General features: G+C 68.5%; 54 protein-coding genes and 1 pseudogene (2 of these 55 cut by a window edge). 33 read left to right on the forward strand and 22 right to left on the reverse strand.

The genetic code is table 11. The features are described from left to right. Positions 1-62: the beginning of an Rv3235 family protein gene (locus OG921_RS26625; RefSeq protein ID WP_323182805.1), read on the reverse strand. The gene continues 259 nt to the left of window position 1, outside the view; 62 of the gene's 321 nt are visible here — the first part of the coding sequence; it begins with the start codon at positions 60-62; its stop codon lies off the left edge, out of view. Between the two features lie 396 nt (positions 63-458). Between OG921_RS26625 and OG921_RS15385 the strand changes: the two genes are divergently transcribed. The 6 genes from OG921_RS15385 (at position 459) to OG921_RS15410 (ending at position 7190) form a co-directional block, all read left to right on the forward strand. Next, positions 459-1850 carry a wax ester/triacylglycerol synthase family O-acyltransferase gene (locus OG921_RS15385; protein ID WP_266113346.1) on the forward strand — a complete coding sequence of 464 codons (1392 nt, stop codon included), beginning with the start codon at positions 459-461 and terminating at the stop codon, positions 1848-1850. 6 nt (positions 1851-1856) lie between these two features. Then, the gene (locus tag OG921_RS15390; protein WP_266113603.1) at positions 1857-2450 is read left to right on the forward strand and encodes a hypothetical protein; all 594 of its coding nucleotides are present in this window, start codon (positions 1857-1859) and stop codon (positions 2448-2450) included. A 96-nt stretch (positions 2451-2546) separates the two neighbouring features. Beyond that, positions 2547-3662 (forward strand): ferredoxin reductase, encoded by a 1116-nt coding sequence (locus OG921_RS15395; protein ID WP_266113347.1) that lies wholly within the window; start codon positions 2547-2549, stop codon positions 3660-3662. Between the two features lie 88 nt (positions 3663-3750). After that, positions 3751-5001, forward strand: a complete 1251-nt coding sequence (locus OG921_RS15400) for a fatty acid desaturase (RefSeq protein ID WP_266113348.1) — start codon at positions 3751-3753, stop codon at positions 4999-5001. 199 nt (positions 5002-5200) lie between these two features. Further along, positions 5201-5686 (forward strand): 2-isopropylmalate synthase, encoded by a 486-nt coding sequence (locus OG921_RS15405; protein WP_266113349.1) that lies wholly within the window; start codon positions 5201-5203, stop codon positions 5684-5686. A 184-nt stretch (positions 5687-5870) separates the two neighbouring features. Further along, positions 5871-7190 carry a fatty acid desaturase gene (locus OG921_RS15410; protein ID WP_266113350.1) on the forward strand — a complete coding sequence of 440 codons (1320 nt, stop codon included), beginning with the start codon at positions 5871-5873 and terminating at the stop codon, positions 7188-7190. A 137-nt stretch (positions 7191-7327) separates the two neighbouring features. Here the strand turns inward: OG921_RS15410 and rsgA are convergent, their stop codons facing one another. The 3 genes from rsgA to OG921_RS15425 form a co-directional block, all read right to left on the reverse strand. Beyond that, on the reverse strand, positions 7328-8215 hold the full coding sequence (gene rsgA / locus OG921_RS15415) for a ribosome small subunit-dependent GTPase A (protein WP_266113351.1): 888 nt from the start codon (positions 8213-8215) through the stop codon (positions 7328-7330). 113 nt (positions 8216-8328) lie between these two features. After that, a complete protein-coding gene (aroA, locus tag OG921_RS15420; RefSeq protein ID WP_266113352.1) occupies positions 8329-9609 on the reverse strand; it encodes a 3-phosphoshikimate 1-carboxyvinyltransferase in 1281 nt (426 codons plus the stop codon). Positions 9610-9680: 71 nt separating this feature from the next. Beyond that, positions 9681-10106 (reverse strand): hypothetical protein, encoded by a 426-nt coding sequence (locus OG921_RS15425; RefSeq protein WP_266113604.1) that lies wholly within the window; start codon positions 10104-10106, stop codon positions 9681-9683. Between the two features lie 57 nt (positions 10107-10163). On the opposite strand from OG921_RS15425, the gene OG921_RS15430 reads away from it, so the two are divergent. Then, positions 10164-10955 (forward strand): SOS response-associated peptidase, encoded by a 792-nt coding sequence (locus tag OG921_RS15430; protein ID WP_266113353.1) that lies wholly within the window; start codon positions 10164-10166, stop codon positions 10953-10955. On the opposite strand, the gene ybaK is transcribed toward OG921_RS15430, so the two are convergent. After that, the gene (ybaK, locus tag OG921_RS15435; protein ID WP_266113354.1) at positions 10942-11436 is read right to left on the reverse strand and encodes a Cys-tRNA(Pro) deacylase; all 495 of its coding nucleotides are present in this window, start codon (positions 11434-11436) and stop codon (positions 10942-10944) included. The genes OG921_RS15430 and ybaK overlap by 14 nt on opposite strands. Before the next feature lie 197 nt (positions 11437-11633). On the opposite strand from ybaK, the gene OG921_RS15440 reads away from it, so the two are divergent. The 4 genes from OG921_RS15440 to OG921_RS15455 all read left to right on the forward strand — a co-directional run bounded on the left by OG921_RS15440 (position 11634) and on the right by OG921_RS15455 (position 14662). Beyond that, positions 11634-12296 (forward strand): sigma-70 family RNA polymerase sigma factor, encoded by a 663-nt coding sequence (locus tag OG921_RS15440; protein ID WP_266113355.1) that lies wholly within the window; start codon positions 11634-11636, stop codon positions 12294-12296. Further along, the gene (gene rsrA / locus OG921_RS15445) at positions 12293-12571 is read left to right on the forward strand and encodes a mycothiol system anti-sigma-R factor (RefSeq protein WP_266113356.1); all 279 of its coding nucleotides are present in this window, start codon (positions 12293-12295) and stop codon (positions 12569-12571) included. Before OG921_RS15440 ends, rsrA begins: the two co-directional genes overlap by 4 nt. A gap of 314 nt (positions 12572-12885) precedes the next feature. After that, entirely contained in the window at positions 12886-13125 is a 240-nt protein-coding gene (locus OG921_RS15450) for a biotin/lipoyl-binding carrier protein (RefSeq protein ID WP_266113357.1), read from the forward strand. A 34-nt stretch (positions 13126-13159) separates the two neighbouring features. Next, positions 13160-14662 carry a sensor histidine kinase gene (locus OG921_RS15455; RefSeq protein ID WP_266113358.1) on the forward strand — a complete coding sequence of 501 codons (1503 nt, stop codon included), beginning with the start codon at positions 13160-13162 and terminating at the stop codon, positions 14660-14662. A gap of 105 nt (positions 14663-14767) precedes the next feature. On the opposite strand, the gene OG921_RS15460 is transcribed toward OG921_RS15455, so the two are convergent. Both OG921_RS15460 and OG921_RS15465 read right to left on the reverse strand, forming a co-directional pair. Beyond that, positions 14768-15022 carry a WhiB family transcriptional regulator gene (locus OG921_RS15460; RefSeq protein WP_266113359.1) on the reverse strand — a complete coding sequence of 85 codons (255 nt, stop codon included), beginning with the start codon at positions 15020-15022 and terminating at the stop codon, positions 14768-14770. A 258-nt stretch (positions 15023-15280) separates the two neighbouring features. Beyond that, entirely contained in the window at positions 15281-16324 is a 1044-nt protein-coding gene (locus OG921_RS15465) for a diacylglycerol kinase family protein (protein WP_266113360.1), read from the reverse strand. A gap of 84 nt (positions 16325-16408) precedes the next feature. Here OG921_RS15465 and OG921_RS15470 point away from each other — a divergent pair, with 84 nt between their 5' ends. Beyond that, on the forward strand, positions 16409-16840 hold the full coding sequence (locus OG921_RS15470) for a hypothetical protein (protein WP_266113361.1): 432 nt from the start codon (positions 16409-16411) through the stop codon (positions 16838-16840). On the opposite strand, the gene OG921_RS15475 is transcribed toward OG921_RS15470, so the two are convergent. Further along, the gene (locus OG921_RS15475; RefSeq protein ID WP_266113362.1) at positions 16837-17343 is read right to left on the reverse strand and encodes a GNAT family N-acetyltransferase; all 507 of its coding nucleotides are present in this window, start codon (positions 17341-17343) and stop codon (positions 16837-16839) included. The genes OG921_RS15470 and OG921_RS15475 overlap by 4 nt on opposite strands. Beyond that, positions 17340-17936, reverse strand: a complete 597-nt coding sequence (locus tag OG921_RS15480) for an acid phosphatase (RefSeq protein ID WP_266113363.1) — start codon at positions 17934-17936, stop codon at positions 17340-17342. Before OG921_RS15480 ends, OG921_RS15475 begins: the two co-directional genes overlap by 4 nt. Positions 17937-18047: 111 nt before the next feature. Here OG921_RS15480 and OG921_RS15485 point away from each other — a divergent pair, with 111 nt between their 5' ends. Then, positions 18048-18842, forward strand: coding sequence for a ParA family protein (locus OG921_RS15485; protein ID WP_266113364.1), 795 nt, complete (start codon positions 18048-18050; stop codon positions 18840-18842). 8 nt (positions 18843-18850) lie between these two features. Here OG921_RS15485 and OG921_RS15490 read toward each other — a convergent pair whose 3' ends face one another. The 3 genes from OG921_RS15490 to OG921_RS15500 all read right to left on the reverse strand — a co-directional run bounded on the left by OG921_RS15490 (position 18851) and on the right by OG921_RS15500 (position 22666). Continuing rightward, complete coding sequence (locus OG921_RS15490) at positions 18851-19672, reverse strand: SDR family oxidoreductase (RefSeq protein WP_266113365.1); 822 nt, start codon at positions 19670-19672, stop codon at positions 18851-18853. A 66-nt stretch (positions 19673-19738) separates the two neighbouring features. Further along, complete coding sequence (locus tag OG921_RS15495) at positions 19739-20959, reverse strand: PQQ-binding-like beta-propeller repeat protein (protein WP_266113366.1); 1221 nt, start codon at positions 20957-20959, stop codon at positions 19739-19741. 51 nt (positions 20960-21010) lie between these two features. Then, positions 21011-22666, reverse strand: a complete 1656-nt coding sequence (locus OG921_RS15500) for a DEAD/DEAH box helicase (RefSeq protein WP_266113367.1) — start codon at positions 22664-22666, stop codon at positions 21011-21013. Here OG921_RS15500 and OG921_RS15505 point away from each other — a divergent pair. The 3 genes from OG921_RS15505 to OG921_RS15515 all read left to right on the forward strand — a co-directional run bounded on the left by OG921_RS15505 (position 22556) and on the right by OG921_RS15515 (position 24163). Next, complete coding sequence (locus OG921_RS15505) at positions 22556-22969, forward strand: hypothetical protein (protein ID WP_266113619.1); 414 nt, start codon at positions 22556-22558, stop codon at positions 22967-22969. The genes OG921_RS15500 and OG921_RS15505 overlap by 111 nt on opposite strands. Before the next feature lie 83 nt (positions 22970-23052). Further along, the gene (locus OG921_RS15510; RefSeq protein WP_266113368.1) at positions 23053-23733 is read left to right on the forward strand and encodes a ferritin-like fold-containing protein; all 681 of its coding nucleotides are present in this window, start codon (positions 23053-23055) and stop codon (positions 23731-23733) included. Positions 23734-23935: 202 nt separating this feature from the next. Then, positions 23936-24163 carry a DUF3107 domain-containing protein gene (locus OG921_RS15515; RefSeq protein WP_266113369.1) on the forward strand — a complete coding sequence of 76 codons (228 nt, stop codon included), beginning with the start codon at positions 23936-23938 and terminating at the stop codon, positions 24161-24163. A 58-nt stretch (positions 24164-24221) separates the two neighbouring features. Here OG921_RS15515 and OG921_RS15520 read toward each other — a convergent pair whose 3' ends face one another. Then, entirely contained in the window at positions 24222-24878 is a 657-nt protein-coding gene (locus tag OG921_RS15520; RefSeq protein ID WP_266113370.1) for a TetR/AcrR family transcriptional regulator, read from the reverse strand. A gap of 337 nt (positions 24879-25215) precedes the next feature. Between OG921_RS15520 and OG921_RS15525 the strand changes: the two genes are divergently transcribed. The 3 genes from OG921_RS15525 (at position 25216) to OG921_RS15535 (ending at position 28375) form a co-directional block, all read left to right on the forward strand. Continuing rightward, the gene (locus OG921_RS15525; RefSeq protein ID WP_266113605.1) at positions 25216-26157 is read left to right on the forward strand and encodes a DUF3152 domain-containing protein; all 942 of its coding nucleotides are present in this window, start codon (positions 25216-25218) and stop codon (positions 26155-26157) included. Between the two features lie 74 nt (positions 26158-26231). Beyond that, entirely contained in the window at positions 26232-27431 is a 1200-nt protein-coding gene (gene moeZ / locus OG921_RS15530) for an adenylyltransferase/sulfurtransferase MoeZ (RefSeq protein ID WP_266113371.1), read from the forward strand. 89 nt (positions 27432-27520) lie between these two features. Further along, on the forward strand, positions 27521-28375 hold the full coding sequence (locus tag OG921_RS15535; protein WP_266113372.1) for a TIGR02569 family protein: 855 nt from the start codon (positions 27521-27523) through the stop codon (positions 28373-28375). A 13-nt stretch (positions 28376-28388) separates the two neighbouring features. On the opposite strand, the gene OG921_RS15540 is transcribed toward OG921_RS15535, so the two are convergent. Continuing rightward, the gene (locus tag OG921_RS15540; protein ID WP_266113373.1) at positions 28389-29048 is read right to left on the reverse strand and encodes a FadR/GntR family transcriptional regulator; all 660 of its coding nucleotides are present in this window, start codon (positions 29046-29048) and stop codon (positions 28389-28391) included. Between the two features lie 90 nt (positions 29049-29138). On the opposite strand from OG921_RS15540, the gene OG921_RS15545 reads away from it, so the two are divergent. The 6 genes and pseudogenes from OG921_RS15545 to OG921_RS15570 all read left to right on the forward strand — a co-directional run bounded on the left by OG921_RS15545 (position 29139) and on the right by OG921_RS15570 (position 36973). Further along, positions 29139-30383 carry an MFS transporter gene (locus OG921_RS15545; protein WP_266113374.1) on the forward strand — a complete coding sequence of 415 codons (1245 nt, stop codon included), beginning with the start codon at positions 29139-29141 and terminating at the stop codon, positions 30381-30383. A gap of 147 nt (positions 30384-30530) precedes the next feature. Next, the gene (locus OG921_RS15550; protein WP_266113375.1) at positions 30531-31961 is read left to right on the forward strand and encodes a NarK/NasA family nitrate transporter; all 1431 of its coding nucleotides are present in this window, start codon (positions 30531-30533) and stop codon (positions 31959-31961) included. A 29-nt stretch (positions 31962-31990) separates the two neighbouring features. Continuing rightward, entirely contained in the window at positions 31991-34498 is a 2508-nt protein-coding gene (gene nirB / locus OG921_RS15555) for a nitrite reductase large subunit NirB (protein WP_266113376.1), read from the forward strand. Between the two features lie 92 nt (positions 34499-34590). Beyond that, positions 34591-34980, forward strand: a pseudogene (gene nirD / locus OG921_RS15560) (nitrite reductase small subunit NirD); the annotation flags it as partial. 122 nt (positions 34981-35102) lie between these two features. Continuing rightward, positions 35103-36275 (forward strand): uroporphyrinogen-III synthase, encoded by a 1173-nt coding sequence (locus OG921_RS15565; RefSeq protein WP_266113377.1) that lies wholly within the window; start codon positions 35103-35105, stop codon positions 36273-36275. Further along, positions 36272-36973, forward strand: coding sequence for a sirohydrochlorin chelatase (locus OG921_RS15570; protein WP_266113378.1), 702 nt, complete (start codon positions 36272-36274; stop codon positions 36971-36973). Before OG921_RS15565 ends, OG921_RS15570 begins: the two co-directional genes overlap by 4 nt. Before the next feature lie 8 nt (positions 36974-36981). On the opposite strand, the gene OG921_RS15575 is transcribed toward OG921_RS15570, so the two are convergent. The 3 genes from OG921_RS15575 to OG921_RS15585 are packed head-to-tail and all read right to left on the reverse strand — an operon-like array spanning position 36982 to position 39823. Next, the gene (locus OG921_RS15575; RefSeq protein WP_266113379.1) at positions 36982-38724 is read right to left on the reverse strand and encodes an NTP transferase domain-containing protein; all 1743 of its coding nucleotides are present in this window, start codon (positions 38722-38724) and stop codon (positions 36982-36984) included. Between the two features lie 26 nt (positions 38725-38750). Then, positions 38751-39044, reverse strand: a complete 294-nt coding sequence (locus OG921_RS15580; RefSeq protein WP_266113380.1) for an MGMT family protein — start codon at positions 39042-39044, stop codon at positions 38751-38753. A gap of 2 nt (positions 39045-39046) precedes the next feature. After that, a complete protein-coding gene (locus OG921_RS15585; protein ID WP_266113381.1) occupies positions 39047-39823 on the reverse strand; it encodes an alpha/beta fold hydrolase in 777 nt (258 codons plus the stop codon). Positions 39824-39867: 44 nt separating this feature from the next. On the opposite strand from OG921_RS15585, the gene OG921_RS15590 reads away from it, so the two are divergent. Next, positions 39868-43155: an ATP-dependent DNA helicase gene (locus OG921_RS15590; RefSeq protein WP_266113382.1), complete on the forward strand. Its 3288-nt coding sequence runs from the start codon at positions 39868-39870 to the stop codon at positions 43153-43155. Further along, positions 43152-46532 (forward strand): ATP-dependent DNA helicase, encoded by a 3381-nt coding sequence (locus OG921_RS15595; protein WP_266113383.1) that lies wholly within the window; start codon positions 43152-43154, stop codon positions 46530-46532. The genes OG921_RS15590 and OG921_RS15595 overlap by 4 nt, the downstream gene beginning before the upstream one ends. Positions 46533-46543: 11 nt before the next feature. Here the strand turns inward: OG921_RS15595 and OG921_RS15600 are convergent, their stop codons facing one another. Continuing rightward, positions 46544-46954 (reverse strand): hypothetical protein, encoded by a 411-nt coding sequence (locus OG921_RS15600; RefSeq protein ID WP_266113384.1) that lies wholly within the window; start codon positions 46952-46954, stop codon positions 46544-46546. A gap of 169 nt (positions 46955-47123) precedes the next feature. Here OG921_RS15600 and OG921_RS15605 point away from each other — a divergent pair, with 169 nt between their 5' ends. Both OG921_RS15605 and nudC read left to right on the forward strand, forming a co-directional pair. Next, the gene (locus OG921_RS15605; protein WP_266113385.1) at positions 47124-48188 is read left to right on the forward strand and encodes a TrkA family potassium uptake protein; all 1065 of its coding nucleotides are present in this window, start codon (positions 47124-47126) and stop codon (positions 48186-48188) included. A 37-nt stretch (positions 48189-48225) separates the two neighbouring features. Further along, on the forward strand, positions 48226-49140 hold the full coding sequence (gene nudC, locus OG921_RS15610; RefSeq protein WP_266113386.1) for an NAD(+) diphosphatase: 915 nt from the start codon (positions 48226-48228) through the stop codon (positions 49138-49140). A 53-nt stretch (positions 49141-49193) separates the two neighbouring features. Here nudC and OG921_RS15615 read toward each other — a convergent pair whose 3' ends face one another. Beyond that, complete coding sequence (locus tag OG921_RS15615; protein WP_323182797.1) at positions 49194-49448, reverse strand: mycoredoxin; 255 nt, start codon at positions 49446-49448, stop codon at positions 49194-49196. A 223-nt stretch (positions 49449-49671) separates the two neighbouring features. On the opposite strand from OG921_RS15615, the gene OG921_RS15620 reads away from it, so the two are divergent. Beyond that, the gene (locus tag OG921_RS15620; RefSeq protein ID WP_266113387.1) at positions 49672-51819 is read left to right on the forward strand and encodes an ATP-dependent DNA helicase UvrD2; all 2148 of its coding nucleotides are present in this window, start codon (positions 49672-49674) and stop codon (positions 51817-51819) included. 463 nt (positions 51820-52282) lie between these two features. After that, complete coding sequence (locus tag OG921_RS15625) at positions 52283-52600, forward strand: WhiB family transcriptional regulator (protein ID WP_266113388.1); 318 nt, start codon at positions 52283-52285, stop codon at positions 52598-52600. Between the two features lie 44 nt (positions 52601-52644). Here the strand turns inward: OG921_RS15625 and OG921_RS15630 are convergent, their stop codons facing one another. Together OG921_RS15630 and OG921_RS15635 are read right to left on the reverse strand one after the other, a co-directional pair. After that, the gene (locus OG921_RS15630) at positions 52645-54024 is read right to left on the reverse strand and encodes an AarF/ABC1/UbiB kinase family protein (protein ID WP_266113389.1); all 1380 of its coding nucleotides are present in this window, start codon (positions 54022-54024) and stop codon (positions 52645-52647) included. After that, on the reverse strand, positions 54021-54998 hold the full coding sequence (locus tag OG921_RS15635) for a hypothetical protein (protein WP_266113390.1): 978 nt from the start codon (positions 54996-54998) through the stop codon (positions 54021-54023). The genes OG921_RS15630 and OG921_RS15635 overlap by 4 nt, the downstream gene beginning before the upstream one ends. Before the next feature lie 148 nt (positions 54999-55146). Between OG921_RS15635 and OG921_RS15640 the strand changes: the two genes are divergently transcribed. Further along, positions 55147-55773 (forward strand): methyltransferase domain-containing protein, encoded by a 627-nt coding sequence (locus OG921_RS15640; RefSeq protein WP_266113391.1) that lies wholly within the window; start codon positions 55147-55149, stop codon positions 55771-55773. Positions 55774-55787: 14 nt separating this feature from the next. Here the strand turns inward: OG921_RS15640 and OG921_RS15645 are convergent, their stop codons facing one another. Beyond that, positions 55788-57197 (reverse strand): zinc-dependent metalloprotease, encoded by a 1410-nt coding sequence (locus tag OG921_RS15645; protein WP_266113392.1) that lies wholly within the window; start codon positions 57195-57197, stop codon positions 55788-55790. Between the two features lie 141 nt (positions 57198-57338). Between OG921_RS15645 and OG921_RS15650 the strand changes: the two genes are divergently transcribed. Then, positions 57339-57671, forward strand: the 5' end (the start) of a protein-coding gene (locus tag OG921_RS15650) for a PDZ domain-containing protein (RefSeq protein WP_266113393.1). It continues 693 nt past the right edge of the window; 333 of the gene's 1026 nt are visible here — the first part of the coding sequence; its start codon is at positions 57339-57341; its stop codon lies beyond the right edge, outside the window.

The raw sequence follows: 57671 nt of genomic DNA on the forward strand, positions 1-57671 counted from the left end.
TCGAGCACTTCGAGCGTCATCCGCAGTGCCGTCTCAGCGAATTTTGTTGCTGCATAGCGTATTTCGCGATTCTGCGAGCCCGCCCCGGCAACCCCGTCGGGCTCGTCGAACGCTCGCTGCGGCCCGCTGTCGGAACGTCCGTCGTGCGGCGTCCGGCGTGGGGCGCGGGATGGCAGCACGGGTGAATGGGGGCCGGGACCGATCGCCGGTTCACTGGCAGGCGCGGGCGTGAGCATCGAGCGCGGCTCGTCCAAGTTCCCTCCTCGGCACTGACGATGTCCAGGGAGAGGGTGGATGCCGACACAGCTTCGCATGACGGGCGCCGTCCTGCGCGCTTTCCCTCGAACTGCGGTATGTGCATTGCGCCGAGTCGCCGCCCGGTCGAAATCCGCCATATGGTGACTGCGGGTGCATTCGCTGGTCGGGGGCGCCGACACCGAAGAGGGGAGTCGCGAATCGTGGTTACCAGGCTTACGCCGCGGGATGCGACGTTCTATGCGCTCGAATCGGGCAAGAATCCGATTCATGTCGGTTCCTTGATGATCGTGGACAACGCCACCGGCAAGCTCGACTACGACACGCTGCTCGACGTCGTCGAGCGCCGGTTGCCCACCGTGCCGCGCTATCGGCAGAAGATTCGCGAGGTGCCGTTCGGGCTCGGTCGCCCGGTGTGGGTCGACGACCGCGAGTTCGACATCACCTATCACATCCGCCGCTCGGCGCTGCCGAAACCGGGCAGCGACGCCCAGCTGAACGATCTGATCGCGCGCCTCGCGTCCCGTCCTCTCGACGGCTCCCGTCCGCTCTGGGAGATGTATCTGGTCGAGGGTCTCGCCGGCGACCGGGTGGCACTGTTCTGCAAGTCCCATGCCGCGCTGACCGACGGTATCGAGGCGCTCGAGATCGGCCACGTGATTCTCGAAACGAGCGACGCGCCGCACAAGCCGGCCGAGCAGATCTGGGTGCCCGCGCGGGAGCCATCGGGGCTGTCGCTGATCGGGGATGCGCTCGTGCATATGGCCGCGCGTCCGGCGGACACGGCCGGGGCGCTGCGCCGGTCGATCGAGGAAGCCACGGTCACGATGGGCGATGTCGCCAAGACCTTCGCCGGGTTCGCGAGCGTGCTCGGCACCGCGACCGGCACGGCGCCGACCAGCCCGCTCAACGCCACCGTCTCGCGCAACCGGCGCTTCGAAGTGGTCCGCACCGACCTCGAGGACTACCGCAAGATCCGATCGCGTCGCGGCGGCTCGATCAACGACGTCATTCTCGCGGTGATCTCGGGTGCGCTGCGCAACTGGCTGATGTCGCGGGGCGAGCCGATCACCGAGTCCGCCACGCTGCGTGCCGTCGTCCCCATGTCGGTATATCTCGATTCCACCGAGGACATCGCGCTCAGCGAGGTCACTTCGTTTCTCGTGGATCTGCCCGTTGGCGAACCGAATCCGGCGATCCGGCTCTCTCATATCGCGCACGCCACCGAAGCGCGGGGCCGGGTGCAGCACGGCGTGACGGCTGCGACGCTCGTCGGCCTCGAAGGGTTCGCCCCCGCGAGCCTGCACGCGATGAGCGTGCGCGCGGCCAGTAGTTTCGCGCAGCGGACGTTCAATCTCGTGATCACCAACGCGCCGGGGCCGCAGACACCGATGTACATCGCGGGGGCACGCCTGCTGGAGATGTTCCCGGTGTCGCCGTTGCTCAAGAATCAGGCCCTGACCATCGGTTTGACCTCGTATAACGGCAAGGTGAACTACGGTTTGAACGCCGACCGCGACGCGATGTCGGACGTGGACGTGGTCACCGCGCTGATGTACGAATCGATGGAGGAACTGCTCGATGTCTGCTCGTGAGCGTCGCTGGTGAGGGTCTACGTCCCGGCGACCATAAGCATGCTGCAAACGCTCGTCGCCGATCGTGCGGTAGCAGCGGTGAACCGCACCGCGTTCGCGCTGACACCGGGCCTGCGCGAGGCGTATTCCACCGGAGACGACGACGAACTCGCCGAGGTGGCGATGGCGGAGGCTGCGCGCGCCGCGCTGCGCCTGATCGCGGCGGAGGCGGATGCCGACAATTCGACGGCGGAGGCGGATGCCGACAATTCGACGGCGGAGGCGGATGCCGACAATTCGACGGAGGAGGACGATTCGGGGGAGAAGCCTGCGCCGGTTTTCCGGCGCGCGGTGATCGCGGCCGATGTCGACGGCGCCGAGCTCCGGCCGGATCTCGATGACGCCGTGGTCCGGCTCGCCGGCCCGATCGAGTATCGACAGATCGCGTCGGTGCACGTCGATCTGGCCGAGGCCGAGGATGCGGTCGCCAAGGCGGTGCGCGTCGTCGACGCGGCCGATCTGGGCGATACGGACGCCGAGTTCGTACTCGGTGACGCCGAGGATCATGAGCTCGCCTGGTACGCAGCCCAGGAGCTGCCGTTCCTCATCGAGCTACTCTGAGCTGGGACTATACTTCTTACCAGCGCGTAACCTACGATACCGTAACCAAGTGGCCTACGATGGTGGTGCTGCTCGAACAAACGGACGGACGGGTCGATGAGCTTGAAGAACTGGCTGGAGGCTCCCGCCTCCGGTATCTCGGCGCCGGGACGTCCCCGGCTGAACATGGTGCGCGGCGTTGTCGCCCGCGTCACCACACCTCTGCTACCGGATGACTATCTGCACCTGATCAACCCGCTGTGGTCGGCGCGGGAGCTGCGCGGTCAGATCATCGAGGTGCGCAAGGAAACCGCGGATACGGCGACGTTGGTCGTCAAACCCGGTTGGGGCTTCGACTTCGGGTACCGCCCGGGCCAGTACATCGGCATCGGCGTGCTCATCGACGGGCGATGGCACTGGCGTTCGTACTCGCTCACCTCGTCGCCGAGCTGGAACGCGAAGCTGATCGAGATCACCGTGAAGGCGATGCCGGAGGGCTTCCTGTCCAGCCACATCGTCAACGGCGTGCCGTCCGGCACGATCGTCCGGCTCGCGGCACCGCAGGGCGACTTCGCGTTGTCCGAGCCGCCGCCGAGCAAGGTGCTCTTCCTTACCGCGGGTAGCGGCATCACGCCGGTCATGGCGATGCTGCGCACCCTCGATCACCGCGAGGAAGTGCCGGACGTGGTGCACGTGCACTCGGCGCCGACCACCGACGACGTGATCTTCGGTGCGGAACTCGCCGCGCTGCACGACAAACATCCGCAGTTCACCAGTCACCTGCAGCTCACCCGCAGCTCGGGCAAGTTCGATCTCGACAAGCTCGACGAGCTGTACCCGGACTGGCGCGAGCGGGAGACGTGGGCGTGCGGACCCGTGGCCATGCTCGACGAGATCGAGCACCGCTGGCGGGCCGAGGGCATCGTGGACCGGTTGCACACCGAACGGTTCGAGATCGGCCAGGCCGCACCGGTGGGCGAAGGCGGCACGGTGAAGTTCGCCGTGGCCGGCCGGACAGTGGTGGCGGACGGTGCGACCACGCTGCTGCAGGCCGGTGAGGGCGTGGGCGTCCAGATGCCGTTCGGCTGCCGGATGGGCATCTGCCAGACCTGTGTTGTGCCGCTCGTGGAGGGGCATACGCGGGACCTGCGTTCGGGCGATGTGCACGGTCCGGGTGAACGGATTCAGACCTGCATCTCGGCGGCCGCAGGCGACTGCGTGGTCGACGCCTGAGCGGCTATGGGCGTCCCGGTTTGTCCCGTTTCGCTGCTCGTAACGTTGAAGCGCTACGGTGGAGACGAATCATCTCGAAAGGATCCCGGTGGCGATCACCGACATCAGCGCGTACGCGCATCTGACCGAATCCGATGTGGAAGCACTCGGATACGAACTCGACCAAATTCGCCGCGACGTCGAATCGTCGCGCGGCGAGCGTGACGCGCGCTACATCCGCCGCGCCATCCGTGCGCAGCGGGGTCTCGAATTCGCCGGGCGCGCAATGCTATTCGGTGGCAAATCGCGCACCGCGTGGGTAGCGGGGACGGCGATTCTGAGCGTCGCCAAGATCATCGAGAACATGGAGCTCGGGCACAACATCAGCCACGGGCAGTGGGACTGGATGAACGACCCGGAGATCCACTCCACGACGTGGGAGTGGGACATGACGGGTCCCTCCGCGCACTGGAAGCGGGCGCACAACTACTCCCATCACACCTACACCAACATCGTCGGAATGGACGACGATGTCGGATTCGGCATCCTGCGCATGACCCGGGACGAGCCGTGGCGTCCGCGCAACCTGTTCCAGCCGGTCGCGAACATCGTGCTCGCCGCGACGTTCGAATGGGGTATCGCGCTGCACGATCTTGGGCTGCAAAAGGTCACCGAGGAAGTGCCGCAGGAGGAACTGCTGTCCAAGCCGAACCGGGAGTTCCTCCGCAAGGCGACCCGGCAGGTGGCCAAGGACGCCGTGATCTTTCCGGCGCTGAGTGGGCCGCTGTGGAAGCGCACCTTGAAGGCCAACCTCACCGCGAATCTGGTACGGAATCTGTGGGCCTACGCGGTGATCTTCTGTGGCCATTTCCCCGACGGTGCGGAGAAGTTCACCACCGAGCACTTCGAGAGCGAGACGAAGGCCCAGTGGTATCTGCGCCAGATGCTCGGCAGTGCGAACGTCGACGCCGGCCCGGTGATGGCGTTCATGACCGGCAACCTGAGCTATCAGATCGAGCACCATCTGTTCCCGGACCTGCCGAGCAATCGGTATGCCGAGATCGCGGAGCGGGTTCGATTGCTCTGCGACAAGTACGACCTGCCCTACACCACCGGGCCGCTCGTCACGCAGTACCTGCTGGCGTTCCGCACCATCCACAAGCTGGCACTCCCGGACCGGTTTTTGCGGCGGACCTCCGACGACGCCCCCGAGACGAGTTCGGAGCGCAAGTTTGCCGCGCTCTCGGACACCGTCGAGAAGCTGCGCATCGACCCGGACACCGGTCAGCGCCGCGGGCTGCGGTCGGCGTTGCGCGACGCGAAGGTCGCGCTGCGGGAAAAGAAGGCCCGGGTCGGGTAACCGGACCGCCGGGGTCGGGCGAATCGTCACCGCGCCGAACCCGTTTGCGCATGCCGAAGAGATCGACTATCTTCGGCTGCCATGACTTGCCTTCTCGTAGTAGCTCACCCGTAACGGGGTCGAATTTCGACCGGCCCCCCGTTGCGGGCCATTCGAGCTACTCGTCGGTCAACTCCTTCTCGTCAGGAAGACCGATCCAATGCAGACGGCACAATCTTTCCAAATCACCGCCATCGCACGCCCGGCGCTCGCGCCGGATCTGTTCGCGCAGCGCTACGGTGTCGCGTTGCCCAAGGCGATGCGCGACGAGGCTGCAGGGCTGAGTTGGGACGAGTTCCTCGACCGCTACTGCCCGACCACCGGAATGATCGCGCTCGGTCAGTGGACCGCCCGGCCGTGTGGTGCCGGGCTGTGGCGCTACGAGGCAACCCTCGACTTCGACGGTCGCTCGACATCGTTCGTCGAGACGGCGACCGGACCGATGTCCGCGCTGACCGCGATGCTGCACGACTCCGGTGCGGGGGTGGAGATTCTCGACTTCCATCAGTTCCGGGCGGGTGCCGGGATGGCCACCGTCGTGCATTGTGAGCGGGATGGCCGGCGGCACTGGGCTGCGGCGATCACGGCCGACGCGGCGGAGTCGGCACTGCGGGCAATCGTCGCCGCCGCCAATATCCTGTCCTGAACTGGGCTTTTTCGGGGCAGGGCGCGGCCGCGCCGCGATTGATCGGCCACAACCCGGCGGCGCGGATGTGGTGTCAATCACACCAATTCTCTTACCCGCGCGTAACCTACGGCGCCGTAACCTACGATAAAGTAGGTCAGGAAAGTTGCTATGCAGCTCTGACGACCACGTAGGAAGGACGCCGGTGGCCATTTCGGACATCCAGGAATACGCCCATCTCACCGAGTCGGATATCGAGGAGCTCGGCCGCGAGTTCGACGCGATCCGCCGTGATATCGAGATGGATCGTGGCGCGCGCGACGCCAGATATATCCGCAACACGATCCGGTTGCAGCGCAGCCTCGAGGTCGGTGGTCGCGCCGTGCTGTTCGCCAGCCGCAAGCGCCCGGCCTGGCTGGTCGGGTCGGCGATGCTCGGCGTCGCGAAGATCATCGAGAACATGGAGCTCGGGCACAACGTGATGCACGGCCAGTGGGATTGGATGAACGATCCCGAGGTGCACTCCACGACATGGGAGTGGGACAACGCCGGGCCGTCCGAGCACTGGAAGCAGACCCACAACTACATCCATCACAAGTACACCAACGTGCTCGGCATGGACGACGACGTGGGCTACGGCCTGCTGCGCGTGACCCGGGACCAGCGCTGGATGCCGTTCTACATCGGCAACCCGGTGTACAACCTGGTGCTCCAGATGTTCTTCGAATACGGCGTCGCCGCGCAGCACCTCGAGCTGGGCAAGGTGGCCAAGGGCCGCGTGGACAAGGCCGAGTTCGTCGAGAAGCGCAACCAGGTGCTGCGCAAGATCGGCAAGCAGATCGCCAAGGACTATGTCGTCTACCCGGCGCTGACCGGACCGGCCTGGAAGTCCACGCTGTCGGCCAACTTCACCGCGAACGTCATCCGCAATGTGTGGACCAACATGATCATCTTCTGCGGGCATTTCCCCGACGGTGCGGAGAAATTCACCAAGCAGGACCTCGAGGGTGAGTCGAAGGGCCAGTGGTACCTGCGCCAGATGCTCGGCAGTGCCAACATCGACGGCGGCCCGGTGCTCGATTTCATGAGCGGCAACCTGAGCTACCAGATCGAGCACCACCTGTTCCCCGACCTGCCCAGTAACCGGCTCGCCGAGATTGCGGTGCGGGTTCGTGCGATCGCCGAGAAGTACGACCTGCCCTACACCAGCGGGTCGTTGCCGGTGCAGTACGCCCAGTCGTGGCGCACGATCTTGAAGCTTTCGCTGCCGAACAAGTACCTGATCGCGGACGCGGACGACGCTCCGGAGACCGCGTCGGAGCGCAAGTTCGCCGGCAACGTCGTCCCCACGATCGATCCGGCGACCGGCCGGCGACTGGGATTGGTGACGGCGAATGCGAAGGCCAAGCGTGGCCCGCTGGCGATGTGGAGGGAGCAACGTCAGCGGCGTCGCGCAGCGTCACGAGTCGCAACGCTCGTGCCTCGGCGGCGCTCCGGTGCCGCCGACTCCGCACGCAGCGCCTGATCGACGCCTTCGGTAGCGGTCACAACTGAACACTCGCGGCTCGATTCGACGGGATCCCGTCGAATCGAGCCGCAGCCGTTTACCGCTGTTCTCTCCGTAATAGAACTAGCGGGCTGCGGGCCGGAGAGGGCTTCCGCCTACCAGGAATCGTTGGTGCGTACCGCTTCCAGCAGCTGACGCACGGCCTGCACCCGGCGCGCCGACCTGCCGGTGAGCGTGTCCAGGGCGCACTCCGGGTCGGCGGGCGGCCCGAGGTGGGTGCAGCCGCGGGGGCAGTCCTCGATCTTTTCGGCGAGGTCGCCGAACGCGGCGACGACATCGTCGGGGGTGGTGTGCGCGAGGCCGAACGACCGGATGCCCGGCGTGTCCACCACCCAGCCGGTTCGCTCGCCGTCCGGGTGTGGCAGCGCCAGCGCGACCGACTGGGTCGAGGTGTGCCTGCCCTTACCGACGCCGGACACTTCGCCTACGGCCCGATATGCCTCGGGCACAAGCCGATTCACCAGCGTCGACTTGCCGACGCCGGAGTGCCCGATCAGTGCGGTCACCTTTCCGGCCAGCGTCCTGCGCACCTCGTCGATCTGTTCGGTCGCACCGCCGAGCAGGATCGGCAGGTCGAGATCGCCGAATGAACGGGCGAACTCGTCGTGCTGCACCAGGTCGCTCTTGGTGAGGCACAGTATCGGCTGCAGGCCTCCGACGTAGGCCGCGACCATGGCACGTTCGACGAAACCGGTCCGCGGCGGCGGGTCGGCCAGCGCAACCACGATGAGCAGCTGCTCGGCGTTCGCGACCACGATCCGCTCGTACGGATCGGTGTCATCGGCGGTGCGCCGCAACACCGTTCGCCGATCGGCGACCCGCACGATGCGGGACAGGGTATCCACCTTTCCGGACAGGTCACCGACGATGTCGACGTCGTCACCGACGACGATCGGGGTGCGGCCGAGTTCGCGCGCCCGCATGGCCACGACCCGCTGCTCCGGATCGCCGCCGAGGACGCAGCCCCACCGGCCGCGGTCCACGGCCACCACCATCGCCGACTCGGCGTCGTCGTGGCGCGGTCGGGTCTTCGTGCGCGGCCGGGAACTGCGTCCGGGCCGGATCCGGACGTCTGATTCGTCGTATTGCCGCGGACTCAGGCGACGTCTCCGGCCGTGCGTCCGGACAGCATGGCCTGCCACAGGTCGACGAAACCCGGCAGCGTCTTCGCCGTGGTCTCGACATCCTCGACGGCGATACCGTCCACCCGCAGCCCCAGAATCGCTCCCGCCGTGGCCATCCGGTGATCGGCATAGGAGTGCCAGGTGCCGCCGTGCAGCGGGGTGGGTGTGATCGTGAGCCCGTCCTCGGTTTCGGTGACATCCCCGCCGAGCGCGTTGATCTCGGTACGCAGTGCTGCGAGCCGGTCGGTTTCGTGGCCGCGCAGGTGCGCGATCCCGCGCAGCTGCGAGGGGGAGTCCGCGAGGGCGGCCAACGCGGCAACCGTGGGGGTCAGCTCGCCGACGTCGCCGAGATCGATGTCGAGGCCGTGCAGTCGGTCGGCGCCGCGCACGGTCAGCGCCGTGTCGCCGAGTTCGACGGTGGCACCCATTCGGGCCAGGATCTCACGGATGTAGTCACCGGCCTGAGTGGTCGCGTGCGGCCACAGCGGCACCGCCACCGTGCCACCACTGACCGCGGCCGCGGCGAGAAACGGTGTCGCATTGGACAGATCGGGCTCGATTACCCAATCGACCGGGCGGACCGGGTTGGGCGGCACGATCCAGGAGTTCGGCTCGGTCGTGTCGACTTCGACGCCTGCGGTGCGCAGCATCTCGACGGTCATCTCGATATGCGGCATCGACGGCACCGCTTTCCCGTCGTGACGCACGATCACGCCCCGCTCGAAGCGCGCCCCGGACAGCAACAGACCCGACACGAACTGCGAGGAACCGGACGCGTCGATGGTTACCTCGCCGCCGGGCAGAGCCCCCGTGCCGTTCACCACGAACGGCAGTGCGCTGCCCTCGATGTCGGCGCCGAGCGCGCGCAGTGCGTCGAGGATGGTGCCGAGCGGACGGGTGCGGGCCTGTTCGTCGCCGTCGAAGCGCACCTTGCCGTCGGCCAGTCCCGCGACGGGCGGCAGGAAGCGCATCACCGTGCCTGCGAGGCCGCAGTCCACCTCCGCCGCGTGCAGCGCGCCGGGCGCGACGTGCACCGTCGTCGCGTCGGCACCGTCGGTGACGGTCGCACCCAACGCGCGCAGCGCGTCGATCATCAGGTTGGTGTCGCGGCTGCGCAGCGCCCCGGTCAGCGTCGACGGACCGTCGGCGAGCGCGGCAAGCACCAGTGCGCGGTTGGTGATCGACTTGGAGCCGGGCAGCCGCACGAGCGCACGGATCGGTTCATCGGTGTGCGGTGCTGACCACGAATTCACAGGTCCATCTTCGCCTATCGGGATCTCTGTTCGCCGCACCCCCGGTGTGGCGGATCTGTCGGGCGCGCCCCTCAGAACAGCTGCTCGACGACGAATCCGGCGAGCAATACGGCGAATCCACCGATCTCGCCGACGATGAGCGCGATCATGCCCGCGTGCAGCGCGGGCGTGGGATGGCGGAACTGGTTGTCGGTGTCCTCGCGCAATCCGTGCGAGACGTAGCTGCCGATGGCGATCACGAAGAACGCCACGACCACCGCGGCGGCGACCAGGTTCACCGCGGTGGCCCACGCGCTCAGCTCGACGAACACCGCGAGCAGCAGGGTCGCGAACGAGTACAGCAGCGCCGAGCGGTGCGCGATGTCCACGTACGGGTGCGCCTGTCCGTTCGGCGAGGCCACCATGCGGCGGTACTTCCACACCCCGAGAATCAGGGCCCACAGGAAGATCAGGCCCGCGGCGAGCAGGGTGAGGCGGGTATCGAAGCCGAGTTGCACGCGTCGAGTCTGCCCGGCCGCCCGGACGGTGTCGCACCCGCGTGCCAGCATGGACGTATGTGCGGGAGATACGCCACCACGGTCGACCCGAGCCTGCTCGCGGTCGAGATCGACGCGCTCGACGAGACCGACCCCGAAGAGGCGCTCCTACCCGAGGAGGCGGGGCCGAACTACAACGTCGCACCGACGACGAAGGTGCTGACGGTCGTCGCCCGGCACGATCGCGACAGTCCGGACGACGAGCCGCAGCGCCGGATCAGACGGATGCGGTGGGGGCTGGTGCCGCGCTGGACGAAGCCCGCGGAACCGGGGGTGCCGGCCAAGGGCAAGCCGCTGTTCAACGCCCGCGCCGACAAGGCGGCGACCACCCCGGCATTCCGGGACGCGCTGAAATACAAGCGCTGTCTCGTCCCGATGGACGGCTGGTTCGAGTGGCTCACCGAGCCGGGTCCGAACGGCAAGGCGGTCAAGACGCCGTTCTTCATGACGCCGGCCGATGGTTCCCGGATCTACATGGCCGGGCTGTGGTCGGTGTGGCGGGACTCGCATACCGAGAGCGCACCGCTGCTCAGCTGCACCATCCTCACCACCGACGCGGTCGGCGAGCTCGCCCGGATCCATGACCGCATGCCGCTGATCATGGAATCGCGGCACTGGGACAGCTGGCTCGATCCGGATCACGAGGCACCCGCGGACCTGCTCGTCCCGCCCGGTGAAGACGTCATCGCCGGCCTCGAGCTTCGGCCGGTGTCGGACCGGGTGAACAGCGTCAAGAACAATGCCGCCGAGCTACTCGAACCCGTCGACCCGGGCAAGGCGCCGGTGGGGGAGCAGATCAGCCTGCTGTGATCGGTGCCGTCACCGCATCGGTGAGCCGGATCAGGTCGGCCGGTGCGAGCCCGATCTCGAGACCGCGCCGCCCGGCGCTGCAGAAGACCCGTTCCCAGGTCAGCGCCGAGGCGTCGATCACCGTCGCGAGCGTGCGGCGTTGACCGAGCGGTGAGATGCCCCCGGTGACGTAACCGGACGAACGCTGCGCCTTGGCCGGATCGGCCATTACCGCCTTGGCGACGCCGAGCGCGGCCGCGGCGGCCTTGAGGGACAGCTTGTCCGGCACGGGCAGTACGGCCACCGCGAGGCGCCCGTCGGACAGTTCGACGATCAGTGTCTTGAACACCTGCGCGGCCTCGATGCCGAGGTCACCGGCGAGTGCGTCCACTGCCTCGGTGCCGAACGAGTCCGATCGCGGGTCGTGCTGATAGCGGTGCACGAGGTGGGCAACCTTCGCCTGGTCGAGCAGTTTCGTCGCGGGTGTCGCCCCGGTAGCCATGGTGCTCAGGCTAGGGGACCGGGTCGCGGGTGGCGGGAACACGAAACACGGCGGTGGCGTTGCACCGTCCAGGTTGCCGCGACCATCGATCCGGCACGACGACGTGAGAGGAGCGTGGGTTGGGAGTGTTGACAGTCGAGCGCTCGCGTACGGGTTCAGCGGTAGATTGGGTTCTTCCGGCGACCGAAGGGACGATAGTGCGCGGCGACGAAGGCCCGATTGAGCAGAGCGGTACCGAATCCGATGCAGATCTTGCGTCGCGGTTCGAGCGTGACGCCCTTCCGTTGCTCGACCAGCTCTACGGTGCCGCCCTGCGCATGACCCGCAATCCGGCCGATGCCGAGGACCTGGTGCAGGAGACCTTCGTCAAGGCATTCTCCGCATTCCGCTCGTTCCGTGAAGGCACGAACCTGCGAGCCTGGCTGTACCGGATCCTGACCAACACCTACATCAACTCCTATCGCAAGAAGCAGCGTCAGCCTGCGCAGTATCCGACCGACGAGATCACCGACTGGCAGCTCGCGGCCACCGCGGAGCACACCTCGCAGGGGCTGCGTTCGGCCGAGGTCGAGGCGCTGGACGCGCTTCCCGACGACGACATCAAGGCTGCGCTGCAGGAGCTGCCCGAAGAGTTCCGCATGGCGGTGTACTACGCCGATGTCGAGGGCTTTCCCTACAAGGAGATTGCCGAGATCATGGGCACGCCGATCGGCACGGTGATGTCGCGGCTGCACCGTGGTCGCAAACAGTTGCGCGGCCTGCTGGCCGACGTCGCCCGTGACCGCGGGTTCGGCCGCGGGAACGGCACCAGTGCAGATTCCGGTGCTACCGACACCGAGCAGCAGGAGGTTACTCGGTGAACTCGCAGGATGAATACGAACTCGACTGCTCCGCGGTCATCGCGGACGTATGGCTGATGCTCGACGGCGAGTGCGACACCGCCAGCCGTGAACGGCTGCAACATCACCTCGACACGTGCGGGTCCTGCCTGGAGGTGTACGGCATCGAGGAGAAGATCAAGGGCCTGCTCAGCCGCAAATGCGGTGGCGAGCGGGCACCCGATGGTCTGCGCGAACGGCTGAAGATCGAAATCCGGCGCACCGTGGTGATTCAGCAGCTTGACGGGGATATCTGAGCGCGACCCGCGCGGGATATCTGAGCGCGACCCGCGCGGGATATCTGAGCGCGACCCGCGCGGGACATCTGAGCGCGACCCGCGCGGGACATCTGAGCGCGACCCGCGCGGGATATCTGAGCGCGGTACGACAAAGGCCTGGAAGCGGATGCTTCCAGGCCTTCCTCGTTGATGTGCTAGCGATCAGCTGTTCGGACGCTTGCCGTGGTTGGCGGCATTTCCCTTGCGGCTACGCTTCTTGCGACCACGCTTTCCCATGGTGATCTCCCTTCTGTTGGCGCCCATTCTTTCACGTGTGGTTGGCTGTAATTCCATTGGCTGGTTCAGCGGAGGTACACATGGCCGAGGATGTGCGCGCCGAGATGGTTTCGACCGTCTTCCAGATTGTCGTCACGGAGGGAGACGAGGTGAAGGAAGGTGACACGCTGGTGATCGTCGAGTCGATGAAGATGGAGATCCCCGTTGTCGCCGAAATCAACGGCACCGTCACCTCCATCGGGGTGAAGCCGGGCGACGTGATCCAGCAGGGCGACCTGATCGCGGTGATCAGCTGACGCCGTCGCGGTACATGCGGGTAGGGGGCGAACCGTGTCGACGCTGAGCGAGCTACTGGCCGAGCACACCGATCTGCCCGGCGCGGCGGTGGACCATCTGCAGCGCGTGGTGGGCGACTGGCAGTTGCTCGCCGACCTGTCCTTCGCCGATCTGCTGCTGTGGGTCGGCAAGGGGCCGGTGCGCGAGGGCAGCGAGGTGGTCTGTGTCGCGCAATGCCGGCCGACGACCGCGCCGACGGTGATCGATCAGGACCACGTCGGCACGATCGCCTCGGAGATCGAGCATCCGCAGGTGATTCGTGCGCTGATCGACCAGCAGGTGACCAGCGCGTTGCCGCCCGATGCGGGCACGGGTGACGCGGCGCCGCTGCGCGAGGCGATTCCGGTGCGCTGCGGTGACCATGTGATCGCGGTGCTGAGCCGCGATACCGACGTTTCTCGTTCGCGGGCGCGCAGCACACTCGAGTTGGCTTATCTCGCGTGCGCGGATGATCTGTGCCAGATGATCAGCGACGGTACCTATCCCACGGTCGAGGATCGGCCCGCGACGCACTCGAGTCCCCGCGCGGGCGACGGTTTCATCCGGCTCGACGAGGACGGCCGGGTGGTGTACGCGAGCCCCAATGCGCAGTCGGCCTATCACCGGATGGGGATCGAGAGCGATCTGTCCGGGCAGGATCTGGCCGCGATCACGCGCACCCTGATCAGCGATCCGTTCGACGCGCAGGAAGCGGTGAACGACATAAAGACCGCGCTGGCCGGCAAGGCGGGTCGTCGGATGGAAGTCGACGCGCGCGGTGCGACCGTGTTGCTGCGCACGCTCGCGCTGCGTCCGCACGGACGCTCGGCGGGGGCTGCCGTGCTGGTCCGCGATGTCACCGAGGTGAAGCGGCGCGATCGCGCGTTGCTGAGCAAGGACGCCACGATCCGCGAGATTCACCACCGGGTGAAGAACAATTTGCAGACCGTGGCGGCGTTGCTGCGGCTGCAGGCGCGTCGCACCGACAACGAGGAGGCGCGTCTCGCGCTGACCGAGTCGGTGCGCCGGGTGACCGCGATCGCCGCGGTACACGACATGCTGTCCATGTCGGTGGACGAAGAGGTCGATCTCGATCAGGTCGTCGACCGGCTGCTGCCGATCATGGCCGACGTCGCGACCGTGCACACGGCGCCCATCGGGGTCCGCCGCGAGGGCAGCCTCGGCGTGCTGTCCGCCGAGCGGGCCACGCCATTGATCATGGTGCTCACCGAACTGGTGCAGAACGCCATCGAGCACGCGTTCGACCCGGGAAGTGGTGGGCTGGTGACGATCAAGGCGGATCGGTCGGCGCGCTGGCTGGACGTGGTGATCAACGACGACGGACGTGGCCTACCGAACGGATTCAGCCTGGAACGGTCGGATCGGCTCGGTTTGCAGATCGTGCGGACGCTGGTGACGGCGGAACTCGGCGGTTCGATCGGGCTGCATCCGGGCGATGCCGGTGGCACCGACGCGGTCCTGCGGGTTCCGCTCGGCCGGCGTTCGGGTCGCGGCTGAGCGCTCCCGAATTCGGTCCGTATTCACATAATTCCGCAGCCCAACCCCGCGGCGGACACGAAAAAGGCCCGGCAGCGATCTGCCGGGCCCGATCCGAGTTTCGGGTCAGACGGCGCTACGTGCGCGCGTCCGTGCATTACGCCGCTTGAGGGCGCGGCGCTCGTCTTCGCTCATGCCGCCCCATACGCCGGCGTCCTGGCCGGACTCGAGGGCCCAGGAGAGGCAGTCGGCAGTAACCGCACAGCGATTGCAGACGAGCTTGGCATCCGCAATCTGCGCGATCGCCGGGCCGCTGTTTCCCACTGGGAAGAACAGTTCCGGGTCTTCATCGCGACAGATTGCCTTGTGGCGCCAGTCCATCCTCTGCTCCTAACCGGGTGCCCGCCGGGCACCGTCTCGTTTATTCGGTCGTTTCATACACGTTAAGTAAGTGCGAACGGCAAGTTTCCGCACTGTTGCATGTGAATGCTTTCACGATCACCATAGACCCCCATAGGGTCCAGCGCACCGTGGGGAAACTCACTCTGTTAGGGTGTTCCCCTTCGCAGTCTGCGCGCTCCTTCTTACCCCGTCAACGGTGTTTGTGCACGATAACGGGCAGATTGCGTGACGTTACGGTTATGTTGTCGGCGCGGGAGCGACCACGTCAAGGGCATTCGGTATAGATGTGAAACACACCTCATTCCGATTGCCGACGTAGTCTCCGTCAAGCTGAAACGCGATCGGGGTGCTCGACCGGACCGTCACGCTCGGCACATCGTCCACGCGGAACAGGATGCGGGACTTGGGCTCTGCGCCGTCACGCAGCAGCTGCGAGGCGACTCTCAGGGTAGCTGGAACGCTGGTCGAGCGCATCGCGAACACCCCGAGGCCGGTGTCGAAGCCGGTGCCCGGATTGGTGCAGATCGGCTTGGCCTCGAGGAAGGTCCACGGGCTCGAATTCGAGACGAACGCGTAGTGAACTGCCTCCACCGGATCGGCCCCGGCGACCTCGATCGTGAGCGACGGCGCGGTGCGCTTGTTGCGGAAGAACTCGGTGACGGTGGTGCGCAGGTAGCGGATCGGGCTGGCCGTGCGGCCCCGGCCGCGGCTCGCATCGACCGCCGCGCATACCCGTGCGTCGAGCCCGAGACCGGCGTTGAAGCCGAACCACCGCGAGGCCCCGAGCGCCTCCGGTGCGGCGGCGCCCTCTTCGTCGTCCGCGACGGCAGTATCGATGTCGGCGGCCGGTTCCACTGCCGAGCTCGCGGCGAAGCCGAGGCCGATCCGTCGCCGCGCCCCCACGCCGATCAGGTCGATCAGCTGATTGGTCGCCTCGACCGGATCTGCCGCGATGCCGAGCGAGCGCGCGAACACATTCGCCGAACCGCCCGGCAGTACCGCCAGCTGCGGCGTGGTGTCCGAACGCTCGAATCCCGCCGGGCCGTCCGGCCGCGGCAGGAAACCGTTGATCGCCTCGTTGATCGTGCCGTCCCCGCCGTGCACCACGATCAGGTCCATCGCGGTCTCCGCGGCCCAAGCGGCCAGCTCGGCGGCGTGCCCGCGGTGCATCGTGTGCGCGACGGTCAGCTGCGTCCGGCTCTCCAGCGCGTGCGCGAGCAGGTCACGCGCCGCCTTGGTCGTCGAAGTGGCGTTGGGATTGACGATCAGCAGGGCGCGCACGGGCCATCAGCCTAGCCGTTGCCGTCTGCCGGGCTCGCCGGACGCGGGCGGAGCCGGCCGGGCTCACGCTTATAAGGTTGGGGCGTGTCAGCGCAGCCCGAACAGCCCGAGCAGGATCGACGCCAGCAGGCTCCGCCGGCGCTCGTCCGCGTCGCAGGCGCGCTGGTGGCGCTGGAGGGCACGATCGCCGTGGTGGTCGCGATCGTGCTCATCGTGCGCGCCGTACTCGGCCAGGACCAGAGCGCGACGAGCGGCTACGGCACCGCGGCCTGGTTCATCGTGCTCGGTGGTGCGGTGCTTGCCGGTGGCGTGGCGCTGTTGCTCGGTTACCGCTGGGGCCGCGCAATTGCGATCGTCGCGCAGGTGCTGCTGCTCCCGGTGGTGTGGGCGCTGCTGACCGACTCGGACCAACCGGTCTGGGGCAGTCTTCTCGGTGTCGTGGTGGTCGCGACGCTGGGACTGCTGTTCAGCGGACCCACGACGGCGTGGATGGCCGAACTGTACGAGCGCGACTAGCGGTCGTCGGCCCAGCGTGCCGCCGCGGTCAGCACGGGACCGGACAGCCGGTAGGTCGTCCACTCGTCCTGCGGATCGGCGGACAACGCACGGTAGAACCCGATCGCGGGTTCGTTCCAGTTCAGTACCGCCCAGGTGAGCCGGGAGTATCCGCGTTCCACGCACTCTTTCGCCAACGCCGCGATCAGGGCGCGCCCCTCGCCGCCGCGGCGCCGCTGCGGCCGCACGTAGAGGTCCTCGAGATAGATGCCGTGCACACCGTCCCAGGTGGAGAAGTTCAGGAACCACACCGCGGTCCCGACGATCTCGCCCGCGGCGACCGCGACGTGGGCGTACACCGCCGGGGAGGGGCCGAACAGCGCGGTGTGCAACTGCTCGACCGTGACGGTGCATTCGTCGGCTGCGCGCTCGTAGTCGGCGAGTTCGTGCACCAGAGCGACGATTGCGGGCACATCGTCCGGCTCGGCGCGCCGGATGGCGGCCCGGCCTCCAGGTGCGGTCATCGTGAGTCCACGTTGACGTTGTGCGCGACGATCTGCCGGTTGCCGTGCTCGTAGCCCAGCACCGTGTATGCCGCCGCGGAGAGAGCGAACCGACGGCCTTCGCGGACCGGCAGGTCGATCCACCGCGCGATCATCGCGCGCGAGAAATGGCCGTGCCCGAAGAGCACCACATCACGTTCGTCGAGTTGTGCGACCGCGATGTGCAGCACGGTGTCGGCGCGGCCCTGCACGGACTCGGGTGACTCGCCGTCCGGGCACGGATGAGTCCATACGGTCCAGTGCGGCGCAACCTCGTGAATCTGATCGGTGGTCAGTCCCTCGTAGGAGCCGTAGCCCCATTCGACGAGGTCGTCCCACTGCCGGTCGACCCTCATCCCGGCGAGCTCGGCGGTGTGCACAGCGCGAAGCCGCGGGCTGCTGATCACGAGCGGCCTGCGCAGGCCGAGACCCGCGAGAATCGGTGCGACAGCACGTGCTTGGCGCTCGCCCACCGCGGTGAGCGGGAGGTCCGTGGTGCTGGTGTGCCGACCCGAAAGAGACCACTCGGTTTCGCCGTGTCGGAGCAGCACCAACCGCGCATTCGGGGCGATCATGGGTACATCTTGCCCGTCGGAGGCGTCGTCGTTTCGCCGAATGAATCGCACCGCCGATCGGGTTGCTCCGAATACTCGCCGGATCTGCGGAATTACGGAAGGATCGAACGCGTGACGACAATCCTCGCGGTCGCAAATCAAAAGGGCGGGGTGGCGAAGACGACGACGGTCGCGTCGCTCGCCGCCGCACTCGGCGCGCAGGGGCGCGCGGTCCTCGTCGTCGACCTCGACCCGCAGGGATGTCTGACGTTCTCGTTCGGCCACAACCCGGACCGGCTCGAGGAATCGGTCTACGACGTGCTGACCACCGAGAAACACGCCAAAGAGGTGCTGCTCGAGACCTCGGAGGGCGTGACCGTGCTGCCCGCGACGATCGACCTCGCCGGCGCGGACGCGGTGCTGTTGATGCGCCCCGGGCGCGAATTCGCGCTCAAGCGCGCGCTTGCCCCGCTGCGCGATCAGTACGACGTGATCATCATCGATTGCCCACCGTCGCTCGGCATCATGACGCTCAACGGGCTGACCGCCGCGGATTCGGTTCTGATTCCGCTGCAGTGTGAGACGCTCGCGCACCGCGGAGTCGGTCAGCTGCTGCGCACGGTGCGCGAGGTGCAGCAGATCACGAACCCGGACCTGCAGCTGCTCGGCGCGTTGCCGACGCTCTACGACGCGCGGACGACGCATTCGCGCGACGTCGTCGCCGACGTGTCCGATCGCTACGATCTGCCGGTCCTCGCACCGCCGATTCCGCGGACGGTCCGCTTCGCGGAGGCGTCGGCCTCGGGTGCGACGGTGCTCGCCGGACGCAAGAACAAGGGTGCGGTCGCCTACCGCCAGTTGGCGGAGAACCTCGCCGGGTACTGGTGGGAGGGTAAGGAACTCGCCACGTTCGCGGCCGAGGTCTAGCGCCGGCGTCAGCTGAACAGCCGGGCCAGGTCGTCGTTGCTCGGTGACCATGCTGCGGGCCAGTCGGTGGGTCGGCAGACCGCGTCGGTGCCGCCGTCGGCGAACAGGACCGTCCCGCAGATCAGTGAGGCGCCCGGACCGAGCAGGAAGTCCGCGACCGCGGCGATCTCCTCCGGGCGCCCGCGCCGACCCATCGGGACCGGGTAATAGTCCAGCGCCTTGGCCAGCTCCGGATTCACGTCCGGGCCGCCGGTCATCGGGGTATCGATCATGCCCGGCGCGATCGCGTTGAGTCGGATGCCCTCGCCGATCCAGTTCTGCTGCACGGCTTCTCGGCGTACCCACCAGGCCAGCGCGAGCTTCGTCGCCGGGTACGCGGCGAGCGCTCCTGCCGTCTCGCCGAGCGCTGTCGCCTCATCCTCGGTGCCGTCGAGGCAGGCGTGCACGAGATCGGCGGGGATTCCCGGCTGCGTGGTGGTGCTGCTGGAGGAGATGACGACGGCCGACGCACTGCCCGCGCGGCCGAGCGCCGGGCGTAGCCCACTGAGGAAGTCGACGGCGCCGTAGTAGTTGACCGCGACCATCTTTCCGCCGGGATGCGCGGACAGTGAGCCGAGCCCGGCGCAGCAGACCACGCCGTGCACGACGCCGCCGCACGACTCCGTCACGGCGGCAACGGCCGTCCTGCGCCCCGCTGAGGTGCCGAGATCGGCCTCGACCTCGACGTCTGCGACATCCACGCCCACAACGGTGTTGCCGGACTCGGCCAGCCGGCGCGCCGTTGCCGCGCCGATCCCGGACCGGGCCCCGGTCACCACGAAATTCGCCATGGGGGAAACCTAGGCCATGCCGGTCCGCGGAGTGTGGGCGGCGTCACGCAGCGCGACCGGTCGTGATCAGCCGAGCGCAACGAGTTCGTCGCCACGTTGTTCGAGGATCAGGTTGCCCGCCACCGCGGAACGGATCGGGCCGGTGAGCTTGTCGGTGCGGTCGACCGGCAGTCGGGCGGTTTCCTTGCCGGTCATCGGATTGATCACCGCAATGGCATCGCGAACCGGCACGATCACCGATCCCGCCATCGCCGTTCCCGGTCCGATGGCGTCGAGTGCGGACCACAGCGGCGCCAGATCGGCGGCGCGCAACGCGACCACCGCTGCGCCGGTCCACAGCAGAAACGCGCCGGGGACACTTTCGGCCACCGCATCGGCGGGCAGTTCCTCCGACAACGGGTAGCGGGCGAGTTCGCTGATGCCGGAGTCGTAGATGCCGATGTACGGTCCGCGCGCCGCACCGTCGCCGGGCACGTAGACCGCGACCCGGTCGCCTGATGCGGCGAGTACCCGACCGTCGGACTTCGCGTCGACCAGGTCGGCGAGCACGGCGGAGCCGTACTCCTCCGGCTTGGTCGGGTCCTTGGGATTGGTGTTGAGGACGCTCAGCCGGTCGGCGGCCTCACCCGGGCACCGTTCGAGCACGGCCAGTCGCGACCCGCTCGACGCCGACGAATGCAGCGTGCAGCCCGAACGTGGTTGGCTCTTCGGGTTCACCGGGGCGTCGACATAGCCGTACTCGAGGGTCCGCACCAGATCCGAGCGCCACAGCTCGAGCCGGGTCGGGCCCTGCGAGAGAACGTAGGTGCCGTCCTCGCTCAGCGTGACGGTGTCGTCGGCGTAGCTGGTGCGTTGTGCAGTGCGCCTGCCGTCCGCGCCGGCGAGTTCGGTGACCTGGCTGCAGCCGCGTGCGTCGCGGTAGACGGCGACGGCGGTGCCCCACGCACCGATCGCGCCGCACAGCGGAGCGTCGCGGCGGTACCGCCACACGGGTGCGCCGTCGGCCGGATCATGGCCGACGATCTCGCCGTCGTCCGCCGTGACCACGGCACCGTCGGTGACGATCGGCGCATCGGCGGCGCTGCTGTGCGCACGCCACTTCTCCTGCACCGATGGCGGCACGGACAGCGCCGTAGGAGCTTGTGAGACAGGAGTTTTCGCGGTTTCCGACGCAGTGCTGTGCGCATCGCTGCGCTGCCAAACGACGACCACCGCGACAACGACCACCAGCACGATGAGCGCCGCGACGAGCAGGTCGGCGCGGCTTCGGCGCTCGGGTGCTGGCACGCCTGCGAGGTTACGCGAGCGTGCCGTGCGACCCGAGCGGCCGGTAGCGGGTCAGCCGGCTTGAGCAGTGACCTGCTCGGCGGCCGGACCGCCCGCGTCCGTGCCGGACGGGCGGCGCCGCCGACGGCGGCGCCGGGCCGGCTTCGCGGAGTCCGCGGCCTGCGCGTCGGTATTCGATGCGACGCTCACGTCGGTCTCCGGCGCGGTGTGCGCGTCGGGTGCTGCTGTGGCGGCCACGGCGTGACCGCCGCGGGTGCGCCGACGGTCCCGAGACCGGTTACGCGCGGGGCGCTCCCGATCCATTTCGGACGGCTCGGCCTGCTCGGCCTTCTCTGCACGGGGCTTGCGGACCGTGCCCTTGACATCGGTGGGGATGCCGAGTTCGGCGAACAGGTGCGGCGAGCGGGAGTAGGTCTCCACCGGTTCCGGGATGTCGAGGCCGAGTGCCTTGTCGATCGTCGCCCAGCGCGGCATATCGTCCCAGTCCACGAGGGTCACCGCGACACCGGTCCGCCCGGCGCGGCCGGTACGTCCGATCCGGTGCACGTAGGTCTTCTCGTCCTCGGGGCACTGGTAGTTGATGACGTGCGTGACGTCGTCGATGTCGATACCGCGCGCGGCGACATCGGTCGCGACCAGCACGTCGATCTTGCCGGTACGAAATGCCTTCAGCGCCTTTTCACGGGCAACCTGGTTGAGGTCGCCGTGCACGGAACCGACCGCGAAACCGCGCTCGCCGAGTTCGTCGGCGACCTTCTGCGCGGTGCGCTTGGTGCGGGTGAAGATCATCGTCGCGCCACGGCCCTCGGCCTGCAGAATGCGGGACACCAGTTCGCTCTTGTCCAGCGCGTGCGCGCGGTAGATGAACTGCGCAGTCAGGTCGTGCACGGCGGAGGAGTGCGCCTCCTCGGCGCGGATGTGCGTCGGCTGGGTCAGGAACGTGCGGGCCAGCGTGATGATCGGGCCCGGCATGGTCGCCGAGAACAGCATGGTCTGCCGGCCTGCGGCGCCGTCCGCGGTGCGGCCGCCCGGGACCATGCCCAGAATCCGCTCGATATCGGGCAGGAAGCCCAGGTCGAGCATCTCGTCGGCCTCGTCGAGGACGAGCACGCCGACCTTGCCGAGGACCAAGTGGCCCTGCTTCGCGAGATCGAGCAGCCGGCCCGGGGTGCCGACGACCACATCGACGCCCTTCTGCAACGCCGCGATCTGGGTCTCGTACGGGCGCCCGCCGTAGATGGAGAGCACCTCGACCTTGCGATCGCCGGTGGTCAGGTACTTGGCGGCATGTTCGAGGTCACCGGTCACCTGCACGCACAGCTCGCGCGTGGGCACGATGATCAGTGCGCGCGGGGTGCCGTCGAGCGGACGCAGGCGGGGGGTCGATTCGTCAGCGCTGCTGATGCGGTCGAGCAGCGGCACGCCGAAGCCATAGGTCTTGCCCATGCCGGTACGGGCCTGACCGATGAGATCCTCGCCGCTCAGCGCGAGGGGAAGGGTGAGTTCCTGGATGGCGAACGTGCGCTCGATACCGCCTTCGGCGAGCGCGCGAACGATCTCCGCACGGACGCCGAGCTCGGCGAACGTGGGAGAAGTGTGAGATTCGTCAAGTTGTGCGTCCAAGAAGGTGTCGGCGACACCGGGTTCCTGGTCGATGCTGATCTTGCTCAGGGGACTGGCCTCTCTATGGTGCGTTCCCGCGCGCACATCGAGGGCCGATGGTTACCGGCGTCGGTGCCGGATTGGCTGGTGAATCCCCGTGTCCGGCTTGTCTCGCTGCGCCTCAGCCGTTCGAATCCTGTTGAAGATCCGGATGATTCGGCGAAGCGCGGAAGCGAGGCGGACGCAGTGCGCGCACATTTCCTGGTATCCGCGTCATCCCGCTACCGGCGACTGCGGTGTAAAGTGACCGACGCTTATATGCGCCATCGTCGCGGTCGTTCCGATGCGAAACCGTTCGGATACCGAAAATCATTCTACCCTGTGCAGCGCAAATACCGGGATTTGTGATCTTGTACACGTGTCGTGGGCACCCGGATCGGGCGTTTGGCGACCGCGGGAGCCCGCGGCGTGGGGTGGCTAGAGTTACCGCCATGGCTGTCAATCCGCCCGCGCCGTCGCCCCCGCCCATTGCCGCCGATCATCCCGGTGTCACCGAGTTGTTCGCCGTGCTGGCCTACGGCGAAATCTCCGCCTTCTACCGGTTGACCGAGGAGGCGCAGCTGGCGCCGACTCTGACCGGCCGGGTGGCACTGGCCAAGATGGCAGCGGCGGAGATGAAGCACTACCAGACCCTGGAGACGGCCCTGACCGGGCGTGGCGTCGACCCGTTCGCAGCGATGGCGCCGTTCACCGAGGCGCTCGATTCCTACCACCGGTCGACCAACCCATCGACGTGGCTCGAGTCGATGGTGAAGGCCTACGTCGGTGACGGCATCGCGGCCGACTTCTACCGCGAGATCGCCGGGGCACTGCCCGAGGAGATCAGCACCGTCGTGCGCGACGTGCTCGCCGAGACGGGCCACTCGCAATTCGTGGTCGAGCAGGTCCGCGGCGCGGTGCACAACAACCGGCAGAACCGCGACCGGCTCGCGCTGTGGGGGCGTCGGCTGCTCGGCGAGGCGATCACGCAGGCGCAGTTCGTGATGGCGCAGCGCGACGAACTCACCGAGTTGTTGATCAGTTCGACCGGCGATCTGAACAACATCGTTGCCCTGTTCGACCGTATGCAGGAGAGCCACACCGAGCGGATGGCGATCCTCGGTCTGGGCTGACACGGCGGTGCAGTTCCCACCCCGCCCATCGACTGAACGGAACCGTTCAGTCGATCAGATCGACTGAACGGTTCCGTTCAGTCGATCCGGGACGAGCCCTCGTACCGTTCGCTGACAGCGCAGCGCCGCCGCGGCGCTCGCCTGTCGGGCTCGACTAGCCTTTGCGGTGTCAGGAATTCGGTCGAAGTTTCGGAGGTTGGCCGTGGAGGTCAAGATCGGTATCTCGGACAGCCCACGCGAGCTGGTCGTGAACAGCAATCAGACGCAGGACGAAGTCGAGGCCCTCGTCACCGGGGCTTTGTCCGGCGAAGGCGGCGTGCTCACCCTGATCGACGACAAGGGTCGCAAGGTTTTGGTGCAGGCGCAGAAGGTCGCCTATGTGGAGATCGGTCCGAGCACGGCGGGGCGGGTCGGGTTCGCCGCGATCTGATCGACCGCCGCCCGGATCGATTCAGCGCCTCGGAGCTCGATCGATCCGGCGCACCGTTCTAGTGGTTCAACGGGACGTGCGACAACCCACCCCAGGCCAGTGCGACGGTGGTGTCGACGGCGTCTTCCTTCGGAATCGGACGGTCGGCTTCGAGCCAGTAGCGCGCGGTCACCTGGCTCGCGCCGACCAGTCCGACCGCAAGAATCCGGGCTCGGTACGGATCGAGGCCGGAGTCCTCGGCGACCAGATCGAACACCGCATCGACGCAGGCCTCGGTCGCGTGGTCGACCCGCCGCTGCACCTGCGGCTCGCCCATCAGATCGGACTCGAAGACCAGCCGGAATCCCTGCACCTCGGTATCGACGAAGTCGTAGAACGCCGCCACCGCCGCGCGCACGCGCTGCTTGTTGTCGGTGGTCGAGCGCAGCGCCTGCCGCACGCCGCTGACCAGGCTGTCGATGTAGCCCTCCAGCACCGCGAGGTAGAGGTCAAGCTTGCTCGGAAAGTGTTGGTAGAGAACGGGTTTGCTGACGCCCGCGCATTCGGAAATCTCGTCCATGCCGGACGCGTGATAGCCGCGCACGACGAACACTTCGCTGGCCGCTGCGAGGAGCTGCACACGGCGCTCGTCCCGCGGCAGGCGGCCACCGCGCTTGGCGCTCGGGCGGCCGGCACCTGGTTGGTCCGGCCTGGGCCGGTCCGCGAGATCCGTCATTATGCTCCCTATCACGATTCCGGCACTGCTGTGACGGACATTCATGCACGATACATCTGCTGCTCCGGGCCGTTTCCGTCCTACTGGCCGATGTTGCGGCGCGGCATCGGCCACGTACGCGGCACTATGAGATTCTGGGCTGGTGACCAACCAACGGGGAGCGCGGTTACATGGCCGGGACGGACCACCATCGCGCGGCGATGTCGAGCCGGCCCCGCGCGGTGACGTGTCGCGCGACGGACCGCCCGGTGGCGACGGTCGCGCCTTCGGCGGCGACGGTGGCGACGGTCGCGCCTTCGGCGGCGACGGTGGCGACGGTGGCGACAGCTATCAGCCGCTGCGGGCCTCCTGGGATCCCACGCAGCCGGACCGCCGGGCGCGGCCGCCGCGGCCGGAACGGCGGGCGAAACGGCAGAGTCGCGTCGGCCGTTTCGTTGCCACCTACGGTTGGCGCGCCTACGCGATTCCGATCCTGCTCGCGGCGACCGCCTGGGTGATCGTCGACGCGGTGACCGGCGGTGAGCCGATGGCCGGTGACGCCCCCGCCGACCCGGGCTTCGGCACGCTGAGCCGGGACACCGACGGCACCGGCGTAATCGGCGTCCCACCGCGCGGTGACGGCAACTTCGCCCAGACGCTGCCCGCGGGCACGCTGCCCGAGGGTGGGGCGATCACCGCCGCCGGCGCGGGTACATGGCACATCGTTCCCGGGACCTCCGATCAGGTGGGCAAGGGCGCCGAGCGCGCGTTCACCTACACCGTCGAGGTCGAGGACGGAATGGACACCGTCGGCTTCGGCGGCGACGAGGCGTACGCCCGCATGGTGGATCAGACTCTGTCCAACCCGAAGAGTTGGACGCGCGACGAGCGTTTCGGGTTCCGCCGGATCGACGCGGGGGAGCCGGATTTCCGGATCTCGCTGTCCTCGCAGGCGAGCACCCGGGATGCCTGCGGCTTCGACATCCAGATCGATACGTCCTGCTACAACCAGGGTCTCGGTCGGGTCGTGCTCGACGAGGCGCGCTGGGTGCGTGGGGCGACGTCGTTTCAGGGCGATATCGGTTCCTACCGGCAGTATCAGATCAACCACGAGGTCGGGCACGCGATCGGTTACCAGGAACATCAGCCGTGCGAGTCCGACGGCGGGCTCGCGCCGGTGATGATGCAGCAGACGTTCGGCACGGCCAACAATGACATCGCCACCCTCGATCCCGACGGCATCGTGCCCGCGGACGGGAAAGTGTGCCGCTTCAATCCCTGGCCGTTCCCGCGCGGCTAGTGGAGGCTGCGGGATGATCGGTTGCAGGTGAGGCGTTGCACCAAATCGAACGCATTCGTATGTGAGGAGTCGACGTGTCGTCGAACAGCTCTCTGCCCCCCAGCTCTTTACCGGCGCTGGTGGAGCCCAGCGCCGAACTGAGCCGTGACGAGGTCGCGCGCTACAGCAGGCATCTGATCATTCCCGATGTCGGCATGGCCGGGCAGAAACGCCTGAAAAACGCCAAGGTGCTGGTGATCGGCGCGGGCGGGCTCGGCTCTCCGGCGCTGTTGTACCTGGCCGCGGCCGGTGTCGGGACGCTCGGCATCGTCGAGTTCGACGAGGTCGACACCTCGAACCTGCAGCGTCAGATCATCCACGGCGAGCCCGACGTCGGCCGGCCGAAGGCGGAGAGTGCGCGCGACTCCATTCGCAACGTGAACTCCGACGTCAAGGTGAACCTGCATCAGTTCCGGCTCGAACCCGACAACGCGGTGGAGCTGTTCCGGCAGTACGACCTGATCCTCGACGGCACCGACAACTTCGCCACCCGTTACCTCGTCAACGACGCTGCCGTACTCGCCGGCAAGCCCTACGTATGGGGTTCGATCTACCGGTTCGAGGGGCAGGTGTCCGTCTTCTGGGAGGACGCGCCGGACGGGCGGGGCCTGAACTACCGCGACCTCTACCCCGAGGCGCCGCCGCCCGGCATGGTGCCCTCGTGCGCGGAGGGTGGGGTGCTGGGTGTGCTGTGCGCGTCGATCGGTTCGGTGATGGTGACCGAGGCGATCAAGCTGATCACCGGCATCGGCGAGCCGCTGCTCGGCCGGTTGATGGTCTACGACGCACTCGACATGAACTACCGCACCATCAAGCTGCGCCGCGATCCGGACCGTCAGCCGATCACCGAGCTCATCGACTACGAAGCGTTCTGCGGCGTGGTGTCCGAGGAAGGACAGGCGGCGGCTGCCGGTTCGACGCTCACCGCCGCGGAACTGCGCGATCTGCTCGACGCCGGAAAGCCGGTGGAGCTGATCGACGTTCGCGAGCCGGTCGAGTGGGACATCGTGCGTATCGAGGGCGCGCAGCTGGTCCCCAAGGACCGCATCCTCTCCGGCGAGGTGCTCGCGGACCTGCCGCAGAACAAGCCGATCGTGCTCTATTGCAAGACCGGCGTGCGGTCGGCCGAGGCGCTGGCAGCGCTGAAAAAGGCGGGCTTCTCCGACGCGACGCATCTGCAGGGCGGCGTGGTCGCCTGGGCGCGTCAGGTCGACCCGTCGCTACCGGTGTACTGACGCCGGATCCGGTGTGGCGCGCCGCCACAGTGCCGTTGCTGTGGCGTGCCGCCACGGTGCGGCGTGCGGGCGGCGGTACGTTGACGGGCGTGACCTCGCCCGAACCTCCCGAACATGTGCGCTCGACCTTCGGATTGCGTGGCACAGAACTGCATCCGCTCGGAATGAGCCGGGACGGTGGCTGGCGGTGCGGGGACGTCGTGCTCTCGCCGGTGGCCGACCATGCGCGCGCGGCCTGGTCGGCGAAGGTGCGCGAGAACTTGGTTGTGGACGGGCTGCGACTCGCTCGCCCGGTGCGCGGCACCGACGGGCGCTACGTCGTCTCGGGGTGGCGCGCCGACACCTTCGTCGAGGGCAACCCGGAACCCCGGCACGACGAGGTCGTCTCGGTGTCCCTGCGGCTGCACGCTGCAACGGCGCCGCTGGAGCGTCCCCGCTTCCTGTCGCAACCGCCGACCGCGCCGTGGGTGGACGTGGACGTGTTCGTCGCCGCGGACCGCGCGGCCTGGGAGGCGGTCCCGCTGCGCAGCCTCGGACCGTCGGTGCGCGAGTACGCGGCGTCCTCGGACACCGAGCAGAGCCTGGCGATGCTGGTGCGACTCGCGACCCTGCGCAAACCCGTCGAGACGCCGGCGCAACTGGTGCACGGCGACCTGTTCGGCACCGTGCTGTTCGCCGGCTCGATGGCGCCCGGTCTGGCCGACATCACACCGTACTGGCGGCCCGCGCCGTGGGCGGCCGGCGTGGCCGTGGTGGATGCGGTGTCGTGGGGCGGCGCCGACGAAGGTCTACTCGAGCGGTGGGACGACTTGCCCGAGTGGCCGCAGATGCTGTTGCGCGCGGTCATGTTCCGGCTCGCCGTGCACGCCCTGCATCCGCGCTCGACCGCCGATGTGCTGCCCGGGCTCGCACACACTGCGGACCTGATCCGGATGATGCTCTGAGCAATTCGCTGGTTCAGTAGCCGGCGAGCAGTTCGTCGAAGAAGCATCGCGCGGCCCGCGCCGCGCGTTCGGTGTCGCCGGCGACGACCGCGTCCACGAGTTCGGTGTGCTCGGCGTGGAACGAACCACCGTCCCGGGAGGTGCGCAGCCGGACGCCCTCCTCGATGACCGGCAGCAGCGAGTCGTAGAACTCCAGATAGACCGCGTTGTGGCTGGCGACGACGATCGCGCGGTGCAGCTCGACGTCCGCCACGATCGCGCGCGGGTTGTCCTCGTCCCACGCCAGCTTGCGCTCGTCGAGCAGGCGTTGCAGCGTCGCGATGTCGGTGTCGGTTCGGCGTTGGGCGGCGAGGGCCGCTGCGGTGGTGTCGAGCGCCTGACGTAGCTCGAGCACGTCGCGTTCGTGTGCGTCGGCGAAGTATTTGCCGAGCGCCCCACCGAGATCCGAGGTGGCGATCACGAAGGTGCCCGAGCCCTGTCTGCGCTCCAGCATGCCGGCGTGGACGAGTGCTTGTACCGCCTCGCGCACGGTGTTGCGGCCCGCGCCGGTGCGTTCGGTGAGTTCCGGTTCGGTCGGGATGCGGCTGCCGACCGGCCAGTGCCCGGCCCGGATCTCGGCGCGGAGCAGCTCGGTGACCTGTGCGATCAGGCCGGAGCGGCGGACGGGCTGCATGGCTCGTCATTCTGCGGGCGTGGACCGGACCGTGTCGAGTCGCCCCGCCGGTGTTTGGCAGAAAACATAGGGTCATCCTATGATTTCGTGGTGACCGCACTGCAGACGACGAGGCACGCCGACCAGCGACCGCTGCTGCGGGGCCGGCTGCTGGTATTCGTGGCAATTGCGCTGTCGGCCCTGACGCTGCGCGTCGCGGTCACCTCGTTCACCCCACTCGCCGACCAGGTCGGCGCGGATATCGGCTTCTCCAGCACCGTGGTCGGCATTTTCGGCATGGTCCCGACGGCGATGTTCGCGGTGTTCGGCCTCGTGACGCCGGCGATCGCGGTCCGGCTCGACCTCGAACGCACCGCCGCGCTGGCCATGCTCCTGGCCGGTGCGGGGATGCTGGCGCGCGCGCTGGTTTCCGACGTCGCGCTGATGCTCGCGCTGTCGGCGGTCGCGCTCGCCGGGATGGGCATCGGCAATGTGGTGATTCCGCCGCTGGTGAAGCGCTACTTCGGTGACCGGCTCGCGATGCTGAGTTCGCTTTACATCATGCTCGTCCAGCTCGGCACGGTGCTGCCTGCACTGGTGGCGGTGCCCGTCGCGGACCGGTTCGGCTGGCGGGTCTCGCTCGGCATGTGGGCGCTGGTCGGGTTTGCCGCGGCACTGCCCTGGTTGATGATGTTGCGCGCGACGCGCGCCGACGTTGGGGCGCGCAGACCGCGCGCCGAGGCGGGCGCAGCACCGGGCCGGCCCTGGCACTCGCCGGTGGGCTGGGGATTGGCGTTGATGTTCGGCGCCACCTCGCTGACCACGTATGCGATGTTCACCTGGATCCCGAAGATTCTGACCGACGCCGGCTCGAGCACGGCGTTCGGTGGCAGCATGGTCGCCCTGTTCGCGCTGGTCGGGCTTGCCGCGGCGCTGACGGTGCCGGTGTTGTGCGTGCGGATGGTGAATCCGTTCCCGATCGTGGTCATGTGCGCGGTCTGCTACGCCATCGGCTTCACCGGCCTGCTGGTCGCCCCGATGGCCGCACCGGTGCTGTGGGTGGCCGCGATCGGCTTCGGTCCGAGCACCTTCCCGCTGGCACTCACGCTGATCAATCTGCGCACCCGCACACCCGCCGGGTCGCAGGCGCTGTCCGGCTTCGCGCAGGGCATCGGCTACACGATCGCCTGTGTCGGCCCCGTGCTGTTCGGCATCCTGCACGACGCCTCGGGTGGCTGGGGTGTGCCGTTCGCGATGCTCGGCTGCGCCGTCGCCGTCCAAGTCGGCGCCGGCTGGGTCGCCTGCAAACCGCGGCTGCTCGAGGACAGCTGGACCAAATCGGATTCGCGCAGGTAGAAGGCATTCGTCCTCACCGAGGGTAGTTCTCACCGGTGAGGGGGAGCGAAGGTGAGAACCCTTTGACGCAGGGGTCACCGAGCGCGACATTGCGGCAATACCGGTTCCTTACCTTTGGGTCACCAATCCGACCTTGGAGGAACCTCGGTGGCCACAATCACCCGCAATCTCAAACGCAATCACGATATCGAGCACTGGGACGCCGAAGACGTCGTTGCCTGGGAATCCGGAAACAAAAACGTCGCCAAGCGGAACCTGATCTGGTCGATCTTCGCTGAGCATGTGGGCTTCTCGATCTGGTCGATCTGGTCGGTGATGGTGCTGTTCATGCCGCAGGACGTCTACCACATCGATGCCGCGGGCAAGTTCTACCTGGTCGCGGTGCCGACGTTGGTCGGCGCGATCCTTCGGGTGCCCTACACCGTCGCGACGGCCAAGTTCGGCGGCCGAAACTGGACGCTGTTCAGCGCGCTGGTGCTGCTCGTCCCGACGCTGCTCACGCTGTTCTTCATCAACCGGCCGGAAACCTCGTACACGACGTTCATCATCGTGGCGGCGTTCGCGGGTCTCGGTGGCGGCAACTTCGCCTCATCGATGACCAATATCAACGCCTTCTACCCGCAGCGCCTCAAGGGCTGGGCGCTCGGCATGAACGCGGGCGGCGGCAACATCGGCGTTCCCGTCATCCAGCTCGTGGGTCTGCTCGTGATCGCGACCGTCGGCAACACCGAACCCTCGATCGTCTGCGCGGTGTACCTGGTCCTGATCGCCATCGCCGCGGTTGGCGCCGCCCTTTTCATGGACAACCTGCGCAACCAGCAGTCCAACCTCAAGGCGATGGGCAAGGTACTGAAGTTCTCCCAGTCGTGGGTGATGAGCTTCCTCTACATCGGCACCTTCGGCTCGTTCATCGGGTTCAGCTTCGCGTTCGGCCAGGTGCTGCAGATCAACTTCCTCGCCAACGGCGACACGGCAGCTCAGGCGTCGCTGCACGCGGCACAGATCGCGTTCATCGGTCCACTGCTCGGGTCGATCTCGCGGCCGTTCGGTGGCAAGCTCGCCGACCGCATCGGTGGCGGCAAGATCACGCTCTTCGTGTTCACCGCGATGATCGCCGCGGCAGGCATCCTGGTGACCGCCGGCACGATCGACGACAACTCCGCGGGCGCGGTCGGCGGTGGCGTGATGACGGCATACGTCGTCGGTTTCATCCTCCTGTTCGTGCTGTCCGGCATCGGCAACGGCTCGACGTACAAGATGATCCCCTCGATCTTCGAGGCGAAGTCGAAGAGCCTCGACGCCGACAAGGCCACCCAGGCCGCGTGGTCGCGCAACATGTCCGGCGCCTTGATCGGTTTCGCCGGCGCCATCGGTGCGCTGGGTGGCGTGTTCATCAACCTGGTCCTGCGCGCCAGCTACACCGGCGCGGCGAAGTCGGCCACCAACGCGTTCTGGGTGTTCCTCGCCTTCTACGTGATCTGCGCATTGGTCACCTGGGTCGTCTTCCTTCGGCAGCCGTCGGCGCGGTCGGTGCACTCGACCCCCGCCGCGGGCGAGCCCGTGTCCGTCAAAGCCTGATCGCCGCAATACCCCTCTCTGGAGACACGATGACAACGCAGAAGCTGATCCTCGTCGGCCACGGCATGGTCGGTCACCGGTTCGTCGAGGCGCTGCGGGCGCGCGACGATGCAGACCGGTGGCAGGTCACGATCCTGTGCGAGGAGACGTTCCCGGCATACGACCGGGTCGGCCTGTCGTCGTACGTGGGCAATTGGGATCCCAAGGAGCTCGCTCTTGCGGGCAACGATTACCTCGGTGACGGCAGCGTCGAGCTACGGCTCGGCGAGCGAGCCGAGGTGATCGACCGGGATGCGCGCAAGGTGACCACCAGCTCCGGGGCAGTGCTCGAATACGACGCCCTGGTGCTGGCCACCGGCTCGTACCCGTTCGTGCCGCCGGTGCCGGGGCACGACAGCGACAAGTGCTTCGTGTACCGCACGCTCGACGACCTGGATGGCATCCGTGCCGCGACCGAAGCGGCCGGCCCCGGCGCGACGGGCGTCGTCGTCGGCGGCGGCCTGCTCGGGCTGGAGGCGGCGAACGCACTGCGGCTGCTCGGCATGTCGCCGCACGTCGTCGAGTTCGCCCCGCGGCTGATGCCGTTGCAGGTCGACGAGGGTGGCGGCGCGCTGCTTGCGCGACTCGTCACCGAGCTCGGCCTGAGCGTGCACACCGGCGTCGGCACGGCGGGGGTCGAAAAGACCGACGACGGGTTGCGGGTCGAGCTCTCCGACGGTTCCACGATCGATGCCGCGCTGCTGGTGTTCTCCGCCGGCGTGCGGCCGAGCGATCAGCTTGCTCGCGCGGCCGGGCTCGAGGTGGGCGATCGAGGCGGCATCGTGACCGATATCGGTTGCCGCACTTCGGATCCCGAGATCTACGCGATCGGCGAGTGCGCGGCGATAGAAGGCCGCTGCTACGGACTTGTCGCGCCCGGATACAGCAGCGCCGAGGTGGCTGTGGACCGGCTGCTCGGCGGTGCCGCCGAGTTCCCCGGTGCCGATCTGTCCACCAAGCTCAAGCTGCTCGGCGTCGACGTGGCCAGCTTCGGCGACGCGCACGCGACCACCGAGGGCGCGCTCGAGGTGGTGCTCAGCGATGCGGCCAAGGGCACCTACGCGAAGCTGGTTGTCTCCGACGACGCCAAGACGCTGCTCGGCGGCATCCTGGTCGGCGACGCGTCGCCGTACGCCTCGCTGCGGCCGCTGGTCGGGCGTGAACTGCCCGGCGACCCGGCCGCGCTGATCTCGCCGGCAGGCGAGAAGCCGGGCGCGGGCTCGCTGCCCGACGACGCGGAGGTGTGCTCCTGCAACGCGGTCACCAAAGGCTCGATCTGCGGCGCCATCGCCGAAGGAGCCTGCGATATCGCGCAGGTCAAGGCGTGCACGAATGCCGGCACGACGTGTGGTGGCTGCCTGCCGACAATCAAGCAACTGCTCGCATCGTCGGGCGTGGTGCTGTCGAAGGCGCTGTGTGAGCACTTCGAGCAGTCGCGGGCCGAGCTGTTCCAAATCGTGCAGGCCACCGACACGCGCACATTCTCGGGGCTTATCGCCAAGTACGGGAAGGGCGCCGGGTGCGACATCTGCAAGCCGGTGGTCGCGTCGATCCTCGCGTCGACCGACTCCGGCCACATCCTGCACCCCAAGCAGGCCGGCCTGCAGGACACCAACGATCACTTCCTGGCCAACATCCAGAAGAACGGCACGTACTCGGTGGTGCCGCGGATGCCCGGCGGGGAGTGCACGCCGGAGCAGCTGATCGTGATCGGCGAGGTCGCTCGTGACTTCGGCCTTTACACCAAGGTCACCGGTGGTCAGCGCATCGATCTCTTCGGTGCCCGCGTCGAACAGTTGCCCGCGATCTGGCAGCGGCTGGTGGCTGCCGGCATGGAATCCGGGCAGGCGTACGGCAAGTCGCTGCGCACCGTCAAGAGCTGTGTCGGATCGACCTGGTGCCGCTACGGCGTGCAGGACTCGGTGGGTATGGCGGTGTCGCTGGAACTGCGTTACCGCGGTCTGCGTTCGCCGCACAAGCTGAAGTTCGGTGTGTCCGGTTGCGCCCGCGAGTGCGCCGAGGCGCGGGGCAAGGACGTCGGCGTGATCGCCACCGAAAGCGGCTGGAACCTTTACGTGTGCGGCAATGGCGGTCAGTCGCCCAAGCATGCGCAACTGCTGGCCGGTGGACTCGACGACGAGACGCTCGTCCGCTATATCGACCGGTTCCTGATGTTCTACATCCGCACCGCCGACCGGTTACAGCGCACCGCGCCGTGGCTCGAGGCGATGGATGGTGGCCTCGACCACCTGAAAGCGGTCGTCTGCGCGGACAGCCTCGGTATCGGCGCCGATCTGGAGACCGCGATGGCGAAGCACGTGGAGGGCTACAAGGACGAGTGGGCCGGTGTGCTGGAGGATCCGGAGAAGCTGTCTCGGTTCGTCTCGTTCGTCAATGCACCGGAGGAAGCGGATCCGACTGTGCAGTTCGACGAGTCCGGTGCCCGCAAGATCCCGGTGCTCATGGGTATGCCGATCATGCCCGATGTTGCGCGGTGACGGGCGGTGCTTACTCCGAGGGAATGCGCACTTAACGACTGGTTAACACACGCTCGCGAGACTGGTGTGGCTGGTACTAGGAGGGACCACCAATGACAGCTATCGATTCCAGGCCGCATGCCGGGCGCGCAACCGGGCGCGACACCGTGCACGACGGTCGGCTCGAATGGACGTCGGCGTGCCCACTGAGCCAGTTGATCCCCGGCCGTGGCGTGGCGGTACTGCTCCCGAACCGTGAGCAGGTCGCACTGTTCCTGCTCGACGACGGTTCGCTGCACGCCGTGGGGAATGTCGATCCGTTCGGTCGGGCGGCGGTCATGTCGCGCGGGCTGGTCGGTGACCGGGGCGGCGTGCCGATCGTGGTGTCACCGCTGCTCAAGCAGCCGTTCTCGTTGCTGGATGGACGCTGCCTCGAGGACGAGGCGGTGGTGCTGCCCGTGTACGACGTGCGGGTGTGGGCCGGCATGGTTCAGGTACACAGCCGGGTCGGGCTCGGGGCGCACAGCCGGGTCGGGCTCGGGGCGCACAGCCGGGTCGGGCTCGGGACGCACAGCCGGGTCGGGCTCGGGGCACACAGTCCGATCGGGTTTCGGGTGGACGGCGCGTGACGCCGACGATCGAGAGCGTCAGCAGGGACGGCGAACCACTGACCGGGTTCGCCATCGGTGTCACCGCGGCGCGCCGCGCCGACGAGTTCGCCACGCTTCTCGAACGCCGCGGGGCAACCGTGCTGCGCGCGCCCGCAATTCGGATCATTCCGCTCGCCGACGATTCCGAACTGGAACGGGTGACCAGGGAGATTGCGGCGAACCCACCGGATATTGCGGTCGGCACCACCGGTATCGGTTTCCGCGGCTGGATGGAAGCCGCGGACGGCTGGGGACTGGCCGATGAACTCGTCGACGCGCTCGGCAAGGCCCGCACGCTCGCCCGCGGTCCCAAGGCCAAGGGCGCGATTCGTGCCGCCGGGTTGTCCGAGGAATGGTCGCCGGACTCGGAGTCCTCCGCCGAGGTTCTCGACCATCTGCTCGCCGAAGGTGTCGACGGCATGCGGATCGCCGTGCAGCTGCACGGCGCCACCACCGAGTGGGAGCCGATTCCGGATTTCTGCGAGGCACTGAAATCTGCTGGTGCCGAGGTTATTCCGGTGCCGGTGTACCGGTGGACGCCGCCGTCGGACCAGGCCCCGATGGACCGCATGATCGAGTCGATCGTGACCGGTGGACTGGACTGCGTGACGTTCACCAGCGCGCCTGCGGTGGCGTCGATGTTGATGCGGGCCAAGGAGACCGGCCTGCTCGAACCACTGGTGCGCACATTGAGCGATCGTGTGCTGCCCGCCTGTGTCGGTCCGATCACCGCCGCGCCGCTGGAAGAGCTTGGGGTGCGGACCACGATGCCGGCGCGGGCCCGTCTCGGCGCGCTGGCCCGGCACGTGGCCGAAGAACTTCCCCGGCGCGCCAACCGGATTCACGCCGGTGGCCATGTGCTCAGCGTGCGCGGTGGTTGTGTGGTCGTCGACGGTGAAGTCAAGCAATTGCCGCCCGCGGCGATGGGGCTGATGCGCACGCTCGCCCACCAGCCTGGGCGCGTCGTGTCCCGGCCTGCGCTGCTCGCGGCGCTGCCCGGCGGCGGCGAGGACTGCCATGCCGTGGAGACCGGTATCGCCCGGCTGCGGGCGGCGCTCGGCGCGCCCAAGGTGATTCAAACCGTCGTCAAGCGTGGCTACCGGCTGGCGATGGACCCGGCCGACGTCGAGGCGGCGGTGGGCACATGAGCGAATCGCCGGTTCTGGTGCTGGTGGCGCACGGCACGCGCAGCACCCGCGGCGTCGACATGATTGCCGCGCTCGCCGACCGGGTGCGCGAAATTGTGCCGCGCGTGCGGGTCGCCTTCGTCGACGTCCTCGGCCCGTCACCGGCCGAGATACTCGCCGACCTGGAGGGTCCGGCTGTTGTGCTGCCGGCATTCCTTGCGTCGGGCTACCACGTGCACACCGATGTGCCGCGCGAGGTGGCCGCGAGCGGGCACCGTGCGGTCGCGGTGACGCGCGCGCTCGGCCCGGATCCCACCCTGGCCTCGATCGTGCACGCTCGGCTGCGCGACGCGGGGTGGCGACCGGGCGATGCCGTTGTGCTGGCCGCCGCCGGGTCGTCGGACCCGCGCGCGCTCGCGGACGTGCGTCGCGGGGCAGGGATGCTCGCCGAGCAGGCCGGTGGTGCGGTACGGATCGGATACATCGCGACCGGGCAACCCCGCGTCGCCGATGTCGTTGCGCAACTGCGCTCCGACGGGCACCGACGGGTATTCGTGGCCTCGTATCTATTGGTGCACGGGCTGTTTCAGCAACGTCTGCATACCGCGGGCGCCGATGGTGTGACCGAGCCGATCGGTGAACACCCGGGCGTGGTCGAGTTGCTGGTGCAGCGCTACCGAGCCGGGGTGTCCGAACTCGACCGCGTGGCGGTGCGCTGAGCCGCGGGTCAGCTCGGCAGCCGCACGAACTCCACCTCGTCGCCGTCCTGCGCATTCGGCGGCACGACCACCAGCCCGTCCGCGCCGACGAGCCCACCCAGATGCGCGGTCCGCACGCTCGGGGTTGCCGCCCAGCCGTCCGCCGTGGCGAAGACGGGAGCCAGTCGCGTCGCCGGGCCCGAACCGGCGCCGGCGTTGTGCAGTGTCACCAGTGCGCGGGGCCGTGGCCGGCGCGCCGTGAGTCCCTCCACGATCGCGGGGGCGAGCACGGACAGGGCGGCCAGCGCCGCGTACGGATTTCCGGGCAGTCCGAGCACCGGTACACCGCCGGGCAACTCCGCCACCAGGGTGGATCCACCCGGGCGGCAGGCCAAGCGCGGCACGATCATTCGAGCACGCGCGCGCTGCAGAGCGCCGCGTAACTGATCGGCCGCGCCGCCGCCGGTCGCGCCGACCACGATCAGCAAATCGATGTCGCCCACCGCGCCGAAGAGGTCGTCGAACCCGGTCGCGGTGTCGCGCAGATGGGTGCTCTGGTCGGACCGTATGCCGTTGTGCGCCAGGAATATCGGCAGGACGGGGCCGATCGAGTCGCGGGTCTGACCGTCGTGCAATGGCCCGTCGCGGCGTATCTCGTCGCCGGTCACCACCACGTGTGCCCGCACAGGTCCACGCACGTCGAGGGTGTGGACTTCCGCGCTCGCGGCCACCGAGACCAGCGCCGGACCGATCGGGGTGCCGGGTTCGGCGAGACGTTCACCGACCGTCCAATCCTCACCGCGGCGACGAATATCGTCGCGTTCCGTGGCCTCCGGTCCACGATCGAGCCGATCGCCCGAGATAGCGGCGAATTCGTCGCGCAGGACCGCGGTGGCGCCCTCGGGTAGATGCGCGCCAGTCGCGATTCGGACCGCTTCGCCGGGGCGCAGTCCGTCCGGTCGTGCGCCGCCGGCGTACCCGACATCGGTACGCAACCGCCATGGCCCCGAGCCCGCGACCGCGTAGCCGTCCATTGCCGAAATATCCACGCGGGGTAGTGCTTCCGCGGCGATCAATGGCTCCACGAGGGTCGCATCCAGTGCGTCCTGCGGCTCGGTCGATCGCGCCGGGATGCGAGACAGTCCCTCCCGCAACCGTTGTCGTGCTTCGACCAGCGAGAGTGGCGCCGCCGCAGCGTCGATCTGCGCGGTCGAGTTTACGGCGGCGACGTCGTCGGGGGTGTCGCAGTCGACGATGTCGTCGAACCTGACCGTCCGGACCTCGGCGGGGACGATGTCGCCCATCCGGCGGTTCGCGGGCGCGCCGAGCTCGGCCAGCCGGTGTGCCAACACGTCGTGCGGCCATACGCCGACGAGATACTGCACGCGACCGTCTACGTCGACCGCGAATGCGGGGCGGTGCGATTCCGCGCACTGGCGGGCCAGCTCGCGCACGGTGTCAGCGCGCAGGATCGGCAGGTCCGCCGCCAGTACCACGACGCAGCCGTCGGTGCCCGGCAGCGCCGCCAGCCCGGCGACGATCCCCGCGACCGGTCCCGACCCGGGCGGGTGCTCCTGGGTTTGCACGATGGACTCGGGCAGATCGTTGCGCTGCGGGCCGACCACCGCGATCCGCTCACACCAATCGACCGCGGCCAGCGCGGTGTCGAGCATGCTGCGTCCGGCTACGACGATCGCCGGTTTGTCGACCCCGCCCATCCGACTCGCCCGGCCGCCGGCCAGCACGATCGCCTCGGCACGCATGGATGTCATCGTTGCATACGCCCGGCCCGAGCGAATCAGTACTGCCAGCGCGCCTGCGCCAACCGAACCCGCCCGTCCACGATCGGCGCGCCCTCGGCCGCGAGCAGTGTGAGTTGGCGCGACGCGAGATGGGCGGCGGGCCGTCCCGACGCGCCGATCACCCGATGCCAGGGTAGATCCGCGGCGTCGATACGCATGATCCATCCAACCGTGCGGGCACTGGAAAGCCCTGCGGCCGAGGCGATATCGCCATAAGTCGCGACCCGGCCGGGTGGGATCGCGGCCACCAGCTCGCGCACCCGCTCCACCTGCTCCGCGGTCGTGGCCATCGCTACAGCAGTCGGCGAATCAGGCGCGCGACTTCGGCCGGCTGCGCCTGCGAAACCATGTGGTTGCAGTCGAGTTCGTGAACCTCGAGCGCTGCACCGAGGTGGGACTGCAGCGCCGAGCGGAGTTTCGCCGTGACATAGGGCGGCTGCACCCGCATCGCCTGGACCAACACGGTGCGCATCGCTGCCGGCGGCAGCACAAAGTCGCGGGCGAGCTCGCCCCAGAACGCGGTGATCGCGGGCAGGCTCATCCGCCAGCCGACCCGGCCGTTCGAGGTCGGGACCAGATGCTCGGCAAGCTCCGCGTCGATCATCGATTCGGGCACGTCCGCCCACGCGCCGTGCACCTTCTCCGCCTTCGCCTCTTCGGCATCGGTGTAATCCGGCGAGTCGAGAGTCGCGTATGCAACGTCGAGCAGATCGAACGGGTCGAGCGCGATTGCCGGATCGAGCAGCACCAGGCCGCGCACCAGGTCGGGGTGGTGATGCGCCAGGTGCAGCGCGACGGCGCCACCGAACGAATGGCCGACAACCAGCGCAGGGGCGGCGGATTCGGTGGCGAGCAGCGCGCGCAGATCCGCGACATGCGCCTCGAAGCTCCACGGCGGCGCGGACGGCGAGCGGCCGTGCCCGCGCAGGTCGGGCGCGAGAATCCTGGCCTCCGGCAGCTGCTCGACGGCAAGCGATTCCCATCGCCTGCCGTGTCCGGTGAGTCCGTGCAGGGCGAGGATCGTGGGTCCGTCGGCGGGGCCGAAGCGGTGCAGATGAAGGTCGGGCACGGGGTCGAGTGTTCCTGTCGGTGGCGTCTGCTGCAATTGCGACCATGACGAGCCCCCGCCGTGACGCGCACCCGACGCGGCTCGTGCGTCGTCCGGCGCCAACGGGCGTGACCAGGGAGTGGACGGGGGACGCTCGTCGGCTGTTCGACGCCACCCCCGACGCCGCCGGCGCGTCGCCCTGGCAGGTGCTCGGCGGGCCGGGCACGGGCAAGTCGGCGCTGCTCACCGACTTCGTGGTGGACCGGATCGCCACCGGGGCGGACCCGGAATCGGTGTTGCTGCTCACGCACTCGCGTTCGGCGGCCGATGCGGCGCGTGCCGCCATCACCTCCGGCCTGCTCGGCCGCGACGGTGCGGGTGTGCGCAACGCCACCAGGGAGCCGCTGGTGCGGACCGTGCATTCCTACGCCTTCGCGGTCCTGCGGCTGCAGGCCGCCGCGCATGGCAATCCGCCGCCCCGGTTGATGACCGGCGCCGAGCAGGACGCGGTCATCCGGGAGATGCTGCTCGGGGACATCGATGACGGTGGACAGATGTGGCCGGAGCGGTTGCGGCCGGCGCTCGCACTGGGCGGATTCGCGACCGAGCTGCGGGAGCTGCTGTTGCGCGCGAGCGAACGCGGCCTCGGGCCGGAGGATCTGGTGAAACTCGGTCGCAAACGCCACCGGCCCGAATGGGTGGCGGCGGGCAAATTCGCGATCCGGCTCGAACAGTCGACGCTGCTGCGGTTCGCGGTGGGGGTGGAGGCGCCCGAGGCGAGCGCCCCCGCCCTGGACGCCGCCGAACTCGTCGGTGCCGCGCTGAGCGCGTTCGCCGCGGACCGTGAACTGCTCGCGCGGGAACGTCAACGGATCCGCTACCTGCTCGTCGACGACGCGCAGCATCTGGATCCACAGGCGGCGCACCTGGTCCGTCTCGTCGGTACCGGCACGGCGGCCACCGTCGTCGCGGGGGATCCCGATCAGGCGGTGTTCAATTTTCGCGGTGCCGACTCGGCGTTTCTGACCGGCCTATCCGATGCCGATCCGGCGCGACGGGTGCTGTTGACCAGCAACTTTCGTGCCGCGCAGCGGATCGCCTCGATCACGGCGCGGCTCGCGGGCCGGCTACCGGGGCTGCCGCCACATCGCGGGGCCGCGGCGCCGCCGGACGCCGAGCCGGGGCTGGTGCGGGTGGAGGTCGCCGCGACGGTGGCCAAGGAAGCGGCGCTGATCGCGGATCATCTGCGCCGCGCGCACCTCTACGACGGTGTCCCGTGGTCGGACATGGCGGTCGTGATGCGGTCGGTGCCGCTCTCACTTGCGCCGCTGCGGCGTGCGCTCGCCGCCGCGGGCGTACCGACGAACATTCCGGTTTCCGAGACTCCGCTGGCCCGGCAGCGCGGTGCGGCCTGGCTGCTGCAGGTGCTGCGCGCGATCACCGCCGACACGACGGCGGAGTTCACCGTCGACGACGCGCTCGCGCTCCTGTCCGGTCCGGTTGGCGGCGCCGATCCGGTGGCGCTACGCCGGCTGCGACGCGGGATACGTCGCGGCGCAACCGCGGCCGGCCGCGACGAGGAATCCGGTGAGCTCCTGCGTCGTCTGCTGGCGGCGGTACCCGACGAGCAGGCCGATGAACTGCTCGCCGGCCTGACCGACGTCGAGGTGGCCCCGTTGCGCCGGGTGCTGAAGGTGCTCGCCAGGGCGCGGACGGTGCAGCGCACCGGCAAGGGTGTCGAGGACGTGTTGTGGGCGGCGTGGCAGTCCTCCGGGCTCGAGCGTGGCTGGACGGCGGCGTGCGCGCGCGGCGGCACGCTCGGTGCACAGGCCGACCGCGATCTCGACAGTGTCGTGGGCCTGTTCGACGCCGCCGCCGCCTACGTCGACCGGCTGCCGCGCGCAGGTATCGAGGGCTTCGTGGACTACATGGAGCGCCAACAGATCCCGGGCGGATCCGGTCGCGACGCCGCCGAGCCCGAGGCGGTCGCATTGCTGTCCGCGCACGCCGCGGCCGGGCGGGAGTGGGCCGTGGTCGCCGTGGCAGGTGTGCAGGAAGGGCTGTGGCCGGGGCTGCGGGCCCGCGGGACGTTGCTCGGCACCGAGGATCTCGTCGACCTCGCCGCAGGTACCGGCGCCGACGGCGAACGGCTGTCGCGCACCGCCCCGCTGCTCGCCGAGGAACGTCGCTTGCTGCTGGTGGCCTGTAGTCGCGCGCGTCGTTCGCTGCTCGTCACGGCAGTCGAATCCGCAGCCGGTGACCGGGATCTGACCCCGTCGCGCTTCATCGACGAACTCGTCGCGGACAGTGCGGAATTCGAGGCCGGGCCAATGTACGAGCGGCGCGGCGGTGACGTGCGGGTGCTGGCGTTGCCTGCGCTCGTCGCCGAATTGCGCGCCGTCGTGTGTGATCCGCTGATCGCAGAACACGATCGACCGCGGCACCAGCGGGCCGCTCGTCAACTCGCTCGGCTGGCCGCGGCAGGGGTACGCGGCGCGCACCCGGACGAGTGGTACGCGACCGTCGAGACGAGTTCGGCGCGCCCGATGTGGGAGCAGGGTGGCGAGCCGGTGCGGGTGTCGCCTTCGGTGGTGGAGCAGCTGTCCACCTGCCCGCTGCGCTGGGCGCTGCAGCGGCACGGCGGCGACGACGGGGCGAACGTGCACGCGATCAAGGGGAACGTGGTGCACACCCTCGTCCAGGCCGTGGCCGGCGGCGTGCCCGAAGCCGCGATTCGCCGGGCACTCGAGGTGGCCTGGCAGGCCGTCGATCTCGGCTCGGACTGGCACGCGCGACAGGAGTTGCACCGCGCCGAGGGCATGTTGGAAACGTTCACCGCGTGGCTGCGCGCGTCCCGGCTCGAGCTGACTCTGGAAGGAGTCGAGGTGGTGGTCGACTGCCTGCTGCCCGCGCGCACCCAGGACGAGCCCGCGGTCCGCATCGCGGGGCGGATCGACCGGCTCGAGCGCGACCCCGACGGCCGGGTCGTGGTGGTGGACATGAAGACCGGCAAGACCCCGATCAGCAAGCAGGCCGCACGCGAGCACCCGCAATTGGCCACCTACCAGGTTGCCGCGGCAGCCGGGGGGGTGTCCGGCGGCGAGGCGGCCGAACCCGGCGGCGGCAGACTGGTCTACGTTGCGAAATCGAACGCGAAAGAGGGTGCAACGCAACGGCTTCAGCCGCCGCTCGATGCCGAAGACATCGACCGGTGGCGCGGCCTGATCCACGCGGCGGCCGCGGCCACGCAAGGACCGCAGTACCTCGCGGTGGTGAACGACGGCTGCCGGCACTGCCCGGTGCAGACGAGTTGTCCGGCAAAGGATTCCGGCAGGCAGGTGACGAACGGATGAGTAGAGCACAACCGAAGGTCGGGCCCGTCGAACTCGCACGGGCGCTCGGTCAACCGGAGCCGACCCCGGAACAACAGGCGGTGATCGCCGCTCCGCCCGGGCCGACGCTGGTGGTCGCCGGTGCCGGTGCCGGAAAGACCGAGACGATGGCGGCACGCGTGGTGTGGATGGTCGCCAATGGCTTCGTCGAGCCGGATCAGGTCCTCGGCCTGACCTTCACCCGCAAGGCCGCGCAACAGTTGGGGGTCCGGATCCGCGCCCGACTGTCCCGCCTCGCGGGTTCGCCGCTGGTGACGGAACTCGACCCGAGCGGTCGGCTGCGTGAGGTGATCACCGCGTCGGATCCTGAGATCAGCACCTACCACTCCTATGCCGGCCGGCTGCTCGGCGAGCACGGTCTGCTGTTGCCGATCGAACCGGCGGCCACGTTGCTGTCCGAGACCCAGTTGTGGCAGTTCACACATCGGCTGGTCGCGGCCTGGGACGGTGAGCTGGACACCGAGCGCACTCCGGCCACGATCACCGAGGCGGTGCTGGCGCTGTCCGGCCAGCTGGCCGAGCATCTCGTCGAACCCGCCGACCTGCGCGAGGCGTACACCGAATTGGACAAGCTGGTGCACACGTTGCCGCCCGGACCGGGTAAGCGCGGTGCGCCGACCAGGGTGCTGCTCGATATCGTCGATGCCCAGAAGGAACGGGTCTCGCTGCTGCCCATGGTCACCCGCCTCGCGACGGAGTTGCGCGCCCGCGGGCTGCTCGACTACGGCAGCCAGATGTCGCTGGCGGCCCGGCTCGCGGACGAACACCCGGATGTCGGTGCGGCCCAGCGCCAGCGGTTCCGGCTCGTGTTGCTCGACGAGTACCAGGACACCGGCCACGCCCAGCGGGTGCTGCTATCCGCGCTGTTCGGTGGTGCGGTGGACAAGCGGCTGTCGGTCACCGCGGTGGGCGATCCGATGCAGTCGATCTACGGCTGGCGGGGCGCCTCCGCGGCGAACCTGCCACGATTCGCGACCGATTTCCCTTGTGCGCCGGGCAAACCGGCACACACGCTGCCCCTGATGACGAGCTGGCGCAATCCGGCCGAGGCCCTGGTGCTGGCCAACCGCGTCGCCGAACCGTTGCGTTCCGGCGCAGTGCAAGTCGCGGCGTTGCGACCCAAACCGGATGCCGGTCCCGGCACGGTGGCGCTCGCGCTCACCGACACCGTCGCCGACGAGCGTGAATGGATCGCGGAACGGATCGCCGAGGAGTACGCGGCCGCGGCCGCCCGCGAGCAGGGCCCGCCCACGGCGGCGGTGCTGGTGCGGCGTAACTCCGACAGCGCGCCGATCGCGGAAGCAATACGGGCCAAGGGGATCCCGGTCGAGATCGTCGGCCTCGGCGGGTTGCTCGGCACTCCCGAAGTCGCCGACGTGGTGGCGATGCTGCGTTTGATCGCCGATCCCACCGCGGGTAGTGCCGCCATGCGCGTGCTCACCGGCGCACGGTGGCAGCTCGGCATCACCGACATCGCCGCACTGTCGCGCCGTGCGCGTGAGCTATCGATCCGGCAACCTCCAGCGAGCGCGGAGATCCACGACGCTGCCGAATTGCGTGCCGCGCTGACCGCCGCCGTCCCGGCCGATCACACGGAGCAGGCCGGGCTCGCTGATGCAATCGCCGATCCCGGTCCGGCGCAGCAGTATTCCGCGGCAGGCCACACCCGGATCCGCGCGCTCGGCAAGGAACTCGCCGCGCTGCGCGAGCGCATCGCGCAGCCGCTGACCGAACTCGTCGCCGACGTGGAACGCACGATCGGGATCGGTATCGAAGCGCAGGCCCGCCGCACCTCCGGTGGTGCCGGCCGCGAGCATCTCGATGCGTTCGCCGACGTCGTTGCCGGGTATGCGACCGATCCAGCCGCGACGGTGACCGGCCTGCTCGCGTTCTTCGATGCGGCCGAATCCATCGAAAACGGTTTGGAACCGGGCGAAGTCGAGGTCGCGGCGGACCGGGTGCAGGTGCTGACCGTGCACTCGGCGAAGGGTCTGGAGTGGGAGGTGGTGGCCGTGCCGCACGTCGTGCGCGGAGTGTTCCCCTCCGGTGTCGCCTCGGGCACCTGGTTGGGCGCGCTCGGTGAACTGCCGCCCTCGTTGCGCGGTGACCGGGTTCGCGAGGGGGAGCGCACCGACGGCGTACCGGTGCTCGACCTCGACGGGATCGGCGATCGGGCCGGGCTCGAGCAGGCGATCAAGCAGCACAAGGAGGCGCTGGCGAGGCGTCGCCACGACGAGGATCGTCGGCTGTTCTATGTCGCGCTGACGAGAACCGAGCGGGCGCTGTATGTTTCCGGACACCACTGGGGCGAGACCGGGGCGGAACCGAAAGGCCCCTCGGAGTTCCTGCTCGATCTAGCTGCCGCGATCGCCGAGGCCGACGAGTGGGCCGAGTCCGGTGCCCGTGGGGGCCCTGCCCGGGTGGGAACTGTGCTGCGGTGGGATCCGGCACCGGAGCCGGGAACACTCAATCCATTTACCGAGCACCCGGTTTCGGCTCAGTGGCCGCGCGATCCGGTGGGCACTCGTCGGACTGCATTGCTCTCAGGTGCCGCGGCGGTACGTGCCGCGCTCGACGATCTCCCGACCACCGACCCGGAATCCCCGAACGCAGGGCCCACAGACGATCCCGTCTCCGACGATCCCGACAACTGGGCGGCGGACGTCGACGCCCTGCTCGCCGAACGCGCCAATACCTCCGACGTTCGCTCCGAAGTGGTCCTGCCGCAGCAACTTTCGGTGTCGCAATTGGTGGAGTTGCGGGCCGGAAAGCTCGCCGACCGGTTGCGGCGGCCGCTGCCGTATCCGCCGAACCCGTTCGCGCGCCGTGGCACCGCGTTCCATGCCTGGGTCGAACGGCGGTTCGGCGCGACCCGGCTGCTCGATCTCGACGAATTGCCCGGTGCCGCCGATACCGGAGCGAGTTCGGATGCGGACCTGTCCCGGTTGCAGAATGCGTTTCTGGAATCGAAGTGGGCCAACCGCAGTCCCGTCGAGGTGGAGGTGCCGTTCGAGACCACCATCGGTGACACCGTCGTGCGAGGGCGGATGGACGCCGTGTTCGCCGAGTCGGACGGCGGCTGGACGGTCCTGGACTGGAAGACCGGCGCCGAGCCGAGCGCGGCCGAAGAGTCCACCGTCGCAGTCCAGTTGGCGGTGTATCGCCTGGCCTGGGCCCGACTGGTGGCTAGCCGCACCGGCGAGCCGGAAGCCACCGTGCTGGCCCAGGTGGGGGCGGCCTTCCATTACGTGCGCAGCAATCGCACGATCGCGCCGGCCGACCTCGCCGATGAGGACGGGCTGATCGCCTTGATCGACGCGGCGGTGCAGCAGCAGTAGCCGGCAGGCCGTCAGCGCGCGTTGCGGTGCACCGAGAGCGCGGCGGCGATCATCGGGATCTGCAGCGGCAGGCGGGCAATCACCGCCGCCTTCACGAACTTGTTCGTGTTCGGGTTGCGCGTCCGGTCCACCGCCATCTGCACATTGGCCGGGAAGACCGAGACGAATAGTGCGACTGCGGCGAGGGCGCCGACCTTGCGGGTCTTGGGTGCGGCGAGTGCGCCGGCCACCGCGATCTCCGCCACACCCGAGGCATAGGTGTAGGTCCGTGCGGAGCCGGGAAGCGCCGGCGGCACGATCGAATCGAATGGCTTCGGTGCCACGAAATGCAGCACGCCCATGCCGAACAGCGCCGTGGCCATCCGGATCGCGCCGCGATTGGCCGCGGCGCCGGCGCGCTCGACCGGCAGTTGACTTGTCATGGGTTCACTGTGCCACTTCGGCGCCCGGCACGGCATCCGTCGAGGTCGGCGACCCGACGGATTCGTTATCACTGAATGTCTGCACCTGTGCTGCCTTCGGGACACGAGCCGACTAGGCTCCTGCCGATGTCTGCGAATGTGATGGCCGCGACGAGCCGCGAGACGCGCGATGAGCGGTAGGCTCGCGCGGTTCCGCGACTTCGACCGACTCACCGAGCGGCCCGTCTTCGCACTCGTCGGAATTCTGCGTATTCCGGAAATCGAGACGTCCCCAGCCCGGGCGATCGCCAAGCGAATGGGCCTGGCGCTGTCCCTGCTGTTGATCGCCGCGACCATTGTGTACATCGACCGCGGCGGGTACCGGGACGCTCAGGGAAACGAACTCTCCTTCCTGGACGCCTTCTACTACGCGACGGTCTCACTCTCGACCACCGGCTACGGCGACATCACACCAATCACCCCGGGCGCCCGGTTGATCAACATCCTCATCATCACCCCGCTACGGATCTTCTTCCTCGTCCTGCTGGTCGGCACGACGCTAGCTGTGCTCACAGAGCGGTCCCGGCAGGCATTCAAAATTCAGCGATGGAGGCGCACCGTGCGCAATCACACCGTGGTCGTCGGCTACGGCACCAAGGGCCGCAAGGCGATCGAAGCCATGCTCGGCGACGGCATCTCCCCCGGCGACATCGTCGTCGTCGACACCGACCCGGCGGTACTGGAATCCGCGTCGAGCGCGGGCCTGGTCACGGTCGCTGGTTCGGCGACCCGCTCGGATGTGCTGCGGCTGACCGGTGCCCAACATGCGTCGGCGATCATCGTGGCAACCAACCGCGACGACACCGCAGTGCTGGTGACGCTGACCGCGCGCGAGATCGCGCCGAAGGCGAAGATCGTGGTCGCCATTCGGGAAAGCGACAACACACATTTGGCCCGGCAATCGGGTGCCGATTCGGTGGTCGTGTCGTCGGAGACCGCCGGACGGCTCCTCGGCATCGCGACGAGCACACCGAGTGTCGTCGAAATGGTCGAGGACCTGCTCACCCCCGAAGCCGGATTCGCGATCGCCGAACGCGAAGTGGAACCGGAGGAGGTCGGCGGTTCGCCGCGCCACCTGCGCGACATCGTGCTCGGCGTAGTGCGCGACGGCGAGTTGGTCCGGGTGGGCGAGGCCACCGTGGACGCGGTCGAGCAGGGCGACATGTTGCTCTACATCAAGCGCGTCGCCGGCTGATACATCCGGCCGCGAGCCGGACGCTAGGGTCGGAGTCGTGTCGGACTTCGAGCTCATCGAGATGCCCCGTCTGTCCCGCTCGACTCTCGACCGGGCCGCGGAATTGCGCGGCAATCCGGAAGTGCTGAAAGAGGGCTGGCCCACGGCGAAGCTGTTGCGCGTCAATCGGCGCGGGCAGGTCCGGGTAGCCGGTGCCGATCTGGATTTCGACGACGCGATCGAGTTCGCCGCCGAACCCCCGGGCAATGCCGTCTTCCTCGGCGTCGACGGGAACCGGCACATCTGGGCCGTGCGGGTGCCCGAGCTCGAGCCCGAACCCGATGGCAAGCTGCACGATCTGCGGATCGTCGGCGCCCAGCTCGACGACACCAGCGCCGGCATCCTCACCACAGCGATCGCCTTGCTGAATTGGCACGACTCGGCCGCGCACAGCTCGCTGGACGGGGGTACCAGTACCGCGGCCAACGGCGGCTGGTCGCGAATCAGCGCGACACTCGGCCACGAGGAGTTCCCGCGCACGGATCCCGCGGTGATCTGCCTGGTGCACGACGGCGGCGACCGGGTGCTGCTCGCTCGTCAGCACTCGTGGCCCGAGCGGATGTTCTCGATCCTCGCCGGGTTCGTCGAAGCGGGCGAGTCGTTCGAGGCGTGCGTGGCCAGGGAGATGCGCGAAGAAGTCGGGGTCGACGTCACCGACATCCGCTACCTGGGGAGTCAGCCGTGGCCGTTCCCGCGCTCGGTGATGATCGGGTTCGCCGCCAAGGCGGATCCCGCGCAGCCGTTGGCGTTCTCGGACGGGGAGATCGGCGAGGCGCACTGGTTCACCCGCGCCGAGGTACGCGCGGCGCTCGAACTCGGCGACTGGACGTCGAACGCGGACAGCAGGCTGCTGTTGCCGGGTTCGATTTCGATCGCCCGAGGTATCGTCTCGTCCTGGGCTGCACACGATTGAACCCTCCGGGGGTTACCCGGAGGGTCGTGCCGAGGTCTACAGGCGTTTCGGGACTAGATGCCCGAGAGGATCTTCTTGACCGTCGCCAGGCTCGGGTTGGTCGCGGTGCTGCCGTCGGCGAACTTTAGCGTCGGCACCACATGGTTGCCACCGTTCACGCTGCCGACGAAATCGGCCGAGGCCGGATCCAGCTCGATATCGACCTCCGCGTAGCTGATCCCCGCTTCGGTGAGCTGGGTCTTCAGCCGACGGCAGTAGCCACACCAGGTGGTCGAATACATCGTCACATCGGGTTCGGTCGTAGTCACGAACGTATCCAACACCGCATCCGCGGAACGTGTTCCCGTTCTGCGAATCGATGAGAGGTAGGTCACGCAACGGTCGCACGCTCTCACAGACCGGCCCCTCAACATCGACTGAACGGAACCGTTCATTCGATCCAATCGACTGAACGGTTCCGTTCAGTCGGAGAACCCAGGGTGCGTCGTGCAAGCGGGTGCGGTGCCGTGCAGGCTGTCGTAGGCCGCTGCCATGATGGACGGCGTGCCAGCCGACGCGACCGTTCTCGGACTCGACCCGCAGCAGACCGCCGCCGTCCAGGCGCCGCGCGGGCCGGTGTGCATTCTTGCCGGTGCAGGCACCGGCAAGACCCGCACCGTCACCCACCGCATCGGCCATCTCGTCGAACACGGCCACGTAGCGCCGGGGCAGGTGCTCGCGGTGACGTTCACCGCCAGGGCCGCGGGGGAGTTGCGTTCGCGGCTGAAGGGCCTCGGCCTCGGTGGGGCGGCCAACCAGGTGCAGGCCCGCACCTTCCACGCCGCGGCACTGCGCCAGCTGCGCTACTTCTGGCGCCAGGTCGTCGGCGACCTCGAATGGGAGCTGATCGACAGCAAGTTCCCGCTCGTCGGGCGCGCGGCCGGGCGCGTGGGCCTTCCCACCAGCACGGACAGCGTCCGCGACCTCGCGAGTGAAATCGAATGGGCGAAGGCGTCGCTGATCATGCCGGAGAACTACGCGGCCGAGGCGGCGCGGCGCGGGCGCGAGACCCCGGCGGACCCGGAAAAGGTCGCCGCCGTCTACGACCGCTACGAGGCGGCCAAGCGCGGCGAGACGATGCTGCTCGACTTCGACGACCTGTTGCTGCACACCGCGGCCGCGCTCGAGGATCACGCGGCCGTGGCCGCCGAATTCCGCGACCGCTACCGGTGTTTCGTGGTCGACGAGTACCAGGACGTGACGCCGCTGCAGCAGCGGGTGCTCGACGCCTGGGTTGGCGACCGCGACGATCTCACGGTCGTCGGTGACGCCAACCAGACCATCTACTCCTTCACCGGCGCCATGCCCAAGTACCTGCTGGAATTCACCCGCAGGTACCCGAACGCGACGATGGTCCGGCTCGAGCGCGACTATCGCTCCACGCCGCAGGTGGTGTCGCTGGCCAACCGGGTGATCGGGTCGGCGCGCGGCCGGATCGCGGGTATGCGGCTCGAACTGATCGGGCAGCGCCCCGACGGACCAGAGCCGACGTTCGCCGAGCACGACGACGAGCCCGCCGAGGCAGCGGCGGTGGTCCGTTCGATCGAACGGTTGATCGCGGCCGGTACCGCTCCGGCGGAAATCGCCGTGCTGTACCGCATCAACGCACAGTCCGAGGCCTATGAGCAGGCCCTCACCGAGCGCAACATTGCCTACCAGGTGCGCGGTGGGGAGGGGTTCTTCACGCGACCCGAGGTGCGTCAGGCGGTGAATCTGCTGCGCCAGCAGGGCGCTCGGGGCGATCTCCCGGACGCCCGCGGAGACGACCTCGTGCAGTTGGTTCGGGCGGTGCTGGCCTCGATCGGGCTCACTGCCGAGGAGCCCGCGGGCGTACAGGCGCGTGAGCGACGCGCGTCGCTGCTCGCATTGGTCGAGCTGACCGCCGAACTTGCCGAGCACGACCCCGACATCGACCTGCCGAATTTGCTGCGCGAACTGGCCGCCCGCGCCGAATCACGTCACCCACCCGTCGTGCAGGGCGTCACGCTGGCATCGCTGCACGCCGCAAAGGGCCTGGAGTGGGACGCGGTCTTCCTGGTCGGGCTGGCCGACGGCACGGTGCCGATCAGCCACGTGCTCGGCGACGGCGGTTCGGTCGCCGATTGGGAGGCACTCGAGGAGGAGCGGCGGCTGCTCTACGTCGGCGTCACCCGAGCACGCGAACACCTGGGTCTGTCCTGGGCGCTGGCCCGCAACGAGGGCGGCCGCAAGTCGCGGCGCCGATCCCGGTTTCTGCACGGGCTTGTCCCGGACGATTCGCCGGCGTCGCGGATCGCCGAGCCGGACAAGGGTGCCCGCAAACGCAAGCGGCCCACGTGCCGGGTGTGCGGCAAGCTGCTCATCGGTACGAGCGCGACGATGCTCGGACGCTGTGCGGAGTGCCCGTCCAATGTCGACGACGAACTGCTCGTCGCACTTCGGGCTTGGCGCAAACGGAAGTCGCAGGAGATGGACGTGCCCGCCTACGTGGTGTTCAGCGACAACACGCTGACCGCGATCGCCGAGCAGCAACCCGGCGACGACAGTGCCCTGGTGGCGATTCCCGGAATCGGCGCCAAGAAACTGGAGTGGTTCGGTGCCGACGTTCTCGCTGTGGTGCGCGGTGAGCAGCCGGACGGCGCACCCGAGCTACCGCTGTAGCGGCCGTGCCCCCGACTGCGGGACCGGGTGCATAACCGCAGGTGAAAAATAGGTTGTGTGCGCCAGGGCCGGTTGCCTATCCTGGTATGCAACGCGCCGCACATGCGCGTGCCCGGTCAAAGCCACGGCGGGCAGCAACGGCGATACGAAACGGAGGTGCGATCCAATGAGGATGCTCGAACTCGGCGCAATCAGCGCTGCATCCATTCGTGCCGCCGCAGGGGCAGCAAATGCCCTTGCCGCACCGGCATTCATCGCCGCCGATGCAGTAGCCCGTCCGCGCATCACTGCGTCCGCTTCCGTGCGGGGGATCAGAGACCGAGTACCTCGGTAATTCACCCCCATTCAGGCCACGGATCGCGGACCGCGAACCGTGGCCTTCGTTTTGGAACCTGATCGTCCGCAACGAAATCTCCCGGTTCGTCCAGTCCGACCAACCCGTCGAACGAACGAGGAGAACGACATGTCCAGCGCGACATCCCGCGTGACATGCCTGGACCGGGCCGAATTACACACCGCCACAAGCGCTTCGGCCTCGCCCACCAGATCTGCCCTGCCGTGCCGTCGGTCGGAGGATCCCGACCTGTGGTTCGCCGAGCGGCCCGACCAGCTCGAGCAGGCCAAGGCGCTCTGCGGACCATGCCCGATCCGTGAGCGGTGCCTGCGGGCCGCCCTCGATCGGGAAGAGCCGTGGGGCGTTTGGGGTGGCGAGATACTCGACCAGGGCAACGTCATCACCCGCAAGCGGCCGCGAGGCAGACCACGCAAGGTCTGCGCCTGACTGCGCAAGCGTTTGCGCCCCCGCGCGCAAACGCTTGCGGCGGTTTACCCCTCGTGGATGGGCTCGTCCGCGAATCCGGGTAGCCAGTCCCGCATGATGCGCATGTACGGCGCCTCCGCATTGAGCTGCGCGCAGATACCGACCGAACCCATCAGCACCCGGAAGATCATCAGGTACTTCGGCGGCAGGTTGAGGGCGCGGGCGGTGCGGAACTGCTGGCTGTCGAATTCGGTGGCACTGCCCGCCGCGCGCTGCAGCCAGGATCGTGTGAAGTGGAACGACTCGGCCTTGATCGGGTCGGTGAACGGCCTGAGATAGTCGTCGATCTCGCGGTCGGTCACGGTCCGCCCGGGGATCACAAAGTGGTTGTCGCGCAACAACTCGGTCAGCAAATCGAATTTCTCGTCGCGCGCGAGCCGGAGCATCTCGCCGAGTTCGCGCGGCAGACCGTTCGGCATCGGCGCACACGCCCCGAAATCGATCACGCCCATACGCCCGTCGTCGAGCAGCATGAAATTGCCCGGATGCGGATCGCAATGCAACAGGCCCGCGACGGCCGGCGCCTGCACGTGGAACTGGGCGAGCAACGCGCCGGCACGGTTGCGCTCTTCCGGTGTGCCCTTCGCTATCACCGCCGACAGCGGTGTCGCGGAGAGCCATTCCGTGACAACCGTTTTCGGTGCGCTCGCGACCACCTTGGGAATCGAGTAATTGGGGTCGTCGGCGAAGGCCTTGGCGAAGGTGCGCTGATACTCCGCCTCGATCCGGTAGTCGAGTTCCTCCTCGGTGCGTGCGGTGAGCTCGGCGAGGACGGGCCTGACGTCGGCGCCCGGCATCACCGTGGCGAACAGCCCGGTCATCCGGCTCAGCGTCTTCAAGTCCGCGCGCAGTGCTTCGTCCGCGCCCGGGTACTGCACCTTGACCGCCACAGCGCGGCCGTCCGACCACACCGCGCGGTGCACCTGACCGATGCTCGCCGAGGCCGCCGGAGTGTCGTCGAACGACTGGAATCGTTCGCGCCACCGCGTGCCGAGTTGCTGATCGAGCACGCGGTGCACGGATTTCGCCGGCAGCGGCGGCGCTTCGGACTGCAGTTTGGTCAGTGCGTCGCGATACGGCTCCGCGAACTCCTCGGGGATCGCGGCTTCCATCACGCTGAGCGCCTGGCCGAACTTCATCGCGCCGCCCTTGAGTTCGCCGAGCACCGTGAAGAGTTGCTCGGCGGCCCGCGCGGCGAGCGCGGCATCGATCTCGGTCCGATCGCCGCCGGCGAGCTTGCGACCGAATCCAACCGCAGCCCGGCCTGCTATGCCGAGCGGGATACTGGCGAGCTTGGCGTTTCGGGACCCCCGTTTGCGCTTAATTTCCGACACCTCACCATGATGGCTGACGTTCGCGGGCAATGTGGACGTGGCCTGCCTCATTGCCGGCCGATCGGCAGGCTTGGCTCACCCGCGACGGTCCGGGCTGCGGCGCCGGACCGCGCGCAGTCGCAGAGCCGGTGCCGGTGCCACTGTCGCCGGCGCAGCTGGTTGGTACGCAGGTCGAGCTCCAGCGTCGCGTCCAGGATTGCAGGTACGACATTGGGCGCACCGTCGAGCACGACGTCGAGTTCGGCGAGTGTGATCGCCGCGGTCGCCTGTACGGCCGCCGGGCGTGCGTATCCGGCACGGCCGAGCAGTTGGGCGGCCAGGTGCGGCCAGTCCCGGTCGTAGTCGCAGCGAGTCAGGTCCGCGCAGCGCAGGCAGCTCGTCCGCCCGGGCAGCACCAGCGGGCCGACCACGCCGCGGCCGTCCCGAATGCGGACCTGCAAATGCGGTACGCGCAGATCGAGCAGCGCCGTGACGAGGGGCGGATCGGCGACAAGATCGTCGGTCAACACTACGAGCTCACAGTTCCACCGCCGCACCTCCGCCCGTCGGTCGTGGATGCCGGCGCGGTGCCCGTCGGCCGAGCGGCTCAGCCGCACCCCACTGCCGGCGAGTGCCGCACAGATCAGGTCGGCCAGCGGTCCGCGGCCGTGCACCCGGACGGCGCTCGGCCCGGCGCGGTCGACGACCGGCACGATGAGTCCGGCGCCACCAAGCTCATCCAGGATCGCCGCGCATACCCGGGGATCGATACCGAGTTCGGTTGCGTGCGATACGACCTCGGCGCGAGTGTGCTTGCCGCCGAGCAGACGCAGCAGGGTGAGCAGGGCGGGCGTCGGAACTGTATCCGGCGGACGCAGCAGGAGTGCAGTGTCCGGATCCCAGCCGAGCTGGACGGTGCCGTCGCGCCGCAGCAGCACCGTGAGACTCGGATGCAGCCGCATTGCACCCCGGCGGGCAGGTGTCGTCGGGCCGCCGGGGTGCGATGCGTGCTCGGCAATGGTCTCGGGGTTCGGGTCCGGAGTCATGGGCGGAAGTATGACGTCGCGCCACCGACGCGAACGGCGCCGAACCTGGAGTTATCCCCAGCCCGCGCAGCTATCCACAGACCGGAACCAATTGCCGAAATGGCAAAAGCATTTGCCGATCGACGCTGGTAGCGGGCACGCTGGGACCATGACGGAAACGCCTGATCACCGGAACACCGCCGCCGAATGGGACGAGCGCTATGGCGGTGCGCCGCAGTTGTTCAGCGGCCGACCCAATTTCGCACTGGTCACCGAGGTGGGCGAGCGCGCGCCCGGCCGCGCGCTCGACGTCGGATGCGGCGAGGGTGCCGACGCCGTGTGGTTGGCCGAGCGGGGCTGGAAGGTGACCGCGCTCGACGTCTCCGGGGTGGCGCTCGCACGCGCCGAACAGCTTGCTCGGCAGGAAAAGGTGCAGGTGGAATGGGTGCACGCAGGCTTGGCCGACGCGGAATTGCCGGCCGGCGGATTCGATCTGGTGTCCGTGCAGTACCCGGCACTGCCCAGCTCGCCCGGGCGCGATGCCGAGCGCGCACTGTTGGCCGCGGTGGCACCGGGCGGACTGCTGCTCGTCGTCTTTCACGCCGGGTTCGACACGGAAACGGCCAAGGCGCACGGAATCGACCCGGCCGACTACGTCTGGCTCGACGATGTGCTCGCCCTGCTCATCGACGACTGGCACGTCACCATCGACGAGAATCGAGTCCGCCAGGTGCCTGCCGGCCCAGAGGGGCAGCACACGCACGACGTGGTGCTACGCGCACAGCGCCTGCTCTGAGGCGGGTGGCGGTCCTAGCTGGTCGGGCCGTCAGCGTCGGGGCCGGGCTGCTCGCCCTCGTCGGCAGCCTGCCGCTTGCCCGCTTCCCGTTCGCGCGCTTCGGTCTCGGCGAGCTGGGCCAGGGGATCATCGAAAGCCGTTGTGCCGCCCCCGATTACCGAATCGATGAAGGCCGCCGGGTTGTCCAGGTCGGCCGCGTGCGGCATCAGATCCGGGTGCGCCCAGACCCCGTCCCGCGCGTCGATGCCGGCATCGTCGGTGAGCCGGCGCCACAGTGCCGCGGCCTCGCGTAGCTTGCGCGGTCGCAACTCGAGACCGACCAGGGTGGCGAAGGTCTGCTCGGCAGGGCCGCCGGTCGCGCGGCGGCGGCGCAGCGTCTCACCGAGCGCCGCCGTGCCGGGCAGTCGATCGCCGACCGCGTCGGCCACGACGATCTCCACCCAGCCCTCGACGAGCGCGAGCAACGTCTCGAGCCGTTCGTGGGCGAGCTTCTGCTCCGGCGTCGTCTGCGGTTCGAAGGCGCCCTGGCCGAGCAGCTCCTCGAGCTTCGACGGGTCGGTCAGCGCCGACGGGTCGAGCCCGGCAGCGGCCTGTTCGATCGCGGAGAAGTCCATCCGGATGCCGTGCGCGTAGTCCTCGACGGTGCTGAGCACGCGCTGCCGCAGCCACGGCACGTGTTGGAAAAGTCGCTGGTGGGCGGCTTCCCGAGCGGCGAGGAACACCAGGATCTCGCGCTCGGGCTGTTCGAGTCCCGCACTGAATTCGGCGATCGCGGCGGGGAGCAGCGCGGCCGTACCGCTCGGGCCGAGCGGCAGGCCGATATCGGTGGAGGTCAGTACTTCCTTGGCGAGCTGGCCGAGCGCCTGGCCGAGTTGCGAGCCGAACGCGAGGCCGCCCATCTGCGACAGCATCCCGACCATCGGTCCGGCGAACTGCTGAGCCTCGGCGGGGAGCGCGTTGCTCCACATCCCGGCGATCTGAGCTGCGACGGGGTCGCACAGCCGCTTCCAGGTGTCGAGGGTCTGCTCGATCCAGTCGTTCGGTGTCCACGCGACGGTCTTGGTCACGCCGGTCGGCAGCGTGGTCGCCTCATCGAGCCACAATTCGGCCAGGTGCACGGCGTCGGTGACCGCGCTCGCGGCACCGGGCGACACCGGCTCGATGGTGGCGCCGAGCTGCTGGCGCGCGAGCTGGCGGGCCACGTCGTAGTTCACCGGTCCGCCGCCGGTGCCCTGCGAGGTGGCCGCGCCCATGCCGCTCAGCATTTGACCGAACTGAGTGAGCATCTGGCCGAGTGCAGCGGGATCGAACCCCTCGGCACCGAATCCGAACGGCTGACCGCCGGATCCGCCGCCCCCGCCCTCACGCCCCTTCTTGTCCGGGTCGTCATCGGGGTTCGAGAAGCCGAACGGGTAATCGCTCATGCATCAACGGTACAAGGCGTCTTAGGCAGGGGTGACCCGCGGCGATGTGCTCTGCGCGAACGCAACGGCCCCCGCGTGGGTTCGCAGGACAGACCCCACACGCTGCACGGCGCCGACGCGCGGTGTGGCTACTCTAGGCCGGTGAATCGACGGATCGTCACCCTGATCGCCGCGCTGATTCCGATCGTCGTGCTCGGCGTGATCGGCAGCACGGTCACAGTTCCCTATGCAGCACTCGGACGCGGACCGACGTTCAACACGCTCGGCGAGGTGGACGGCAAGCCCGTCGTCGATATCCAGGGCACCGCTGTCGACCCGACGACCGGCAACCTCAATATGACCACGGTGTCGGTGAAGGACGGACTGACCATTTTCGACGCGCTCGGCCTGTGGGCGAGCGGTCGCGACGGCATCGTGCCCCGTTCGGAGGTGTTTCCGCCGGACAAGTCCCGCGAGGAGATCGACCAGAGCAAC

Source organism: Aldersonia sp. NBC_00410, assembly GCF_026342035.1.
Taxonomy (GTDB): Bacteria; Actinomycetota; Actinomycetes; order Mycobacteriales; family Mycobacteriaceae; genus Aldersonia.

What these genes read in the sequence shown, in the direction of transcription:
- OG921_RS15395 (WP_266113347.1), top strand. Translation starts at nt 2,547, where the DNA reads ATGAGCTTGAAGAACTGGCTGGAGGCTCCCGCCTCCGGTATCTCGGCG.
- OG921_RS15405 (WP_266113349.1), top strand. Translation starts at nt 5,201, where the DNA reads ATGCAGACGGCACAATCTTTCCAAATCACCGCCATCGCACGCCCGGCG.
- OG921_RS15430 (WP_266113353.1), top strand. Translation starts at nt 10,164, where the DNA reads ATGTGCGGGAGATACGCCACCACGGTCGACCCGAGCCTGCTCGCGGTC.
- ybaK (WP_266113354.1), bottom strand. Translation starts at nt 11,436, where the DNA reads ATGGCTACCGGGGCGACACCCGCGACGAAACTGCTCGACCAGGCGAAG.
- OG921_RS15460 (WP_266113359.1), bottom strand. Translation starts at nt 15,022, where the DNA reads ATGGACTGGCGCCACAAGGCAATCTGTCGCGATGAAGACCCGGAACTG.
- OG921_RS15475 (WP_266113362.1), bottom strand. Translation starts at nt 17,343, where the DNA reads ATGACCGCACCTGGAGGCCGGGCCGCCATCCGGCGCGCCGAGCCGGAC.
- OG921_RS15480 (WP_266113363.1), bottom strand. Translation starts at nt 17,936, where the DNA reads ATGATCGCCCCGAATGCGCGGTTGGTGCTGCTCCGACACGGCGAAACC.
- OG921_RS15490 (WP_266113365.1), bottom strand. Translation starts at nt 19,672, where the DNA reads ATGGCGAATTTCGTGGTGACCGGGGCCCGGTCCGGGATCGGCGCGGCA.
- OG921_RS15510 (WP_266113368.1), top strand. Translation starts at nt 23,053, where the DNA reads ATGGCTGTCAATCCGCCCGCGCCGTCGCCCCCGCCCATTGCCGCCGAT.
- OG921_RS15520 (WP_266113370.1), bottom strand. Translation starts at nt 24,878, where the DNA reads ATGACGGATCTCGCGGACCGGCCCAGGCCGGACCAACCAGGTGCCGGC.
- OG921_RS15540 (WP_266113373.1), bottom strand. Translation starts at nt 29,048, where the DNA reads ATGCAGCCCGTCCGCCGCTCCGGCCTGATCGCACAGGTCACCGAGCTG.
- nirB (WP_266113376.1), top strand. Translation starts at nt 31,991, where the DNA reads ATGACAACGCAGAAGCTGATCCTCGTCGGCCACGGCATGGTCGGTCAC.
- OG921_RS15570 (WP_266113378.1), top strand. Translation starts at nt 36,272, where the DNA reads ATGAGCGAATCGCCGGTTCTGGTGCTGGTGGCGCACGGCACGCGCAGC.
- OG921_RS15575 (WP_266113379.1), bottom strand. Translation starts at nt 38,724, where the DNA reads ATGACATCCATGCGTGCCGAGGCGATCGTGCTGGCCGGCGGCCGGGCG.
- OG921_RS15580 (WP_266113380.1), bottom strand. Translation starts at nt 39,044, where the DNA reads ATGGCCACGACCGCGGAGCAGGTGGAGCGGGTGCGCGAGCTGGTGGCC.
- OG921_RS15590 (WP_266113382.1), top strand. Translation starts at nt 39,868, where the DNA reads ATGACGAGCCCCCGCCGTGACGCGCACCCGACGCGGCTCGTGCGTCGT.
- OG921_RS15595 (WP_266113383.1), top strand. Translation starts at nt 43,152, where the DNA reads ATGAGTAGAGCACAACCGAAGGTCGGGCCCGTCGAACTCGCACGGGCG.
- OG921_RS15600 (WP_266113384.1), bottom strand. Translation starts at nt 46,954, where the DNA reads ATGACAAGTCAACTGCCGGTCGAGCGCGCCGGCGCCGCGGCCAATCGC.
- OG921_RS15605 (WP_266113385.1), top strand. Translation starts at nt 47,124, where the DNA reads ATGAGCGGTAGGCTCGCGCGGTTCCGCGACTTCGACCGACTCACCGAG.
- OG921_RS15620 (WP_266113387.1), top strand. Translation starts at nt 49,672, where the DNA reads ATGATGGACGGCGTGCCAGCCGACGCGACCGTTCTCGGACTCGACCCG.
- OG921_RS15625 (WP_266113388.1), top strand. Translation starts at nt 52,283, where the DNA reads ATGTCCAGCGCGACATCCCGCGTGACATGCCTGGACCGGGCCGAATTA.
- OG921_RS15630 (WP_266113389.1), bottom strand. Translation starts at nt 54,024, where the DNA reads ATGAGGCAGGCCACGTCCACATTGCCCGCGAACGTCAGCCATCATGGT.
- OG921_RS15635 (WP_266113390.1), bottom strand. Translation starts at nt 54,998, where the DNA reads ATGACTCCGGACCCGAACCCCGAGACCATTGCCGAGCACGCATCGCAC.
- OG921_RS15640 (WP_266113391.1), top strand. Translation starts at nt 55,147, where the DNA reads ATGACGGAAACGCCTGATCACCGGAACACCGCCGCCGAATGGGACGAG.
- OG921_RS15645 (WP_266113392.1), bottom strand. Translation starts at nt 57,197, where the DNA reads ATGAGCGATTACCCGTTCGGCTTCTCGAACCCCGATGACGACCCGGAC.